The 55,948-nt window shown below is 64.2% G+C and carries 49 protein-coding genes and 1 pseudogene (2 of these 50 only partly in view); 24 read left to right on the forward strand and 26 right to left on the reverse strand.

What is annotated here, in order from left to right; all coding sequences use genetic code 11:
- The 6 genes from ABVK50_RS07630 to ABVK50_RS07655 form a co-directional block, all read left to right on the forward strand.
- Positions 1-901: the 3' portion of an ATP-binding protein gene (locus ABVK50_RS07630; protein WP_353642130.1), read on the forward strand. Its footprint begins 470 nt before the window's first position; the window shows 901 of its 1,371 coding nt (coding positions 471-1,371); its start codon lies beyond the left edge, outside the window; its stop codon occupies positions 899-901.
- 112 nt (positions 902-1,013) lie between these two features.
- Positions 1,014-1,472, forward strand: a complete 459-nt coding sequence (locus tag ABVK50_RS07635; RefSeq protein ID WP_353642129.1) for a hypothetical protein — start codon at positions 1,014-1,016, stop codon at positions 1,470-1,472.
- 153 nt (positions 1,473-1,625) lie between these two features.
- Positions 1,626-2,756: a c-type cytochrome biogenesis protein CcmI gene (gene ccmI / locus ABVK50_RS07640; protein ID WP_353645990.1), complete on the forward strand. Its 1,131-nt coding sequence runs from the start codon at positions 1,626-1,628 to the stop codon at positions 2,754-2,756.
- Between the two features lie 6 nt (positions 2,757-2,762).
- Positions 2,763-3,197: a cytochrome c maturation protein CcmE gene (gene ccmE / locus ABVK50_RS07645; protein WP_353642128.1), complete on the forward strand. Its 435-nt coding sequence runs from the start codon at positions 2,763-2,765 to the stop codon at positions 3,195-3,197.
- A 5-nt stretch (positions 3,198-3,202) separates the two neighbouring features.
- Positions 3,203-5,197 (forward strand): heme lyase CcmF/NrfE family subunit, encoded by a 1,995-nt coding sequence (locus tag ABVK50_RS07650; RefSeq protein ID WP_353642127.1) that lies wholly within the window; start codon positions 3,203-3,205, stop codon positions 5,195-5,197.
- Positions 5,194-5,658 carry a cytochrome c-type biogenesis protein gene (locus ABVK50_RS07655; RefSeq protein ID WP_353642126.1) on the forward strand — a complete coding sequence of 155 codons (465 nt, stop codon included), beginning with the start codon at positions 5,194-5,196 and terminating at the stop codon, positions 5,656-5,658. Before ABVK50_RS07650 ends, ABVK50_RS07655 begins: the two co-directional genes overlap by 4 nt.
- Before the next feature lie 39 nt (positions 5,659-5,697).
- On the opposite strand, the gene ABVK50_RS07660 is transcribed toward ABVK50_RS07655, so the two are convergent.
- A complete protein-coding gene (locus ABVK50_RS07660) occupies positions 5,698-6,873 on the reverse strand; it encodes an adenylate/guanylate cyclase domain-containing protein (RefSeq protein WP_353642125.1) in 1,176 nt (391 codons plus the stop codon).
- Between the two features lie 234 nt (positions 6,874-7,107).
- Here ABVK50_RS07660 and ABVK50_RS07665 point away from each other — a divergent pair, with 234 nt between their 5' ends.
- The 5 genes from ABVK50_RS07665 to ABVK50_RS07685 all read left to right on the forward strand — a co-directional run bounded on the left by ABVK50_RS07665 (position 7,108) and on the right by ABVK50_RS07685 (position 14,422).
- The gene (locus ABVK50_RS07665) at positions 7,108-8,646 is read left to right on the forward strand and encodes a Do family serine endopeptidase (RefSeq protein WP_353642124.1); all 1,539 of its coding nucleotides are present in this window, start codon (positions 7,108-7,110) and stop codon (positions 8,644-8,646) included.
- Positions 8,647-8,837: 191 nt separating this feature from the next.
- Positions 8,838-9,512 (forward strand): response regulator transcription factor, encoded by a 675-nt coding sequence (locus tag ABVK50_RS07670; protein ID WP_353645989.1) that lies wholly within the window; start codon positions 8,838-8,840, stop codon positions 9,510-9,512.
- A 3-nt stretch (positions 9,513-9,515) separates the two neighbouring features.
- Positions 9,516-10,949 (forward strand): ATP-binding protein, encoded by a 1,434-nt coding sequence (locus ABVK50_RS07675; RefSeq protein WP_353642123.1) that lies wholly within the window; start codon positions 9,516-9,518, stop codon positions 10,947-10,949.
- A complete protein-coding gene (locus ABVK50_RS07680) occupies positions 10,950-13,916 on the forward strand; it encodes a bifunctional [glutamine synthetase] adenylyltransferase/[glutamine synthetase]-adenylyl-L-tyrosine phosphorylase (RefSeq protein ID WP_353642122.1) in 2,967 nt (988 codons plus the stop codon).
- A 65-nt stretch (positions 13,917-13,981) separates the two neighbouring features.
- The gene (locus tag ABVK50_RS07685; RefSeq protein ID WP_353642121.1) at positions 13,982-14,422 is read left to right on the forward strand and encodes an acid-shock protein; all 441 of its coding nucleotides are present in this window, start codon (positions 13,982-13,984) and stop codon (positions 14,420-14,422) included.
- A gap of 45 nt (positions 14,423-14,467) precedes the next feature.
- Here ABVK50_RS07685 and ABVK50_RS07690 read toward each other — a convergent pair whose 3' ends face one another.
- Positions 14,468-16,789: an ATP-binding protein gene (locus ABVK50_RS07690; RefSeq protein WP_353642120.1), complete on the reverse strand. Its 2,322-nt coding sequence runs from the start codon at positions 16,787-16,789 to the stop codon at positions 14,468-14,470.
- 314 nt (positions 16,790-17,103) lie between these two features.
- Positions 17,104-19,749 (reverse strand): aminopeptidase N, encoded by a 2,646-nt coding sequence (gene pepN / locus ABVK50_RS07695; RefSeq protein WP_353642119.1) that lies wholly within the window; start codon positions 19,747-19,749, stop codon positions 17,104-17,106.
- A gap of 156 nt (positions 19,750-19,905) precedes the next feature.
- Here pepN and ABVK50_RS07700 point away from each other — a divergent pair, with 156 nt between their 5' ends.
- Positions 19,906-22,215, forward strand: coding sequence for a xanthine dehydrogenase family protein molybdopterin-binding subunit (locus ABVK50_RS07700; RefSeq protein ID WP_353642118.1), 2,310 nt, complete (start codon positions 19,906-19,908; stop codon positions 22,213-22,215).
- Positions 22,182-23,159: a DMT family transporter gene (locus ABVK50_RS07705; protein ID WP_353642117.1), complete on the forward strand. Its 978-nt coding sequence runs from the start codon at positions 22,182-22,184 to the stop codon at positions 23,157-23,159. The genes ABVK50_RS07700 and ABVK50_RS07705 overlap by 34 nt, the downstream gene beginning before the upstream one ends.
- Positions 23,160-23,225: 66 nt before the next feature.
- Here the strand turns inward: ABVK50_RS07705 and ABVK50_RS07710 are convergent, their stop codons facing one another.
- Positions 23,226-24,041 (reverse strand): helix-turn-helix transcriptional regulator, encoded by an 816-nt coding sequence (locus ABVK50_RS07710; protein WP_353642116.1) that lies wholly within the window; start codon positions 24,039-24,041, stop codon positions 23,226-23,228.
- 133 nt (positions 24,042-24,174) lie between these two features.
- On the opposite strand from ABVK50_RS07710, the gene ABVK50_RS07715 reads away from it, so the two are divergent.
- Positions 24,175-24,573: a hypothetical protein gene (locus tag ABVK50_RS07715; RefSeq protein ID WP_353642115.1), complete on the forward strand. Its 399-nt coding sequence runs from the start codon at positions 24,175-24,177 to the stop codon at positions 24,571-24,573.
- A 2-nt stretch (positions 24,574-24,575) separates the two neighbouring features.
- On the opposite strand, the gene ABVK50_RS07720 is transcribed toward ABVK50_RS07715, so the two are convergent.
- On the reverse strand, positions 24,576-25,478 hold the full coding sequence (locus tag ABVK50_RS07720; RefSeq protein WP_353642114.1) for a uracil-DNA glycosylase: 903 nt from the start codon (positions 25,476-25,478) through the stop codon (positions 24,576-24,578).
- 36 nt (positions 25,479-25,514) lie between these two features.
- Positions 25,515-26,048, reverse strand: a complete 534-nt coding sequence (locus ABVK50_RS07725) for a hypothetical protein (RefSeq protein WP_353645988.1) — start codon at positions 26,046-26,048, stop codon at positions 25,515-25,517.
- Between the two features lie 392 nt (positions 26,049-26,440).
- On the opposite strand from ABVK50_RS07725, the gene ABVK50_RS07730 reads away from it, so the two are divergent.
- Together ABVK50_RS07730 and ABVK50_RS07735 are read left to right on the forward strand one after the other, a co-directional pair.
- On the forward strand, positions 26,441-28,156 hold the full coding sequence (locus ABVK50_RS07730) for an electron transfer flavoprotein-ubiquinone oxidoreductase (protein ID WP_353642113.1): 1,716 nt from the start codon (positions 26,441-26,443) through the stop codon (positions 28,154-28,156).
- 97 nt (positions 28,157-28,253) lie between these two features.
- Positions 28,254-28,835, forward strand: coding sequence for a DUF922 domain-containing protein (locus ABVK50_RS07735; RefSeq protein WP_353642112.1), 582 nt, complete (start codon positions 28,254-28,256; stop codon positions 28,833-28,835).
- Positions 28,836-28,843: 8 nt separating this feature from the next.
- On the opposite strand, the gene ABVK50_RS07740 is transcribed toward ABVK50_RS07735, so the two are convergent.
- The 3 genes from ABVK50_RS07740 to ABVK50_RS07750 all read right to left on the reverse strand — a co-directional run bounded on the left by ABVK50_RS07740 (position 28,844) and on the right by ABVK50_RS07750 (position 31,704).
- Positions 28,844-29,875: an endonuclease/exonuclease/phosphatase family protein gene (locus ABVK50_RS07740; protein WP_353642111.1), complete on the reverse strand. Its 1,032-nt coding sequence runs from the start codon at positions 29,873-29,875 to the stop codon at positions 28,844-28,846.
- 55 nt (positions 29,876-29,930) lie between these two features.
- Complete coding sequence (locus tag ABVK50_RS07745) at positions 29,931-31,433, reverse strand: AMP nucleosidase (protein ID WP_353642110.1); 1,503 nt, start codon at positions 31,431-31,433, stop codon at positions 29,931-29,933.
- 76 nt (positions 31,434-31,509) lie between these two features.
- On the reverse strand, positions 31,510-31,704 hold the full coding sequence (locus ABVK50_RS07750) for a hypothetical protein (protein WP_353642109.1): 195 nt from the start codon (positions 31,702-31,704) through the stop codon (positions 31,510-31,512).
- 121 nt (positions 31,705-31,825) lie between these two features.
- Here ABVK50_RS07750 and ABVK50_RS07755 point away from each other — a divergent pair, with 121 nt between their 5' ends.
- Positions 31,826-31,960: a hypothetical protein gene (locus ABVK50_RS07755; protein ID WP_353646070.1), complete on the forward strand. Its 135-nt coding sequence runs from the start codon at positions 31,826-31,828 to the stop codon at positions 31,958-31,960.
- Positions 31,961-32,318: 358 nt separating this feature from the next.
- On the opposite strand, the gene ABVK50_RS07760 is transcribed toward ABVK50_RS07755, so the two are convergent.
- A complete protein-coding gene (locus ABVK50_RS07760; protein WP_353642108.1) occupies positions 32,319-32,660 on the reverse strand; it encodes a DUF2147 domain-containing protein in 342 nt (113 codons plus the stop codon).
- 428 nt (positions 32,661-33,088) lie between these two features.
- Here ABVK50_RS07760 and ABVK50_RS07765 point away from each other — a divergent pair, with 428 nt between their 5' ends.
- Both ABVK50_RS07765 and ABVK50_RS07770 read left to right on the forward strand, forming a co-directional pair.
- Positions 33,089-33,355, forward strand: a complete 267-nt coding sequence (locus tag ABVK50_RS07765) for a sel1 repeat family protein (RefSeq protein WP_008839559.1) — start codon at positions 33,089-33,091, stop codon at positions 33,353-33,355.
- A gap of 291 nt (positions 33,356-33,646) precedes the next feature.
- The gene (locus ABVK50_RS07770) at positions 33,647-34,312 is read left to right on the forward strand and encodes a peroxiredoxin (RefSeq protein ID WP_353642107.1); all 666 of its coding nucleotides are present in this window, start codon (positions 33,647-33,649) and stop codon (positions 34,310-34,312) included.
- 23 nt (positions 34,313-34,335) lie between these two features.
- Here ABVK50_RS07770 and ABVK50_RS07775 read toward each other — a convergent pair whose 3' ends face one another.
- The 3 genes from ABVK50_RS07775 to ABVK50_RS07785 form a co-directional block, all read right to left on the reverse strand.
- Positions 34,336-36,306, reverse strand: coding sequence for an acetyl/propionyl/methylcrotonyl-CoA carboxylase subunit alpha (locus tag ABVK50_RS07775; protein ID WP_353642106.1), 1,971 nt, complete (start codon positions 36,304-36,306; stop codon positions 34,336-34,338).
- Positions 36,307-36,409: 103 nt separating this feature from the next.
- Positions 36,410-37,177 carry a VOC family protein gene (locus tag ABVK50_RS07780; protein ID WP_353642105.1) on the reverse strand — a complete coding sequence of 256 codons (768 nt, stop codon included), beginning with the start codon at positions 37,175-37,177 and terminating at the stop codon, positions 36,410-36,412.
- Positions 37,178-37,760: 583 nt separating this feature from the next.
- On the reverse strand, positions 37,761-38,534 hold the full coding sequence (locus ABVK50_RS07785) for a L,D-transpeptidase (RefSeq protein WP_353642104.1): 774 nt from the start codon (positions 38,532-38,534) through the stop codon (positions 37,761-37,763).
- A 167-nt stretch (positions 38,535-38,701) separates the two neighbouring features.
- On the opposite strand from ABVK50_RS07785, the gene ABVK50_RS07790 reads away from it, so the two are divergent.
- On the forward strand, positions 38,702-38,959 hold the full coding sequence (locus tag ABVK50_RS07790; RefSeq protein ID WP_353642103.1) for a hypothetical protein: 258 nt from the start codon (positions 38,702-38,704) through the stop codon (positions 38,957-38,959).
- 30 nt (positions 38,960-38,989) lie between these two features.
- Positions 38,990-40,129, forward strand: a complete 1,140-nt coding sequence (locus tag ABVK50_RS07795) for a M14 family metallopeptidase (RefSeq protein ID WP_353642102.1) — start codon at positions 38,990-38,992, stop codon at positions 40,127-40,129.
- 36 nt (positions 40,130-40,165) lie between these two features.
- On the opposite strand, the gene ABVK50_RS07800 is transcribed toward ABVK50_RS07795, so the two are convergent.
- The 6 genes and pseudogenes from ABVK50_RS07800 to ABVK50_RS07825 all read right to left on the reverse strand — a co-directional run bounded on the left by ABVK50_RS07800 (position 40,166) and on the right by ABVK50_RS07825 (position 44,431).
- Positions 40,166-40,549: a YciI family protein gene (locus ABVK50_RS07800; protein ID WP_353642101.1), complete on the reverse strand. Its 384-nt coding sequence runs from the start codon at positions 40,547-40,549 to the stop codon at positions 40,166-40,168.
- A 306-nt stretch (positions 40,550-40,855) separates the two neighbouring features.
- Positions 40,856-41,245: a DUF2200 domain-containing protein gene (locus ABVK50_RS07805; protein ID WP_353642100.1), complete on the reverse strand. Its 390-nt coding sequence runs from the start codon at positions 41,243-41,245 to the stop codon at positions 40,856-40,858.
- Positions 41,245-41,514, reverse strand: a pseudogene (locus ABVK50_RS07810) (carboxyl transferase domain-containing protein); the annotation flags it as partial. The pseudogene ABVK50_RS07810 and the gene ABVK50_RS07805, both read right to left, overlap by 1 nt.
- A 39-nt stretch (positions 41,515-41,553) precedes the next feature.
- Positions 41,554-42,021: a hypothetical protein gene (locus ABVK50_RS07815; protein ID WP_353642099.1), complete on the reverse strand. Its 468-nt coding sequence runs from the start codon at positions 42,019-42,021 to the stop codon at positions 41,554-41,556.
- Entirely contained in the window at positions 41,996-42,709 is a 714-nt protein-coding gene (locus ABVK50_RS07820) for a hypothetical protein (protein WP_353647021.1), read from the reverse strand. Before ABVK50_RS07820 ends, ABVK50_RS07815 begins: the two co-directional genes overlap by 26 nt.
- 114 nt (positions 42,710-42,823) lie before the next feature.
- On the reverse strand, positions 42,824-44,431 hold the full coding sequence (locus ABVK50_RS07825; protein WP_353642097.1) for a carboxyl transferase domain-containing protein: 1,608 nt from the start codon (positions 44,429-44,431) through the stop codon (positions 42,824-42,826).
- 233 nt (positions 44,432-44,664) lie between these two features.
- Between ABVK50_RS07825 and ABVK50_RS07830 the strand changes: the two genes are divergently transcribed.
- Positions 44,665-46,818 (forward strand): DNA/RNA non-specific endonuclease, encoded by a 2,154-nt coding sequence (locus ABVK50_RS07830; RefSeq protein WP_353642096.1) that lies wholly within the window; start codon positions 44,665-44,667, stop codon positions 46,816-46,818.
- A 36-nt stretch (positions 46,819-46,854) separates the two neighbouring features.
- On the opposite strand, the gene ABVK50_RS07835 is transcribed toward ABVK50_RS07830, so the two are convergent.
- From ABVK50_RS07835 to ABVK50_RS07850, 4 genes are all read right to left on the reverse strand, one after another.
- A complete protein-coding gene (locus ABVK50_RS07835) occupies positions 46,855-47,208 on the reverse strand; it encodes a type II toxin-antitoxin system VapC family toxin (protein ID WP_353642095.1) in 354 nt (117 codons plus the stop codon).
- Between the two features lie 26 nt (positions 47,209-47,234).
- Positions 47,235-47,618, reverse strand: a complete 384-nt coding sequence (locus ABVK50_RS07840) for an AbrB/MazE/SpoVT family DNA-binding domain-containing protein (RefSeq protein ID WP_353642094.1) — start codon at positions 47,616-47,618, stop codon at positions 47,235-47,237.
- A 92-nt stretch (positions 47,619-47,710) separates the two neighbouring features.
- Entirely contained in the window at positions 47,711-48,874 is a 1,164-nt protein-coding gene (locus ABVK50_RS07845; protein WP_353642093.1) for an isovaleryl-CoA dehydrogenase, read from the reverse strand.
- On the reverse strand, positions 48,840-49,484 hold the full coding sequence (locus tag ABVK50_RS07850; protein ID WP_353642092.1) for a TetR/AcrR family transcriptional regulator: 645 nt from the start codon (positions 49,482-49,484) through the stop codon (positions 48,840-48,842). Before ABVK50_RS07850 ends, ABVK50_RS07845 begins: the two co-directional genes overlap by 35 nt.
- Positions 49,485-49,579: 95 nt before the next feature.
- On the opposite strand from ABVK50_RS07850, the gene ABVK50_RS07855 reads away from it, so the two are divergent.
- A complete protein-coding gene (locus tag ABVK50_RS07855; RefSeq protein WP_353642091.1) occupies positions 49,580-50,047 on the forward strand; it encodes an NUDIX domain-containing protein in 468 nt (155 codons plus the stop codon).
- 124 nt (positions 50,048-50,171) lie between these two features.
- Positions 50,172-51,281, forward strand: a complete 1,110-nt coding sequence (locus ABVK50_RS07860; protein ID WP_353642090.1) for a pyridoxal phosphate-dependent aminotransferase — start codon at positions 50,172-50,174, stop codon at positions 51,279-51,281.
- Positions 51,282-51,285: 4 nt separating this feature from the next.
- Here ABVK50_RS07860 and ABVK50_RS07865 read toward each other — a convergent pair whose 3' ends face one another.
- The 3 genes from ABVK50_RS07865 to ABVK50_RS07875 all read right to left on the reverse strand — a co-directional run.
- Positions 51,286-52,395 carry a pyridoxal phosphate-dependent aminotransferase gene (locus ABVK50_RS07865; protein ID WP_353642089.1) on the reverse strand — a complete coding sequence of 370 codons (1,110 nt, stop codon included), beginning with the start codon at positions 52,393-52,395 and terminating at the stop codon, positions 51,286-51,288.
- A gap of 190 nt (positions 52,396-52,585) precedes the next feature.
- Complete coding sequence (locus ABVK50_RS07870) at positions 52,586-55,657, reverse strand: efflux RND transporter permease subunit (RefSeq protein WP_353642088.1); 3,072 nt, start codon at positions 55,655-55,657, stop codon at positions 52,586-52,588.
- Positions 55,654-55,948: the end of an efflux RND transporter periplasmic adaptor subunit gene (locus ABVK50_RS07875; RefSeq protein ID WP_353642087.1), read on the reverse strand. The gene runs 881 nt beyond the window's last position; 295 of the gene's 1,176 nt are visible here — the last part of the coding sequence; its start codon lies beyond the right edge, outside the window; the stop codon is at positions 55,654-55,656. Before ABVK50_RS07875 ends, ABVK50_RS07870 begins: the two co-directional genes overlap by 4 nt.

The raw sequence follows: 55,948 nt of genomic DNA on the forward strand, positions 1-55,948 counted from the left end.
GGGCAACCGCAGTGAACTCGAGGAGGAGATCGCCATCTTCGAGTGGCGCCTGTTCACTTATCTCTCGCTGTTCGGCTTCGGCATGATCGCCATCAACGCGGCCGCAATCCTGCTGGGGCTGCGGCCGCTGAGACGGGTTCGCGCTTCGCTGGCTCTGGTGCGGCAAGGCACGGCGCAGCGGCTGGACGGCCGCTTTCCCGCGGAGATCGAGCCGCTGGCCAACGAGACCAATGCGCTGATCGAGAACAACCGCCGCATCGTCGAGCGCTCGCGCACCCAGGTCGGCAATCTCGCCCATTCTCTGAAGACGCCGCTGGCCGTGCTGTTGAACGAAGGCCGCGCACTCGGCGGCGACAAGGGCCGACTGATCGCCGCCCAGGCGGCGTCGATGCAGAGCCAGGTGGATCACTATCTGCAGCGCGCCCGCGTCGCCGCCCAGCGCGACAGCGTAGTCTATCGCACGCCGGTCGGGCCCCTGCTCAAGCGCATGGCGCGGGTGATGGAAAAGCTGAACCCCAGGACAAAACTCTCGCTGCGCCTGCCGGCAACGGATGTGATTTTCGCCGGCGAGCGCGAGGATCTCGAGGAGATCGTCGGCAATCTTCTCGAAAACGCGATGAAATGGGCGCGCAGCGCGGTGACAATTTCAGCCGAGCTGCTGGAGGACGGCGCCTCCAGCATGTTCGCCATCTCGATCGAAGATGACGGGCCGGGCATTCCCGAAGAGAAGGCGCGCGAGGCGCTGAAGCGCGGCCGGCGCCTGGACGAAACCAAGCCGGGCACCGGGCTGGGCCTTGCCATCGTCGCCGACCTGGTCAACGAATATGGCGGCCGGCTGCTGCTGGAGCGGTCCGCCATAGGCGGCCTGAAGGCGATCGTTCAGCTGCGCAGCGTCCAGTAGAGATTTTGCATATGCTTGCCGCCTCATCGCCGGCCAAATTTCGGCCAAACATAGTCACTATCGCAACGCCACTTCTTTGCGGTTGCGGCATTTTTCTCTATTGGTGATTTGCATGAACATTCGCGCGGCGTTGGTTGCCGGAATGCTTGCCGTATCCGGTTGCACCACGACAGGGCTGGGCGACAGCAAGGTGGTCTCGGCCGCGGGCGGACTGGCCGACAAGATAACCGGCGGGGACGACGGCAGCGGCAAGGTGGCGGCAACGATCATCGCCGCGATGAACGGCGGACTTGTCGGGGGGCAGATCGGCGCGGGGTTGGATGAACGCGACCGGCGCATCGCACTCGAAGCCGAGTACCGCGCGCTCGAATACACGCAAAGCGGCCAGCCCGCGACCTGGAAGAGCGACCGGTCGGGCCGGTATGGCACGGTGGTCGCGGCGCAGCCCTATCGCGTAGGCTCGCAGGACTGCCGCCAGTATAGCCATACGGTGTACTTCTCCGGTCAGTCGCGCAATGCGCGCGGCACAGCCTGCCGCAATCCGGACGGGAGCTGGACGCCGCTGACGTAGTTAGATTCAGGTGAGGCCGGCTTGCAATGCCGGCTTCCCGCGCTTCCGGAGTTGAAATCCGGCGCATCTCTGGCTGACGCCCTGCCATAACCGTCAATCAGCCGCAGGCCGGCAATGTTGGCAGGCAGGCCGGCGCTGGCTATTGAGATTACCATGCTGTTCTGGATCGTTGCCGCATTGTTGACCTTCGGCGCCAGCCTGGCGGTCCTGCTGCCGCTGGCCAGCCGGCCGAAAGCCGATTCGACCGACGCGCATGATCTCGAGGTCTATCGCGACCAGCTGTTGGAGGTCGACCGCGACGCCGCACGCGGGCTGATCGGCGACGCCGAGGCCGAGCAGGCGCGCGCCGAGATCGGGAGGCGCATCCTTCGCCTCGACGCCGGCAAGTCGGCCAACGCTCCGCGCTTCGCCGGGGCAGGGCGGGTCATCGGGGCGGCCGCCGTTCTGGCGGTCCCGCTGATAAGCTGGGGCATCTATGCGACGATCGGCTCGCCAGACATTCCGTCGCAGCCGCTCGAGCAAAGGCTGGCGAAGAACCCGGCCGAAAGCTCGGTCGACGAACTCGTGGCGCGCGCCGAGGCGCATCTTGCCGCCAACCCGGCGGACGGGCGCGGCTGGGACGTGCTGGCGCCGATCTACCTGCGCACCGGCCGCTCCGCTGAGGCGGTGACCGCCTATCGCAATGCTATCCGCCTGCTGGGCGCGACCGCCGACCGGGAAGCCGGCCTTGGCGAGGCGATTATGAGCGCGGCCGGCGGCATCGTTTCGGCGGAATCGCAAGGAGCATTCGAGCGGGCGCTGGCTCTCGAAGCCGGCCATCCGAAGGCGCGCTACTACCTGGCGGTGGCCCTAGCCCAGGAAGGCAAGATTGCACAAGCGCGGGCGGCGTGGCGCGCCCTGGCCGACGGGCTGCCGGAAGATTCACCCTGGCGCGAGGCGGTCGAACAGGCGATCGCGGCAGCCGGCAGCCGCGTGGCGGCCGGCGAAAGCGGCGAGGCGGCGGGTCCCAGCCAGGAAGACATCGACCAGGCGGCTGAAATGCCGGCCGCCGACCGGACCGCGATGATCGAGACCATGGTCGCGGGGCTGGATGAAAGACTGCGGCAAAATCCGCAGGATCCGGAAGGTTGGACGCGGCTGGTGCGTTCCTACATGGTGCTGGGCAAGCCCGACCAGGCCAAGGACGCGCTCGACCGCGGACTGAAGGCGCTGGGGCCGGCCACGGAAGAGGGCAAAAAATTCGCCGAATTTGCCGCAACGCTCGGCGTGGCGGCGACGGAGTAGCAACGGATGACGCGAAAACAGAAACGCCTGTCGGTGATCGCCGGCGCACTCGCATTTCTGGGCGCTGCGACGGGATTGACCTTTTATGCGCTCGGCCAGAAAGCGTCGTTCTTCTATATGCCGGCCGATTTGCAGGCGGCAACGCTGGAGCCGGGGCAGCGGATCAGGCTGGGCGGCCTGGTCGAGAAGGGCACGATCGTGCGGGGGCAGGGAACGGAGGTCACCTTCTCGGTAACCGACATGGAAAGCTCCGTTCCCGTGACGTATGTCGGCATCCTGCCGGACCTGTTCCGCGAGGAGCAGGGCGTCATCACCGAGGGCAGTTTCTCGCCGTCCGGGGTATTCGTCGCGGACTCGGTGCTGGCCAAGCATGACGAAACCTATATGCCGAAAGAGGTCGCCGACAGCCTGAAGGCCAAAGGCGTCTGGCAGGAGAATTGAGCGGCATGGTCGAAACCGGACATTTCGCGCTCGTTCTGGCCTTCGCATTGGCGCTGGTGCAGTCGGTCGTGCCGCTGTTTGGCGCGCGCGCTGGCAATGAGCGGATGATGGCGGTGGGCGGCCCAGTCGCGGTCGCCGGCTTCGCGCTGACGGCGCTGTCCTTCGCCGCGCTGACCACGGCCTATGTGCAGTCCGATTTCTCGGTGGCGAATGTCTGGGAGAACTCCCACTCGCTGAAGCCGATGCTCTACAAGTTCACCGGGACCTGGGGCAATCACGAGGGCTCGATGCTGCTCTGGGTGCTGATCCTGACGCTTTTCGGGGCGCTAGTAGCGGTGTTCGGATCCAATCTCCCCTCGACGCTGCGCGCCAATGTGCTGGCCGTTCAGGGCTGGATTGGTGCGGCGTTCCTGCTTTTCATCCTGGCGACGTCGAACCCGTTCGCGCGGCTCGTCCCGGCGCCGATCGAGGGCCGCGATCTCAATCCGATCCTGCAGGACATCGGCCTCGCGGTTCATCCGCCGATGCTCTATCTCGGCTATGTCGGCTTTTCCGTTTGCTTTTCCTTCGCTGTGGCGGCCCTGATCGAGGGCCGGATCGACGCCGCTTGGGCGCGCTGGGTGCGGCCATGGACGCTGGCCGCATGGATGTTCCTGACCGGTGGCATCGCCATGGGCTCCTACTGGGCCTATTACGAGCTCGGCTGGGGCGGCTTCTGGTTCTGGGATCCGGTCGAGAACGCCTCGTTCATGCCGTGGCTGGCCGGCACGGCGCTGCTGCATTCCGCGATCGTCATGGAAAAGCGCTCGGCGCTGAAGATCTGGACGCTGCTGCTCGCCATCCTGACCTTTTCGCTGTCGCTGCTGGGCACATTCCTCGTCCGATCCGGGGTGCTGACTTCCGTGCACGCCTTCGCAACCGACCCGAGCCGCGGAGTTTTCATCCTTTGCATCCTAACGCTGTTCATCGGCGGCTCGCTGGCGCTTTTCGCGATACGCGCGGGCAGCCTGACCGCCGGCGGCGTGTTTCATCCGATTTCGCGGGAGGGTGCGCTGGTCCTCAACAATCTCTTCCTGACCACGGCGACCGCGACCGTACTGGTCGGCACTTTGTATCCGCTGGTGCTGGAGGCGATCACCGGCGACAAGATCTCGGTCGGCGCGCCGTTCTTCAATTTGACCTTCGGGCCGCTGATGGTGCCGCTGCTGGCAGTCGTGCCGTTCGGACCGGTGCTGGCGTGGAAGCGCGGCGATCTCTACGGCGCCGGACAGCGACTGATGGCGGCCTTCGCCGGCGCGCTGCTGGCGGTGCTCGTTGTGATGATGTTCGTCGACGGCGCGTCGGTGTTCGCGGCGCTCGGCATCGGGCTGGCAGTTTGGCTGGTTCTCGGGGCGCTGACCGACCTCGCGCTGAAATCGGGCTTCGGCAGCGTTTCGGGCCACATCATGCTGCACCGCCTCGTCGGTCTGCCGAAATCGGTTTTCGGAACGGCGCTGGCCCATCTCGGCGTCGGACTGACGACGCTCGGGCTTGTCGGCGTGCTGTCGTTCGAGCAGGAGAAGATCCTTGCCATGCGCCCCGCCGAGACGATGGAAATTGCAGGCTATACGCTTCGTTTCGATGGCCTGAGGCCGGCGCGCGGGCCGAACTACACCGAGGAGCGTGGGCATTTCGAACTGATCGGTGCGGACGGCGAGGCGGCCAGCGAACTGGTTTCGTCGAAACGCTTCTACACGGCGCGCCAGATGCCGACGACGGAGGCAGGGATCAAGACTATATGGCCCAGCCAGCTCTACGTCTCGCTCGGCGACCCGACGGCGGATGGCGGCGTGGTCGTAAGGGTCTGGTGGAAGCCTCTGGTGACGCTGATCTGGATCGGCGGGTTGGTGATGATGATCGGCGCTGCCGTGTCGCTGATGGACCGGCGGCTTCGTGTCGGCGCGCCGTCGAGGCGTGCGCGTCCGGCTGCGGAAAAGCCTGCTCCGGGACTGCCGTCATGATGCGGGCGCTTGCCGGCCTCGCGGTTGTCGTGGCGCTGCTGGTCGCAGCGCCTGCTGCGGCCGTCCAGCCGAACGAGGTCCTGCAGGACGAGACGCTGGAGGCGCGTGCGAGAGATCTGTCGGCGCAACTGCGCTGCATGGTCTGCCAGAACCAGTCCATCGACGAATCCGACGCCGAACTCGCCCGCGACCTTCGGGTGCTGGTGCGCGACCGGTTGAAGGCCGGAGACAGCGACGCCGATGTGATCGACTATATCGTTTCCCGCTATGGCGAGTTCGTGCTTTTGAAGCCTCGCTTCAGCATCCGCAATGCGCTGCTATGGGGCACGCCGCTCATTCTGCTCATCGGTGGCAGCATCTTTGCAATCCTCTCCGCCCGGTCCAGGCGACGAACCGAGACCAAACTGTCGGAAGAGGAAGAGGCGGCGCTCAGCCGCATCCTCGGAGAGGCCGAAAGATAGCGGCGCACCCTTGCGCTCGTGTCTGGTCCGCCTGGTCCATCAAGACTCAAGGATCTCTGGCAGTTTCAGTTCAAATACCGCTTGCGGGTCGGCGAATCCTTTTAGCGTATGCCGGCCAAGATCGCGGATCATGCTCGACGGCAGCACTGAGGCGACTTCTTTCGAGCAGACGGCCTTCCTGTCGAGCAGCTTGGCCGCGCTTTCGAGGCGGCTGAGGTAGTTTACGGTCGGGCCGACAACGGTAAAGTCGAGGCGGTCGAGGCTGCCGATATTGCCGTACACGACGGGGCCAACATGCATTGCGGCAACGAAGGGCTTGTCCGAAACGGCGGGCTGTCCAAAGGCTTGGGCTATGCTGCGGGCAGCACGCATGCAAGCCTCGTCGCGGCCGTGCTCTTCGGCCGAGAAGACGGAAAGAACGCCGTCGCCGACGAATTTCAGCACATCACCGCCCTCTGACCGTACGGCGTCAACGACGACCTCGAAGTAGGCTCCCAAGCTCTCCAGCAGATCTTCCGGCGGCAACCGTTCCGAGAGCCCGGTAAAATCGCGCAGATCGGTGACCAGAACCGCCGCTTCGATCTCCGTTGTTTGTCCGCGCCGGAAAGCGCCTTTGCCGATACGGTCGGCGGGCCCGGCGCCCAGATAGACCTCGAGCAGGCTCGCCATCGAGTGACGCATGGCCGCTGGCTCCAGCGCAGCAGCGACTGCCGGAGCCAGCGCCTCGATTAGCGCTACATCGCGGTCGGAAAAGCCACCGGGCCGGTCGGTAGTAAAGGCGCCGACCTGAACCGAGCCGTCGCCGTATTCGAGAGGCAGCGCGAGATAGTCGGTGCTGCCTGCTGCCGCCAGTTCGAACAGGACCGGATGGTCGCGTTTTTCCACCAACTGTTCGAGCGAGTGGTGAAAGCTCGTCCGCGAGACGACTACGCGCTCGATGGGGCTGCCCCTGTAAGAGTCCGTTGCGAGCATGCCGCGCGGCACCGTATAGCGCTCGGCTCCGCCGCCTCTGGTCCATATCACGCCCCAGGCGCTGATCAGCGGATTGGCGACTGACTGGCCGATCCGCACGCGCCGCAGCGGAATGCCGGCCGCAACAAGCCGTGCCGCCAACCCTCCGACGATCTCCTCCGGAGTGCCGCGCTGCCTGGCCGGGCCGATCAGCCAGAACGCAATCTCGGCCTGAACAGTCCCAGGGTCGTCGGTGTCAGCCAATATCTTCATCCAGTGGGAGCACGCGTCTCGCGCCGCACCGTATGCTGCACATCGCCCGAAGGAAAGTTCCGGAGTCAGACGGTCGTTCCAGACATGGAGTTTGCCACTGCCGTTGACATTACCAAAATTTCATCCGCCGGAAATGGCGTGGTAATGTGCCGATCTCTATCTCTTTTGCCAGTGATGCCGCTCTCCGCGCATCCGCAGAATCCGCAGAAGAGGATACGAGATACGATGAACACCCAAGGAAATCCCCTTTCACGCACCCGCAAGCGGCTTTTGGCCGCTGTAGCCTCCGTAGCCGTCGCAGGCGCGGTCGGCTTCGGCGCTGTCGCTTCCGGCACCGTGCCGGTGCAGGCCGAAGCAGCAACGGTCGAAACCCAGGCCCAGGCGCCCGGCTTCGCCGATGTCGTCGAGCGCGTTTCGCCTGCGGTCGTCAGCGTCCAGGTCAAGGCCAGCTTCGCGCCTGCGGCCGAACGCGGCGGCGACTTTTTCACCGGCCCGGAAGGCTTCGAAGACCTGCCGGACGACCATCCGCTCAAGCGCTTCTTCCGCGAATTCCGTGGCGACCGTGACCAGGATCGCGGCCGGCGCTTCGAACGCCGCGGCGGCCGTGGGCAAGCTCGCCCGATGGCGCAGGGCTCCGGCTTCTTTATCTCCGAGGACGGTTACCTGGTCACCAACAACCATGTGGTCCAGGGCGGCTCCGAATTGGTCGTCGTGATGGACAATGGCGACGAACTCGACGCCAAGCTGATCGGCACCGATCCGCGCACTGACCTCGCTGTCCTCAAGGTCGAGGAAAACGGCCGCAAGTTCACCTATGTCGAATTCGCCGATGACGGCAAGGTTCGCGTCGGTGACTGGGTCGTGGCCGTCGGCAATCCGTTCGGCCTCGGCGGTACGGTCACGGCCGGCATCGTCTCGGCCCGCGGCCGCGACATCGGCGCCGGTCCTTACGACGACTTCATCCAGATCGACGCGGCGGTGAACCGCGGCAATTCCGGCGGTCCCGCTTTCAACCTCAAGGGCGAAGTCGTGGGCATCAACACCGCGATCTTCTCGCCCTCGGGCGGCAATGTCGGCATCGCTTTCGCCATCCCCGCCTCGACCGCGAAGCTGGTCGTCAACGAACTGATGAAGGACGGTCGTGTCTCGCGCGGCTGGCTCGGCGTCCAGATCCAGCCGGTCACCGACGAGATCGGTGAATCGCTCGGCCTGGCCAATGCCAAGGGCGCACTGGTGTCCGAAGCCCAGCCCGACGGTCCGGCCAAGGAAGCCGGCATCGTCGCAGGTGACGTGATCACCAAGGTCGACGGCAAGGACGTCTCCTCGCCGCGCGAACTTGCCCGTCTTATCGGCGGCATCGAGCCCGGCAAGACCGTCGAGGTCACGCTGTGGCGCAACGGCAAGAACGAAACTATGAAGCTCGAGCTCGGCGAACTGCCGGGTGAGCAGAAGCAGGCTGCGCTCGATCCGCAGGCTCCGGCTCAGGAGACCGGCACGCTTGCCGATCTCGGCTTGACGGTGACCAAGGCCGATGACGGTAAGGGCCTGGTCGTGACCGATGTTGCGCCCGACAGCGATGCGGCTGAACGCGGCATCCAGGCCGGCGACGTGATCACCTCGGTCAACTCGACCGAAGTGAACGGTGCAGCCGACGTCTCCAAGGCGATGCAGGAAGCCGCCAAGGCCGGCCGCAAGTCGGTTCTGGTGCAGGTGACCCGCGACGATACCAACCTGTTCGTGGCGCTGCCTGTCGCAGCCAGCTGATGAGCTTTCCGGCGCGCGCGGTCTCAGCACCCCCGAGCCGCCGCGCCGGAGAAGACGGAACCGGCCTGTATCCTCGTACTCCGCACCGGTTCCGACGGCAGCAGGCGCCCATCGCCTGCTGCCGTTGATTTTGGAGAACGGTCATGAATATCGCACCCGCAGCCGATGACGAATTTGCGTATAGTGAGCGCATGAAGATTCTGGTCATCGAAGACGATCGCGAAGCGGCCGACTATCTGCAAAAGGCGCTGAGGGAGGCCGGCCACACCGCTCATGTCGCGGGCGACGGCGAAACCGGCTTCGCGCTCGCCGATTCCGGCGATTATGACGTGATGATCGTCGATCGCATGTTGCCGCGGCGCGACGGGCTTTCGGTCATTGCCGGGCTGAGATCACGCGGCAACACCACGCCGGTGCTGATCCTTTCGGCGCTGGGTGAGGTTGACGACCGCGTGACAGGCTTGAGGGCCGGCGGCGACGACTATCTTACCAAGCCCTTTGCTTTCAGCGAGCTTCTGGCGCGCGTCGAGGTGCTCAACCGGCGGGCGAGCTTCAAGGAAGCCGACACCGTCTACCGCATCGGCGATCTCGAACTCGACCGGCTGTCGCACACCGTGCGCCGCAGCGGCCGCGAGATCTCGTTGCAGCCGCGCGAATTCAAGCTGCTCGAATATCTGATGCGCCACGCCGGCCAGGTGGTGACGCGCACAATGCTGCTTGAAAACGTCTGGGACTACCATTTCGACCCGCAGACCAATGTGATCGACGTGCATGTCTCGCGGCTGCGCGGCAAGATCGAGAGGGGCTTCGACAGTCCGATACTGCACACGGTGCGCGGCGCCGGCTACATGCTCAAGGCCGCCTGATCGATGGCGCTGCCCGCCATCATGAAGACGACGGCGGCGCGGCTCTCGGCGATGTATCTGTTGCTGTTTGCTGCCTGCGCGTTGCTCCTGGTCTTCTACATGACCTCGCTTTCGGTCCGCATGCTGACCGCGCAGACGCAGCAGACCATCAACGAGGAAGTGCAGGGGCTTGGCCGCGCCTATCAGCGCGGCGGCCTGCCGCTGCTCGTCCGAACCGTCGAGCGGCGCGCGCGCCAGCCCGGCGCCAACCTCTATCTGATCGCCGACGCCAACGGCCGCATCCTTTCCGGAAATGTGGAAAGCCTCGAACACGGCGTGCTCGAGACTGACGGCTGGACCGACCGGCCGTTCGCCTATCAGCGCTTTGGCGAGGCGAATCCCGAACGCCGGCAGGTCTCCACCCCTGAGCAGGAGGGTTCCCTCTCGACGCACGATGCCATCGCGCTGGTGCTGAGATTGCCCAACCGGATGATCCTGCTGGTCGGGCGCGATCTCGGCGAGCCCGAGCGCTTCCGCGTGGTGGTGCGCCGCGCGCTGATGGTGGCGCTCGGCATGATGGGTCTGGGCGGCCTGCTGATCTGGTACTTCGTCGGGCGCTACGCACTGAAACGCATCGACAATGTTTCCGAGGCCTCGCGTCGCATCATGGGAGGCGATCTCTCCGGGCGGCTGCCGGTGACCGGCGCCGGCGACGAATTCGACCGGCTTTCCGAAAACCTGAACGCCATGCTGGCCAAGATCGCCAATCTGAACGAGGGCTTGAAGCAGGTTTCGGACAATATCGCGCATGATCTGAAGACGCCGCTCACGCGGCTGAGGAATCGCGCCGAGGCCGCCCTGTCCGGGAAGCCCGAGACGGCGGAATATCGCGAGGCGCTGGAAGGGACCATCGCCGAATCCGACCAGCTGATCCGGACCTTCAACGCCATACTGATGATTTCGCGGCTGGAGGCCGGCTACTCCGCCGAATCCGTGTCGAAGGTCGATCTTGCGGATGCGGCGCGCGACGTGGTCGAGCTTTACGAGCCGGCGGCCGAGGAAGTCGGCGTCGCGCTTGAGGCCGAGGTTGCGGGCGAGTTCGTCATCGAGGGCAACCGCGAGCTGATCGGCCAGGCGCTTTCCAATATCGTCGACAATGCGATCAAATATTCGGCGGGTGCGACGGAAAAGCCGGTGGTGCGCGTCACGCTGGAGAAAAAGGCGGGCGAGGTCAGGCTCGCCGTGACCGACAACGGCCAGGGCATCGCCGATGATGCTGACCGGCAGCGCGCAACCGAACGCTTCGTGCGCCTCGAACAGAGCCGGACGCAGCCCGGCTCGGGCCTGGGCTTGAGCCTCGCCAAGGCGGTCATGACGTTTCACGGCGGGCGGCTTGATCTTTTACCTGCCGATCCCGGATTATCGGTCATCATGAGTTTTCCGGAACGGGGCGGATAGATGGCGGCAAGCGCGACGGCCAAGGCGAAGGCGGCTGAATTGCTGATCAGGCCCGCGGTGGCGCTTAAGCCGCTCGACCCGACGCGGGCCCGGCGTGAGCTTTCAGAGATCGCCGACGCCGCCGGCGAGGCAGGATTCGAGCGCCTTGCGGCATTTCTGGCCGGCAAGGGGGCGCAGCAGGATTTGCTCGCCGCCATATTCGACCTCTCCGCCTTCCTTCGCGACTGCGCCCGTCGCCGGCCGGAAATCCTCGACGCGTTGTTCGATCACGCGATCGAGGCGCGGCTTTCTTCGGTCCAAACGGAAATCGCCGCCGCCGTGCGCGCGCAAGCGGTTTCGGAAAAGGGCCTGATGATGGATCTGCGCCGGCTGAAGCTGGAGGCGCATTTCCTGATCGCGCTTGCGGAACTGGCGGGCGAGGCTGACACGGAGGCGACTGTCGGCAGGCTGAGCGCGCTTGCCGACGCATGCGCAACCGCAGCAGCGGATTTCCTGCTTCGCGAGGCGCATTTCCAAGGCAAGCTGAAACTGCCCGATCCCGACCGGCCGGCAGAAGGTTCGGGCTGGATCCTGCTCGGCATGGGCAAGCTCGGCGCGCACGAGCTCAATTTCTCGTCCGACATCGATCTCGTCGTGTTCTTCGATCCCGAAGCGCCGGCGGTCACTGATCCGTATGAGGCATCCGAACTCTTCGCCCGGCTGACGCGCCGGCTGGTGCGCATACTCCAGGATCGGACCGAGCACGGCTATGTCTTCCGGACCGATCTGCGCCTACGCCCCGATCCCGGCTCGACGCCGCTCGCGATCCCGGTGGCGGCGGCGCTCAACTATTATGAGGGTCGCGGCCAGAACTGGGAGCGCGCGGCCATGATCAAGGCGCGGCCGGTGGCGGGCGACCTCGCAGCGGGCGCTGGGTTCCTGCGCGAACTCCAGCCCTATGTCTGGCGCAAATACATGGATTTCGCGGCAATTGCCGACGTCCATTCGATCAAACGCCAGATCCATGCGCATAAGGGGCATGGCGACGTCGCGGTGAAGGGCCATAACGTGAAGCTCGGACGTGGCGGCATTCGCGAGGTCGAGTTCTTCGTGCAGACGCAGCAATTGATCGCGGGCGGCCGGTTTCCGGAACTGCGCGGCCGCCAGACCGTCCCGATGCTCGGCGAACTGGCGGCGCGCGGCTGGATCACGGCCGAGGCGCGCGACGCGCTGACCAGCCAATACTGGTTCCTGCGGCGCGTGGAGCACGCGATCCAGATGGTCGCCGACGAGCAGACGCATATCCTGCCGGAGGACGACGAAGGCCTCGAACGGATCGCCCATATGCTGGGCTTCCGTGATAAGGGTGAGTTCTCGGCGCGTTTCCGAGCCTCCCTGCACGAAGTAGAGCGGCACTATGCGGCGCTGTTCGAAACCGCTCCGGAACTGTCCTCCGGCATCGGCAATCTGGTGTTCACCGGCGATGTCGACGACCCCGACACGTTGCAGACGCTGCACCGTCTGGGTTTCCAGCGGCCGAGCGATATTTGCCGGGTGATCCGCACTTGGCATTTCGGCCGCTACCGCGCGACGCAGTCGGCGGAGGCGCGAGAGAGGCTGACCGAACTGACGCCGGCGCTGCTCGAAGCGTTCGGTTCGACCCGGCGCGCCGACGAGGCGCTGCTGCGTTTCGACGAATTCCTGGCCGGCCTGCCTGCCGGTATCCAGTTGTTTTCGCTGCTGCAGTCCAATCCGGCGCTGCTGAGGCTGCTGGCGACCATAATGGGTGCTGCGCCCAGGCTTGCCGGCATCATCACCCGCCGTCCCCATGTCTTCGATGGCCTGCTCGACCCGGCGCTGCTTTCCGAACTGCCCAACCGGGCCTATCTGGCCGGCCGGCTGGGAGCTTTTCTCCAAGGCGTTAAGGCGCATGAAGAAGTGCTCGACCGGCTGCGCATCTTCGCCGCCGAGCAGAAATTCCTGATCGGCGTGCGGCTGCTTGCAGGCTCTATCGACGCGGCGCGCGCCGGCAAGGCGTTTTCCGATCTGGCCGATCTGACGATCGGGGCGGCGCTCGACGCGGTGATGGTCGAATTCGCACGTCGTCACGGCAGGGTACCCGGCGGCAGGGCGGCGATCCTCGGCATGGGCAAGCTCGGCAGCCGCGAACTCACTGCGGGATCGGATGTCGACCTCATCCTGCTCTACGACCATGATGACGACGCAGAAGAATCCGACGGCGAGAAGCCGCTGGCGCCCTCGCACTATTTCGCGCGCATGACGCAGCGCTTGATCGCAGCCGTTTCAGCACCGACGGCCGAAGGTGTGCTCTACGAGCTCGATCTGCGCCTGCGGCCATCCGGCAATAAAGGGCCGGTCGCCACCCATATCGACGCGTTCCGGAAATATCAGCGCGAGCACGCCTGGACGTGGGAGCACATGACGCTGACGCGGGCGAGGGCAGTCGCCGGCGACAAGTCGCTTTGCGCCGAGGCGGAAGCCGAGGTGACGGCGGTGCTGAAACTGCCGCGCGACCGCGCCAAGATCACCACGGATGCGGTCGAGATGCGGGAGTTGCTTGAGAAGGAGAAGCCGCCGCGCGACCAGTGGGACATCAAGCTCATCCCCGGTGGGCTGATCGATCTCGAGTTCATCGCTCAGGTCGCGGTGCTGACGCTTAGGGTGGAGGCTGGCAGCCGCGCTACGGGTACGGCCGAAATCCTGTCGCGGCTTGCCCCTGGCTTCGCGGACGCCCAGACCAGGCAGGATCTGTCCGATGCCTACGCACTCTATCTCGCGCTGACGCAGATGATTCGGCTCTGCCTGACCGGAAATTTTGACCGTAACGACGTGCCGCCGGGTCTTTCCGACCTGATGCTGCGCGCGACCGACCTGCCCGAATTCGGCGTGCTGGAAGCGCACGTCAAGGAGACGGCGCAAAAGGTGCGAAGCCATTTCGACCTTTTGCTTCGAGCGAAACGGAAATGAGGGGATGGGATGCCCGAACTCTGTTTCGAACTGCATCGGGGGTGACGATGCAACAGGAGAAGACCATGAAGAAATCGACCAAGCTCGCAATCGCATTCCTCGCGCTCGCCGGAACCGCAAGCACCGCAATGGCCGCGGACAATGATGGAAGGCGCGGCGACATGCGCGGGATGCGCTTCGAGCGGACCGATGCCGACAAGAGCGGCGATATCACCTTCGAGGAGTTCTCGGCGGCGATGAAGACCCGCATGGGCACGGCGGATGCCGATGGCGACGGCAAGATGACGGTGGCCGAGATCGCCTCCGCCATTGAGCGCATGCGGGCTGAACGCCGCGCGCAGCGCATCGTCGACCGGTTCGACACGGATGGCGACGGCATGCTGACCGCGGCCGAGATCGAGTCGCGCCAGAAGAAGATGTTCGCGCTGATGGACCGCAATGACGACGGCAAGGTGGTCAAGGGGGAGATGCCGCAGCGCAAGCACGTCCGCAGAGGACGCCACTAGTCCAGAAGTCGGCGGGCAAAATCCGCCGGCTTTTGCTTACTCCGGTCAGGCGGCGGCTTTGGTCGCCGCCATTCCCTTGCGGATCGGAATGCGCACCGAGACGATGGTGCCGACGCCTTCGGTCGAGCGTATTTTCAGCGCGCCGCCATGCAGCTCGGCGAGCGACTTGGAAATCGCCAGGCCGAGGCCGGAGCCTGTGTGGCTCTTGGAAAACTGGTTCTCCACCTGCTCGAACGGCCGTCCGAACTTGCTCAGCGCGTCCTTGGGAATGCCGCAGCCGGTATCCTCGATCGTCAGCATCAGAGCGCCCGAGACGTTGCGCGCCCGGACCGAGATATGGCCGCCCTGGCCGGTGAACTTCACCGCGTTCGACAGGAGGTTGATGACGATCTGCTTGATCGCGCGCCGGTCGGCAACGATCGTCATCGATTCGGCGATCTGCGTCTCCACCATGATGGACTTTTCCGCAGCCTGCAGCGACACGACGCGCACGGTCTCTCGTATCAGAGGACAGAGATCGATCTCCTCGCGCTCCATCGAGAATTGCCCTGCCTCGATTTTGGACATGTCGAGTATGTCGTTGATGACGCCAAGCAGATATTTGCCGCTGCCGGCGATGTCGCTGGCATATTCTTCGTAGCGGTCCGAGCCGAGCGGCCCGAACAGGCCGGATTCCATCAGCTCCGAGAAGCCGATGATGGCGTTGAGCGGCGTGCGCAACTCGTGGGACATGTTGGCCAGGAACTCGGACTTGGCGCGATTGGCGGCTTCGGCGCGCTCTGTCTCGCGCATATATTTGCGGTTGAGCTCGACCATCTCGCGCGCCCGCTCTTCCTCGGCCCGCCGGGCAAGGCTCAGATCGTGAATGGTCGCCATCAGCCGTCGTTCGCTGTCGACCAGCTTTTCCTGATGCTGCTTGATGAGCGTGATGTCGGAGCCGACCGACACCGTGCCGCCGTCGCGCGTCTTCAATTCGTTGACCTGCAGCCAGCGCCCGTCGGCCAGCTGCCGCTCATAGGTCGCGCCGCTCGGGCCGTTGGCGTTGGCCAGCCGACGCTCGGACGCGAAGGCCACCATCCGCTCTTCCAGAGCCTGCCGGGAAATGCCCGGCATGACATCGCGATCCGACAGGCCGTTATCCTGCTGATATTTGCTGTTGCACATGACCAGGCGCTGCTGCGAATCCCATAGGACGAAGGATTCGTTGATGTTCTCGATAGCCGTTCTGAGCCGCATGTCGGCGGCTTCGGACCGCAGCGCCAGATGCCGCTGTTCGGTCACGTCGACGGCGATACCGATCAGCTGGATTTCCGGCGCTTGCGGATCGATCACCTGCGCCCGCGCGCGCACCCACACCCAGCGACCGTCGGCGTGGCGCATACGGAACACCTGGTCGATATGGTCGATTTCGCGGGCTACAATGCGGTTTGCGAGCTCGAACAAGTCGCCGTCGTCTTCGTGGATGATCTCGTGGACCTCGCCGAAGGACAGCATGGTGTCGCAAGGCTTGTAGCCGAGCATGTCGTACATGGAGCGCGACCAGTACATCTTGCCGCGCACCATGTCCCAGTCCCACAGGCCGCAGCGCCCACGCACAAGTGCAAGGTCGATGCGCTGATGGGCCTCGAGATAGATGCGGTCGGCAGCCTGGGCGCGTGCTGCTTGCGTGAAATAGGCGTAGAGGATGATGATCAGCACGCCTGCGGTCAGAACGAACAGCGTGACGTTGAGCGACACCGTCTTGCGCCACTCGGCAAACACCGCGTCGCGCTGGATCAGCACCGCGGCGGCGCCCTTGCGGTCGGCGGTGAGATTGAGGGCTGCGTACCAGTCGCGGCCGTCGATGCGAACTTCCATGATCCCGGCGCGCTCGCCGAACATGAAAAGCGGCTGTCCGCCGATCATGATAGCGTCCAGCATTTCGCCTTCCCACCCGGTCGATTCAGGGGTCACGGCGGTGATCCGGAACGCCTCGTCGGTCAGCGCCAGCACGTGCCGGCTGCCCATCGAGCCATGTTGAACGGTACGTTCGAGCAGATTGCGGCTCGCCGCCTGATCGAGTTCGCCGCCCGCTGACGCCACCATCATGGAATTGACGAGTTCACCGGCGGCGAGATTGAGGACGGCCTTTGCGTTGCGCTCGATCTCATCCTGCAGCGCCATCAGCGAAAGAAAACGCGCGCCCGCCACGACGAGCAGGAAGATGACGATCAGGACAGGGATGGACCGACGCAACAGAGGCTCCGCGGCGAGAAGCCGCCTGTAAGCTGGTTCGGCGATGATGCGGGCATTGCCGGCGAGGGTGTTGCCCTTGCGCCGGACAAAATCAGTGCCGCCGGGCGCGCCCCACGCGTCCGTCTTCGCCATCGACAGGCTCCCCAAGACTTTTTTCGTTGACGATCCGGCAACGCCGCACATCCGAATCTGCCCTAAAGAATCAGAGGTGATTCGGCTTGTCCAGTGGCGTGTGCAAAAGAATTGTTGTGCGTCTTTCGAGGCCCGCTTCGCTCGCACCTCAGGATGAGGGAGCTGGGTGCCGCTCCCCTGAGTTCTGAAGCGCTGGTACACCTGATTCAGCATTACTGGACGCGCTTCTAAGGTGCCACGAAGCAAGCCCAATCGCCCTCATACTGAGGTGCGAGGCGAAGCCGAGCCTCGAAGGACCAACTCGCATTCCGACCTCAGGCCAGCGTGCGCTCGACGATATCGCGCAGATCGGCCGATAGGTTCGGCGTCGATGAAATCGCCAGCAGCGCCTCGCGCGCCTTTGCCTGGCGCACCGGTTCGAGCGAGCGCCAAGACCTCAGCGCCGTCGCCAGGCGCGCGGCGACCTGCGGATTGCGCTTCTCGACGGCCAGTACGGTCTCGACGAACAGCTGGTATCCTGCGCCGTCAGGACGGTGGAAGCCGGTCTGGTTGGCGCTGACGAAAGTGCCGACCAGCGAGCGCACGCGGTTGGGATTGGTTATCGAGAAGCCCGGATGCTTCATCAGCGCTCGCACCGCGTCAACCGCGCTGGGTCCCGGCGTCGCCGCCTGGATCTGGAACCATTTGTCCATGACCAGAGGATCGGCTCGGTATTTGCGTTCGAACGCCGCAAGCGCCTCGCGGGCTTCCGTCGAGCCGGCGTGACGGTGCGCCAGCGCGGTGAGCGCCGCTGCACGGTCTGTCATGTTGGTTGCGCCGGTGAAATGAGCCGAGGCCAGAGGGGCTCCGCCTTCGAGGGCCGAGAGATAGTCCAGCAGCGCGTTGCGAAGCGCCCGCCGGCCCGCGCTCGCCGCATCCGGGCTGAACGGACCCTTGCCGTCGAGTTGCCGGTAGAGCGCCGAGAACCGGTCGCAATTGACTTTGGCGACCATGGCCGTCAGGGCTTCGCGCCCGGCAAAGACAGCGTCGGGATCGATATTGGCGCTGATCTCGCGCGCAATATCGGCTTCGCCCGGCAGGGTCAGCGCCAGCGCGCGGAAAGCGTGCTCCAAGGCCTCATCGCAGGCGATCGTGCCGGCGAGTTCGGCCAGGCCACCCGAGAATTCGGGCTCCTTGCCGCCGAGCCTGCTGCGGAACGCCGCGATGAGCGCTTCGCTGAGCAGCGTATTGAAGGCCTGCCAGCGGGAGAATGCGTCGCTGTCATGCCGCGCCAGAAAGAACTGGTCCTCCGGACGCTGCTCGACGGAGAGCGTGATCGGAGCGGAAAAACCGCGGTTCAGCGAGACAGCGGGCCGCTCCGAGACACCCGAGAAGCGGACGACATGGCGACGCTTGCGGATGTGGATGACGCCGTTCTCGACGCTCGCGCCTTCCGCGCCTCTATACGCCATGTCCTTGCCGTCAGGCCCGACGAGCCCGAAGGCAAGCGGGATGTGCATCAGGCGCTTGCGGCTCTCGGAGGGGGTAGGCGGCACCGACTGCTCGATCTCCAGCGTGAATTCCGCGGAAGCCGGATTGTGCGAAGTGGTGACGGTGAGATTGGGAGTGCCGGCCTGATGATACCAGAGGGCGAACTGTGAGAGGTCGCGGTCCGAGACGTCCTCGAACACTCTCAGGAAGTCCTCGATCGTCGCGGCCTCGCCGTCATGGCGCTCGAAATAGAGGTCCATGCCCTTGCGGAAAAGTTTTGGGCCGAGAATGGTGCGGATCATGCGCACGACCTCGGAGCCCTTCTCGTAAACCGTGGCCGTGTAGAAATTGTTGATCTCGCGATAGCGGCGCGGGCGGACCGGGTGGGCGAGGGGCCCCTGGTCTTCGGGAAACTGGTGCGCTCTGAGCGTCCGCACCTCGGCGATGCGCTTGACGGCGCGCGAACGCTGGTCAGCAGAGAACTCATGGTCGCGGTAAACCGTCAGCCCTTCCTTCAGGCAAAGCTGGAACCAGTCGCGGCAAGTGATTCTGTTTCCTGTCCAATTGTGGAAATACTCATGAGCGATGATCGCCTCGATATTGGCGAAATCGGCGTCGGTGGCTGTCTCCTCGTCGGCCAGGACATATTTGTCATTGAAGACATTGAGGCCCTTGTTTTCCATGGCCCCCATGTTGAAATCCGAAACCGCGACGATGTTGAAGACGTCGAGATCGTATTCCAGCCCGAACACTTCCTCATCCCAGCGCATCGACCGTTTGAGCGCGTCCATCGCGTAGGCTGCGAGCCGCTCCTTGCCATGCTCGACATAGATGCCGAGTTCCACATCGCGCCCCGACGCGGTGACGAAGCTGTCGCCGACGACGCCCAGATTTCCGGCCACCAGCGCGAACAGATAAGACGGTTTCGGGAAGGGGTCGCGCCAGACGGCGAAGTGACGGCCATCGCCGAGATCGCCGGATTCGGCGAGGTTGCCGTTGGAAAGGAGCAGCGGCGCTTCCTCGCGCCCGGCCTCGATGCGCACGGTATAGACCGAGAGGATGTCCGGCCGGTCGAGGAAATAGGTGATGCGGCGGAATCCTTCCGCCTCGCACTGCGTGCAATAGACGCGGTTGGAGCGGTAGAGCCCCATCAGCGCCTGATTCTTCGACGGCGCGATCTCGGTTTCGATGGTGAGCTTGAACCGCGGCTCGGGCGGCGGGCTCGATATGATCAGTTTGTCCGGCGTCGCCCCAAATTCCGAAGGAGCCAAGGAGCGGCCATCGATGGCGACGCGCTTCAGCTCAAGGCCGTCGCCGTCCAGCACCAGCGCCGTGCCCCTGTCAACGCCGGCGCGGCGTTCGATGGTAAGTTCGGCGATGACGATGGTCTGGTCGGGCGAAAGCCTGAACGTCAGGTTGGTTTGAGGGATCAAATAGTCGCTGGGGCGGTAGTCCTCGAGCCGGAAAACCTGGCCGGTGTCTGTGCGCATTACGGTACTTTCCTGTCGAATTCCGGCAGTTCGAGGGCCAGCATGTTGGTCCAATAAAATCGAGGTGGTGCTCTTTACACGAAACGCTCCCTCGACAAAACTGCGACCGAGCTTATTTCGGGCTGGCATTTTTCCAACAATCCTTGTGGGGCCTTCATGACCGTCGTCACGCCGAAATTCGGGATGGGCGCTTCCGTCCTGCGTCTGGAGGACCAGGCCTTCATCACCGGCCAGGGCCGCTACACCGACGATATTGCGCCGGCCGGCCTGCTGCACGGCTACGTCCTTCGCTCGCCGGTCGCCAAGGGAGCGTTCACGATCAGCTCTGTCGAGCAGGCGAAGGCTGCGCCGGGCGTGCACCTGGTGCTGACGGGTGAGGATATCGCGCATCTCGGCGCTTTGCGTTCGGGCGCTATGCAGAAACAGCCGGACGGCAGCCGCGCTCCGACCCGCGACATTCCGATCCTGTGCCGCGACCGGGTGAACTATGTCGGGGACGCGGTCGCCTTCGTGGTCGCCGACAGTCGCGCGCTGGCGCAGGATGCGGCCGAACTCATCGAAATCGACTATGAAAGCGAGGAGGCTGCAAGCGCGACGGCGGCCGCACTCGACCCCGAAACGCCGCTGGTGTGGCCGGAGCTCGGTACCAACCGGGCATTCACCTATCATTTCGGCGACCGCGCCAAGGCCGAAGCGGCCTTTGCCCGGGCGGCAACCGTTACCCGCATAGAATTCGTTAACAACCGGCTCGTCTGCAACTACATGGAGGCGCGCTCGGCGATCGGCGAGTGGAAAGCGGACGAAGACCGCTTCGTGCTGACCACCGGCTCGCAAGGCGTGCATTCGATGCAGAGTGTCATCGCCAAGCAGGTGCTGAAGATCGCGCCGGAAAAGCTGCGCGTCATCACCCCCGACGTCGGCGGCGGCTTCGGCCCCAAGACCTTCGTCTATCGCGAATATCCGCTGGTACTGGAGGCGGCGAGGCGGCTCGGCCGCCCGGTCAAATGGGCTGGCGACAGGACCGAGCACTTCCTCACCGATGCGCAAGGGCGCGACAATATCGTCACCGCCGAAATGGCGATGGACGCTGATGGCCGCTTCCTGGCGCTGCGTGTCGACCTCGTCGCCAATATGGGCGCTTATGTTTCCCAATACGGCCCGTTCATCCCCTATGTCGGCGCGACCATGTCGACCGGCGTCTACGACATTCAGGCGCTGGATGTCTCGATCGCCGGCGTCTACACCAACACTTGCCCCGTTGACGCGTATCGAGGAGCGGGCAGGCCGGAGGCGGCTTTCCTGCTGGAAAAGCTGGTCGATGCCTGCGCGCGCGACCTCGGCATCGGCCCCGATGAAGTCCGGCGCCGCAATTTCATCAGGCCCGAACAGTTTCCCTACCGCACGCAGACCGACCGGCTCTACGATGTCGGCGAGTTTGAAGGGCACATGCGGCTGGCGATGGAGCGGGCCGGCTGGAAAGACTTCGACAATCGGCTCGCGGCGTCCAAAGCAGCGGGAAAAATCCGCGGCATCGGCATGGCTACCTATATCGAGGCATGCGCCTTCGCGGGCTCGGAGCCGGCGCATGTCGAACTCAACGGCGACGGCACGGTGACGCTGTTGATCGGCACCCAGACCAATGGGCAGGGCCACGCCACCGCCTACGCCCAGTTCATTGCCGAAAAGCTCAATATCGACATTTCGAAGGTGAAGATGCACCAGGGCGACACCGACCGGCTCGCCACGGGCGGCGGCACCGGCGGCTCGCGCTCGATCCCGCTGGGTGGCGTCTCGGCTGCGCGCGCGGGCGAGGATCTGGCGGAAAAAATCCGCAGGATCGCCGCCGACGAACTCGAGGCGTCCGCGGCCGACATCGAATTGGTCGACGGCATGGCCCGTATCGTCGGAACCGACAGCGCGATCGGCTTCGCGGATGTGGCCAAGGCTGCCAAGCAGCCCGAGGACCTGACGGGATTCGGTGAGTTCGTGCAGGACGAAGCGACCTACCCGAACGGGACGCATATCTGCGAGGTCGAGATCGACCCTGACACCGGGCAGACGGAAATCGTCGGCTATACCATCGTCGATGATTTCGGCGCGACGGTGAATCCGATCCTGCTCGCCGGCCAGGTGCATGGCGGCGTCGTCCAGGGGCTCGGCCAGGCGCTGAGCGAAGACACTGTCTATTCCGAGGACGGGCAACTCCTGACCGCGAGCTTTATGGACTACGCGATGCCGCGCGCCGACAATTTTCCGTTCTTCCATTTCGAGACGCGCAACGTGCCCTCCACCACCAACGCGCTCGGCATAAAGGGAGCCGGCGAGGCCGGGACCATCGGCGCGGCCCCCGCCGCCATCAATGCGGTGACGGACGCGCTCTACCGCGCCTATGGCATCGGCCATATCGACATGCCGGCGACGCCCCACCGGATATGGTCGGCCATACAGGGCGCGGCGGAGAAGTGACGTCCGGTTCGTCACGGCGCAGCAGTCCGCTTATCGGCATCGCCTTCAAAGTCGCCTCCGTGGCCATCTTCGTGGCGATGTCGGCTCTGATCAAGGCCGCGGGCCAGTTGCCTGCCGGCCAGATAGTCTTCTTCCGCTCATTCTTCGCGATGCTGCCGATCCTGGTGTTCCTTGCCTGGCGCGGCGATCTGTGGACGGCATTCCACACCACGCGGCCCCTGAGCCATGTCGCCCGCGGCGTCGTCGGCGTTACCGCCATGGGGCTAAGCTTCTTTGCACTGACGCGCTTGCCGCTGCCCGAGGCGATCACGCTGAACTACGCCCAGCCGCTGCTGGTGGTCGTCATGGGCGCAATCTTCCTCGGCGAGATTGTACGCGCCTATCGCTGGAGCGCGGTGGTGGTCGGGCTGATCGGCGTCTGCATCGTTTCCTGGCCGCAGCTGACGCTGTTCCGCGCCGGCCCGGCGATCGCTGACCAGCAAATGCTGGGTGTCGCTGCCGCACTTGCCGGTGCGGCCGTGTCGGCGGGCGCCATGCTTTTGGTGCGCAGCCTCGTCCACACGGAAAAAACTGGCACGATCGTGCTGTGGTTTTCGCTGACAGCAAGCGTCATTTCGCTTTTGACCTTGCCATTCGGCTGGGCGGCGCTTTCTCTGACCCAGACGGCATTGCTGGTGTCGGCCGGGATCAGCGGCGGCATCGCGCAGTTGCTGATGACCGAAGCCTACCGGCACGCCGATGTGTCGACCGTCGCGCCGTTCGAATACACCTCGATGATCCTCGGTATTGCGGTCGGCTATTTCGCCTTCGGCGATATTCCGACCATACACATGCTTGTCGGCGGCGCGATCGTTGTGGGCGCCGGCATCTTCATCATCTGGCGCGAACACCAACTGGGCCTGCCGCGCGGCGCAGCGCGCAAGATCACCCCGCCGCAGGGCTGAGGAGTGATCGGCGAAGCCGAGAAAACGATTTGGCTTTCGGCGACGAATGACGGGAGGCAGGACCGCCTAGCTCGCCGCAAGACTGCGCAACGCCGCCCCGGTCTCCTCGTCCGCCGGGAAAAAGGATTCGATCGCCAATTCCGACAGCGTCACGTCGAGCGGCGTCCCGAAAACGGTTATCGTGCTGATGAAGGACAGGGTAGCGCCGCCTTGCCTGATGCGCAGCGGGTGCGCGATCGCCATCGGGTCCGGTTGCGGCGGGCGGCCGGTCCGCGGCGCGCCGGGATAGGACAGCAACTCCCTTTCGAGTTCGGCCAGCACCGGGTCGGCCACGGCGTCGTTCTGGCGCTTCAGCCGTTCGATCAGATGCGCCCGCCATTCGTTGAGGTTGAGAATGCGCGGCGCAAGCCCGCCCGGATGCAGGCTGAGCCGCAGCACGTTGACGGGCGGCTGAAGCAGCGACTCTTCCGCAATGCCTTCCAGGAACGGCCCTATCGACGCGTTGCCGGCAATGAGGTTCCAGTGGCGATCGACGGCGATGGCCGGATAGGGTTCGTGCCCCTTGAGCACCAAATTGACAGCCTTCATGGCCGGCGCAAGTGAGGGATCTTCGAGGGGCCGCTCATTAAAGCTCGGCGCATAGCCGGCGGCAAGCAGCAGCTGGTTGCGCTGGCGGAGCGGAACCGCCAGTTGCTCGGCCAAGTGCAGCACCATTTCGCGCGAGGGCGCGGCGCGTCCGCTTTCGACGAAGCTCAGATGCCGCTGTGAGATCTCGGCTTCCGAAGCAAGGTCGAGTTGGCTCATGCGGCGGCGGGTGCGCCATTCGCGCAGCATGGTGCCGAAAGACGGAACGGGTGAGGCGGCTGAGGCTGTGGTTGTCATGGCGGTGAGATTAGCTCGAGGCGATATGCATTCCTATTACCTGTAGCGTAATCGCCAGGGCGCTCCGAACCCGGCAATCTCGATCCATGGCCGCAACGAACGGCCGGGACACGAGACCAACAGGAGTTCTGCCATGACCGTCACCATGACCCCCTTCCTCCGCAACATTCTCGCGGCAGACGCAGCCGTCAGCGGCGCGGCCGCGATCCTGATGGTTGTCGGCGCGCCCTATCTGTCGCCGCTGCTCGGCCTGCCGTCGGGGCTGCTGTTCTGGGCGGGGATCGTGCTGGTGCCGTTTGTGGCGCTGCTTATTGGCACTCTTCGTCGCCAGTCCGTGCCGCGGCTGATCCTGATCGACATCATAGGGATAAATGCGCTCTGGGCGACGGCAAGCTTCGGCCTGCTGTTCAGCGGCCTTGTCACGCCCAATGTGCTCGGCATCGCCTTCGTGGCGGCGCAGGCGCTGGCGGTTGCGGTCCTGGCCGAACTCCAGTTCGTCGGCATGCGCCGCGCGAGCGCGGCGGCGGCCTGACTCTAGCCTAACTGCTTCAGCTTCGCCTTCACTTCGAGGAAGTCCCGCCACGCAAGCTTCTTGTGGGCGGGATTTCTCAGGAGATAGGCCGGATGCAGGGTCGGCATGGTCGGGATCGCAACGCCCGAAGCCGTCACATGCGAGCGCCAGTTGCCGCGCAGGCGCAGGATGCCGTCGACGGTATTGAGCAGGAGCTTCGCCGACGGCCCGCCCAGCGTGATCAGCAGCTTGGGTCCGGCGAGCTCGATCTGCCGCTCGATGAATGGGCGGCAGATTTCCGTTTCATGCGGCGTCGGCGTGCGGTTGCCGGGCGGCCGCCACGGAATGACGTTGGCGATATAGACCGAATTGCGGTCAAGTCCGATCGCAGCCAGCATTCGGTCGAGCAATTGGCCGGAGCGGCCGACGAACGGAAGGCCCTCGACATCCTCGTCGCGCCCCGGCGCCTCGCCGACCAGCATGACCGCCGCATCCGGATTGCCGTCGGCAAAGACCGTGTTCTTCGCGGTGAATTTGAGGTTGCAGCCCTCGAACCGCGCCATGTGCTCACGCAACTCGTCGAGCGTCGACGATTGCGCGGCAAGTTCCCGCGCCAGCGCCGCCTGCGCGCCGTCGGGCACGGCGGCTTTGGGCGGCAATGGCTGCGCCTGCCCCTCATCCGCCCCACGGGCACCTTCTCCCCGTGAAAAACGGGGAGAAGGGAGAGCCGGCGGCGCTGACGTCTCCCTCTCCCCGTCCTTCACGGGGAGAGGGTAAGGGTGAGGGGCAATTTGTACAGCGGTCGGCGGGCGCTCCTCGAACCTGTTCACCGGCTCCTCGACCAGCGCCTCGTATGCGCCGGCTTCGGCGTAGAAGGCGAGCAGGTCGCGAAGATCCGGGGGCTGGTTTCGGGCGGCCGAGGTCATGGCGGCACATTCCTCTGCGGGCGGTGCGATTGCAAGTCACGTGGTCGGGATGCGCGGATCCTGCACCAGATAAAATTGCCGTTTGGGTGTGAAGTCGGTGATCAGGAAGCCGAATGCGCCCGTTCTCTGCGGGTCGACCTTGCCGTTGCGAAACAACAGCCTGTCGTACGGTTCGAAATCGCGGCTGAATTCCGCGAAACTGTCCGACGAGATGTTGGATTTGTCCGAGGTCCTCTGGTCGAAGGACAGGCCGTCGCCGAAGACGCTGGCCTGCCCGAGCAGTTCCTGCAGCTCGAACTCGAACTCCACCCAGGCCAGCCCGCTATTGTTCAGAAGCTCGACGCGCATGTACAGGATGCCGTTGGCGTAGAAATCAGGGGATTCGAACGGCCGGATCGGGCGCGTCGTGCGGATTACCAGCGTTACCGGCGTCGCCGACAGCAGTTCCTGGGAGACTACGATCGGGTCCGCCTTGGTTCCCATGCCGCTGACGCCGGTTATGTGGAAGCCACCGAGTTCATCGGAGAACGAATAGGCGCCGGCGAGCCAAAGCCCGTCATCTCCCACCATTTGGGCTCGGGCTTCGGCCGAGGCAAGCAGGAAAAGCAGGGCGATGCTTCCAAGCAAGTGCGATACGCCCCCGCGTCCAGGACGCAGGCATTGCAGAATGCATCGGAAGACCCTCGCGCACCGCATGCGTGAAGTATGAATGAAAATTCAGCCCGCGAACACATCTATTCGGTTGAATTGCCCTATGCTGCTGCAGAATTGACGTTTACGTGAACGTTAGTTATGCCCTGGAAGTTGGTGCAGGCATGCGCCGAAACTGTGACAAGTGCGCCCGTTTCGCGTCGCTTTCGGATAGGCTATTGAGCGCCATTGCCAGCAAGATGCCTGGGTCGCGACGGGAAGCCTGGAACAGCGGGTGCGCGGCTGGGGAAGCAGCCAGTGCGGAGGTATTGATGAGCGAGATCGAACGCGAGAGCATGGAATTCGACGTGGTCATCGTCGGCGCAGGGCCGGCCGGCCTCGCCGCTGCGATCCGCCTCAAGCAGGTCAACCCCGAGCTTTCGGTCGTGGTGCTGGAAAAGGGCGCGGAGGTTGGCGCGCACATCCTTTCCGGCGCGGTGGTCGATCCCATCGGCATAGACCGCCTGCTGCCCGGCTGGCGCGACGAGGAAGGCCACCCGTTCAAGACGCCGGTCACCGACGACCAATTCCTGGTGCTTGGCAAGTCTGCTTCCGTCCGCCTTCCGAATTTCGCCATGCCGCCGCTGATGAACAATCACGGCAATTACATCGTCTCGCTAGGCAATGTCTGCCGCTGGCTGGCCGGCCGTGCCGAGGCGCTGGGCGTCGAGATCTATCCAGGCTTCGCCGCCGCCGACCTGATCTACAATGATGCGGGCGCCGTCACCGGCGTCGTCACCGGCGACATGGGCGTTGAGCGCGACGGCACGCACGGCCCGGGTTTTGCGCCCGGCATGGCGCTGCTCGGCAAATATGTGCTTATCGGCGAGGGTGCGCGGGGCTCGCTGGCCAAGCAGCTGATCTCGAAATACGGACTCGACGAAGGCCGCCAGCCCGGAAAATACGGCATCGGCCTCAAGGAACTCTGGCAGGTCAAGCCGGAGAATCACAAGCCTGGCCTCGTCCAGCACACTTTCGGCTGGCCGCTCGACCTGAAGACCGGCGGCGGGTCGTTCCTCTACCACCTCGAGGATAACCAGGTCGCGGTCGGCTTCGTCGTACACCTGAACTACAAAAACCCCTATCTCGCCCCGTTCGAGGAATTCCAGCGCTTCAAGACCCACCCCGCCATCCGCAAGACGTTTGAGGGTGGCAAGCGCATCTCCTACGGCGCGCGCGCCATCACCGAAGGCGGCTGGCAGTCGGTGCCGAAATTGTCGTTCCCAGGCGGCGCGCTGATCGGCTGCTCGGCCGGCATGGTCAACGTACCGCGCATCAAAGGTTCGCACAATGCGGTGCTGTCCGGCATGCTGGCGGCCGAACACGCCGCGGCCGCGATCGCCGCCGGGCGGGCGAATGACGAGCTCGAAGCTTACGAAAACGCATGGCGCGCCACCGATATCGGCAAGGACCTGAAGAAGGTCCGCAACGTCAAGCCGCTCTGGTCGCGCTTCGGCACGGTCGCCGGCGTCGCGCTCGGCGGTTTCGACATGTGGACGAACACGCTGTTCGGCTTTTCGCTGTTCGGCACGATGAAGCACGGCAAGCCGGACCACGCTTCACTGGAACCCGCCGAGAAGCACAAGCGGATCGACTATCCCAAGCCCGACGGCGTGCTGACCTTCGACAGGCTGTCGTCGGTGTTCCTGTCCAACACCAACCACGAGGAGAACCAGCCGGTCCACCTCCAGGTCAAGGACATGGAGTTGCAGAAGCGCTCCGAATACGCAGTGTTTTCCGGCCCGTCGACCCGCTATTGCCCGGCAGCGGTCTACGAATGGGTCGACGCCGACGGCAATGCGCTGGCCGGCGGTCCGGGCGCAGCAGAAAAGGGCGGCGAGGTCTCGCACACCAACCCGGAAGCGCGCTTCGTTATCAACGCGCAGAACTGCGTCCACTGCAAGACCTGCGACATCAAGGATCCCAACCAGAACATCAATTGGGTGCCGCCGCAGGGCGGCGAGGGGCCGGTTTATCCGAATATGTGATCTACCCCCGATTGCAGATCGCCTGAGGGTGCCCGCGCCGAACGATTGAAAAGGCCCCGGCAATGTGGTGTGGTTTTGCTTCTGTGGGAGCAAGCGCATGCGGGGGATCTGCATTGCTTTGGTGGCCTGCCTAGCCGCGAGCCCGGCGCTCTGCGGGGTCAAAATCTCGGTCAAAACGGAAACCTATTCCATAGTCGGCAACACCGGCGAGGCGTTGCTCGACGCTATGGATCTCAGGGGGCCTCGCTACGGCCTGCTCGCCCGCGCCATGGCGCAGACCCGCTACAAAGTCGAATGGGACGACGACTGGCTAAGGTCCGGCAGCAAGTGCCGCCTGAAATCCGCGGATGCGACCCTGTCCATCGTTTATCGTTATCCGGCGCTTGCCCGGCCGGCATCGCGGAAGCTGGAGCGGCGCTGGAAGGCCTTCATGGCCGGCGTGCGCCAGCACGAGGAGATGCATGGGCGGCTGGCGCGCCAGATGGTTCTTGCGGCCCACAAATCGGTGTCGAGGCTGGCGAGGAGGGACGACCTGTGCATCAGGTCGAAGCGGCAGTTCGAGCGCATCATCGACGCCGTCTACGCGAAATACGAAGCCCGGCAGGCCCGGTTCGACGAAGTCGAGCATGGCGAGGGCGGCAATGTCGACCGGCTGCTGGATATGCTGACGCGCGAGTAGTTCGCCGTTCAGCCTTTCTCGGACGTCTTGCGATCGAGAAAGACGGTTACGGGGTCGGGCGTGGCACGCTCGGCCGGCTTGATCGAGAATTCCACGAGCACAGGCCGGTGGTCAGAGCCTGAATCCTCCAGCGTGCGCACGGAATTCACTTGCACGTCGCCCTTGGAGAAAATCTGGTCGATCGGCAGCCCGAAGGAGCGGAACCAATCGGGCAGGCGGCGCGACAGCCATGTAGCCCCCGGCGAAGGCGTCAGCGTCAGTCCGCCGGCCTGTGCGACGCGCGACACGGCGGCGCTCCACGGCGTCGCGTTCATGTCGCCGGCAAGCAGCGCCGTATCGCCGAGCCTGGCCAGGTGCGGCGCGACTTTGTCGATCTGCCAGGACTGCTCGTAAGGCCATGGCCAGCCGAGATGCAGCGTCGCTACTTCCACCGGCCGCCCGCCGAAATCGACTGCGGCGACAGCGAAGGCTCCGCGCTCGTCGCATTCGGGCATGGTGTTCGCCGCGAAGGGCCGCCGCGAAAGAATCGCGACCTGCCAATATCGGCCGGGGCGCGAACAGACAATGCGATGCGGGAAGGCGGCTGAGAGCAGATCGAGTTTTTCCGCCCACATCATCGACACTTCGTTCAGCGTAATCACGTCGGGCTGGACACGGCCGATCAGCGACAGGATTCTTCCCGGCTCGGGATTGTCGAAACGCACATTCATGTGCAGCAGGCGATAGACGGCCCGTTGATCCTTTGCAGGCAGGGCTGCGTGCACCTGTCCGAGCCAGGGCAGGGACATCGATGCGGACGTGGTGGCGACTGCGGCCGCCGCGAAAGTAAGCGCCACCGCCCCTTCCTTCACCAGCGAGCATGCGAGCAGCAAGACCGCGCAGCCTGCCATCATCGCCGCCAGATGGATGCGGAAATGCGAGAAGGAATCGAAGGCCGGATGCACCTTCCCGAAGAAGCCGGCGATCAGCGGCAGCGAGAGCGCCGCTGCCGCGGCCAAGGCAAGCAGCGATATCATGGTTCGCAAATTCGTCCGGTTCATCCGCGGCTCTTATCGGCAGAAATGCGGCCCATTCATGATGGCCGCGGCCTGCAAATTACTGGAAAGCGGTTTCCGAAAAGCTGCGAAGTTTGCGCGAATGCAGCCGGTCCATCGGCATCTCGGCCAGCTTCTCGACGGCGCGGATGCCGATGGTGAGGTGCTGGGCAACCTGGCGCTTATAGAACTCCGACGCCATGCCGGGCAGCTTCAGTTCGCCATGCAGCGGCTTGTCGGAAACGCAGAGCAGCGTTCCGTAGGGCACGCGGAAGCGGAAGCCGTTAGCCGCGATCGTCGCCGATTCCATGTCGAGCGCGATCGCGCGCGACTGCGACAGGCGTTGCACCGGCCCGCGCTGCTCGCGCAATTCCCAGTTGCGGTTGTCGATTGTGGCCACGGTCCCGGTGCGCATGATGCGCTTCAGGTCATAGCCTGACAGGCCGGTGACTTCGGCGACCGCCTCCTGCAGCGCCACCTGGATTTCGGCGAGCGGCGGTATCGGCACCCACACCGGCAAATCGGCGTCCAGCACATGGTCCTCGCGCACATAGGCATGCGCCAGCACGTAATCGCCGAGCGCCTGCGTGTTGCGCAGGCCGGCGCAATGGCCAAGCATCAGCCAGGCGTGCGGCCGCAGCACGGCGACGTGGTCGGTGATGGTCTTGGCGTTGGACGGGCCGACGCCGATATTGATCATGGTAATGCCGCCATGACCGGGCTTCTTCAGATGATAGGTCGGCATTTGCGGCATGCGGGACGGGGTGGCGCCCCCGGTCGGATGGGTCTCGCCGGCAAGGGTTACGACATTGCCTGGCTCGACGAATTCCGAATAGCCTTGGCCGCCCTTGGCCATCAGCTCGCGCGCATAGACGCAGAACTCGTCGATATAGAACTGGTAATTGGTGAACAGCACGAAGTTCTGAAAATGCTGCGGGCTGGTCGCGGTATAGTGGGTCAGGCGGTGCAGCGAATAATCGATGCGCTGTGCCGTGAACGGCGCAAGCGGCCGCGGCTCGCCGGGGACGGCTTCGAACGTGCCGTTGGCGATCAGATCGTCAGTGCCGTCGAGATCCGGCACATCGAACAAATCGCGGATCGGCCGTTTGATACGCTCGGCGATCGAACCATCGACATGGGTGCCCTCGAGGAAAGCGAAATGGACCGGAATCGGCGTCTCCGATTCCGACACCACCACCGGCACGCCGTGATTGCGCATGATCAGGCCGAGCTGCTCGACGAGATAGGGCTCGAACAGGTCCGGCCGGGTGATGGTGGTCGTGTAGTGACCGGGCGAGGGCATATGGCCGTAGGCCTGCCGCGAATCGACCTGGGAATAGGACGACGTGGTGACGCCGACTTCAGGATAGTAGGCACGGTACTTGCAGTTGGTATCGCCGCCATTGCCGAGTGCTACGAATGAATCGCGCAGGAAAGCGGTGTTGCGCCGGTAGAGCGCATCGAGCGCTGCGACCGCTTCGCGCGGGTCGGTGAAGCTCTGCCGCGCGAACGGCTCCGGCGAGGCGATTGTCTGTATCGGTTCGGGATAGATTCTCTTTTCCATGACCCATTATAGAGACTTGGAATGAGGCGCGGGAGGGGTATGGACCGCGAAAGCTGGTCGCAGCGCAATTTTTACCCTAGCCCCTCTGCAGGCTCATGAGGATCACGAAGCCGGCGCCCTTCTTCTTCATCTTCGGCGCGTCGATCGTAGTGCCGATTTCGCCGCGCGCCATCGGGACGGCAAGCACCGGCGCTGCGAGCAGCAGCGTGATGAACGCCGCCCGCGGCAGGAGCCGAAGCGTCTTGAGTGTCTGGGCGGCGAAGCGGTTCATTGTCATAAATTCCAGAAGTGCAGTTCAGTTATTTGCGTTGGGGCGGAGCGCAACGAAAACCATCATCGAAGACGCAGGGTACGGCCATGCCGATCTCCCACGAACGGGCGGGACGGCTTGAATGCGCCACGAGCATCGAAAACAGCATGCCGAACAGGGTCATGAGCAGGCAGACTATCGTGAACCGGCGGGCGAGCATGTGGGCGTCTCCTTCGATGGAACGCAGATTGCGTTATCGCGGCTGAACCGGCTCTGATGCCTGCGTTCATCTGACGTTCAACATTGTTGAGAAGCGCTCGGCCGGCTGCGGCTGCCGGATACCATCGACCCGGAAGGGCCACGCATGGCCATCCGATCTCGGGGACATACTCACGGTATCTGATGGCGAAAGTTCGACAGACTGTGCGGCGGATGAACGCATCGCCTTGCGAGGATGATAACCCCTGCGTCGATCAAGGCGACAATTATGCGCTGGCCCAGAACTGGCTGGCGTAGCTCCGCCCAGAAGGCGCTGGTGGTCGGCCAGCCCGCCGAGCGCCAGCAAGCTGGAACGAAGAAGCCCCGCGAGGTTCCTTTCGCGGGGCTTTGATTGATTCCCTGCTGAGGCGGGCCGCCTAAAGCTTGGTCCAGGTCTGGTTCCTGCAGATCAGGCCGCCAAGCACACAACCGCTCATCTTCATCGAGCTTCCGCTGATCGAGGCCTTGCCCTTGTACGTCTTGTCGGTGGCCGGATCGGTGATCTGGCCCGAATAGCTGCCGCCGCTGGCGGAGAGCTTGCCGATCTGCTTGCCGGCATGCTTGCCGGTCTTCAGCGTGATGCAGAAGCCGCCGCCGCAAGCGCCGATCGCCGCCGTCTCGCCGCTCTGCGTCTTCCAGTTTCCTTCAATCGGGTCTGCATAGGTGGCCCCCGCCAAAAGCATAGTGGTGACCAAGGCCATGCTCAGTCTGCGAAACATCTCGTGTCCTCCCTTGGGTGATCGACGGGCGCTTCTCCTCAGCCCGCTGTACCTTACGCAAACGTAAAGCTAGTCCAAGCGGGGAAAAAACAAAAGCGGTGCCGCTAGGGAAGAGCCGCTGGTATTTTCAGGCGGCTTTCCCGCCCCCGAAACGCGGATGCGAATATGCGAACGGCTTTCGTGGTGAATGAATTCTTTCGTCCTCCGGGCGAAATTTTCGGCAAATTTCAGCCAAATGCCAAGCAATCCAAGCCTCCATATCCCTAATGAATTCCGAAGTTTACCTCTTGTTTGAACTTTGTTTGCGGCAAATTAAGCACGCCATTTAACGACGGATTCAAGGCTGCGCGGCATTGTCCAAAGCATCGGAAGAGCAGGCCGGGACGGCAAAAAGGCAGCTCTCAGGAACAGCACAGGGACTTGGTCAAATGGCACGTTTTGAAATGTTTGAGGCAGGTTTCGGCGCCATGGGCGCAACCGCCCAGGCCGACATTCTTTTCGAGCTCGGCATGATGTATGCGACCGGCCGCGACTGCGAGGTCGACATCGTCACCGCCCACAAATGGTTCAATATCGCGGCGATAAAAGGCTCGGACCGGGCCGCGGAATTGCGCTCCGAGCTTTCGGCGACGATGTCGAAGCAGGAAATCGCACGGGCGCTGCGCGAAGCCCGCGAATGGATGACGATGCACTGAGCATCCAACAGTTTCGGGCTGAAGCCGCGAAGACGGATCGGCCTCAATTTTGAAGAACGCGGCAGCTTGGAGGCGGGCCAGCCGCGCGAAAGTCAGGACGGGGAAGGGCAGCGGGTTCGGGGTGTGGGACGCTTCCGGGAATCATGCTGGACAGGAAAACGCCGCGACCGGTGGGAACAACCGGCGCGGTGTTTCCTTTTTCGCCGGCCTGTCGCAATATTCCGGCTTCGGCTCCTCGCCGCCATTTGACGCGCCGAGGCGCGACACGAGATCAACCGGGAGGATACTAAAATGGGCCTTCGCATCAACGATACCGCCCCCGATTTCAGCGCCGACACGACGGAAGGTCCTATCACCTTCCATGAGTGGATCGGCGACGGCTATGCCGTGCTTTTCTCGCATCCGAAGGATTTTACACCCGTCTGCACCACCGAACTCGGCTACATGGCCGGGCTGAAGGACGAGTTCGCGCGCCGGAACGCCAAGATGATCGGCATTTCGGTCGATCCGGTGGACAACCACCACAAATGGAAGGCCGACATCGAAAAACTGTCGGGCAACAAAGTCGACTATCCGATGATCGGCGACCCGACGCTGTCCATCGCCAAGCTCTACGACATGCTGCCGGCGGGCGCCGGCGACACGTCGGAAGGCAGGACGCCGGCCGACAATGCGACGGTGCGCTCAGTTTTTCTGATCGGTCCCGACAAGAAGATCAAGCTGATGCTCACCTATCCAATGACAACCGGCCGCAACTTCGACGAGATATTGCGGGCGCTGGATTCGATCCAGTTGACCGCGAAGCATGCAGTGGCGACGCCGGCCCAGTGGAAGCCGGGCGAGGACGTCATCATCACGGCAGCCGTCTCCGACGAGGACGCGACGAAGCGTTTCGGCACTTTCGACCGCGTGCTGCCCTATCTGCGCAGGACGAAGCAGCCGGCGCTCGATTCCTGAGGAGCGGATGCGGAGGAGGCCGGCTAAACGGCCTCCTCGAACCGCACCAGCACCGTTCCGTCGGTGACCTGCGCGCCTTCCGCCGCGATCTCGGCAATGACGCCGTCATGCGGGGCGGCTACCGTGTGCTCCATCTTCATGGCTTCGAGGATGAGCAGCGGCTGGCCCTTCCTGACCGTCTCGCCGCTGGCGGCCTTCACCACCTTCACCAGCCCCGGCATCGGCGCGCGCATCGAGGCGACGCCGGCTTCGGCGTCGGCGGCTTTCGCGAACGGGTCTTGTACGGCGAATGTATAGGACGCCGCGCCTTCGAAGATTGTGACATGGCCCGGCCAGCGCGCGATGCGCAACGAGTGATTCTGCCCCTCATCCTCGTTGTTCACGGCGAGGGAGTGAGGGACATTGCCATTCAAAACCACCTCGAACCGGCCGTCCGGCCGTGCCGAGATCCGCGCGACAATCTCCTCCTCACCATGGCGCAGAACCGTTCGCCGCGCGCCGGCGTGGAAATGCGCATAACCGGCGAGCGCGTCCCAGGGGTCGCTCGACGCGCCGGCACTTCCCATGCCCGAAGCGGCGAGGGCGGCCTGCGCAATCGTTTCCGGGCGGGCGGGCGGGCGGGCGGTCAGCGCCTCCTGTTTGCGGGCGATCAGCCCAGTATCTACATCGCCTGCGGCGAAATCTGGGTCGCGGGCAAGGGCGGCCAGAAAGCTCGTATTGGTGATCGATCCGGCGATCTCTGTGCGCTCCAGCACGTCGGCGAGCGCCGTCAAAGCCGTCTCCCGGTCGGGCCCGTGCACGACCAGCTTGGCGATCATCGGATCGTAGAAGGGAGAGACGGCGTCGCCGGCCCGCACGCCGGTCTCGACGCGGAACTTCGCGCCTGCCGCCACATCGGCGAATTTCAGATGGTGCAGCGTGCCGATGGCCGGCAGAAAGCCGCGTGCCGGATCCTCGGCATAGATGCGCGCCTCGAAGGCGTGGCCGTCGAGTTTTATCTCCCTCTGCGCCATCGGCAGCTTTTCGCCTGCCGCGACGCGCAACTGCCATTCGACTAGGTCGACGCCCGTGACCATCTCGGTCACCGGATGCTCGACCTGCAGGCGGGTGTTCATCTCCATGAACCAGAAGCGGTCGGGCCGCAGCCCCTCGGATGCGTCGACGATGAACTCGATCGTGCCGGCGCCGGAATATTTTATCGCCTTCGCCGCCTTCACCGCGGCGTCGGTCATTGCCGCTCGCATCTCGGCCGGCATGCCGGGGGCAGGGGCCTCCTCGATGACCTTCTGGTGGCGGCGCTGCGCCGAGCAGTCGCGCTCGAACAGATGCACCGCATTGCCGAAATTGTCGCCGAACACCTGCACTTCGATGTGGCGCGGTTTGTCGACATATTTTTCCACCAGCACATGCTCGTCGCCGAACGATGCCTTGGCCTCGCGCTTGGCGCCCGACAGCGCCTCGGCAAAATCGTCGGGGCTTTCAACCCGCCGCATGCCCTTGCCGCCGCCGCCGGCCCGCGCCTTGATTAGCACGGGATAGCCGATCTCGCGCGCCTTGGTGGCGAGCAGCACCAGCCCCTGACCGTCCCCATGATAGCCGGGCACCACCGGCACGCCGGCCTTTTCCATCAGGAGCTTGGCCGCATCCTTCAGGCCCATTGCGCGGATCGAGGCGGCCGAGGGGCCGATGAAGACGAGGCCCGCGGCCGTCACCTTGTCGACGAAATCCGGGTTTTCCGACAGAAATCCGTAGCCGGGATGGATCGCCTCAGCGCCGGTCGCCTTGGCGGCCGCGATGATCCTGTCGCCGACGAGATAGCTTTCGCCGACCGGCGAGGGGCCGATATGCACCGCCTCGTCGGCCATGGCGACATGCATCGATTTGGCGTCGGCGTCCGAATAGACGGCGACGGTCCTCACGCCTATCTTGCGCGCGGTGCGGATGACGCGGACTGCGATCTCGCCGCGATTGGCGATCAGTATTTTGGCGAACATCGGGTCTCCATTGGGGACAGTTTACTTTTGCCCCTTGCGCGAATGCGGAGCCGTCGATGCCCTTCCCGGGCGAAAAAGTAAACTGTCCCCGGCGCCAATGCCATCAACCGCGCGAGCCCACCAGCGCGAGCATCGCGCCTTGCGGGTCGGTCGCCTGCAGGACCCAGCCGCCGCCGGGCACCTCCATCGGCCCCATCAGCACCTTGCCGCCATTGCCGGTGACGCGCTGGGCAGCGGCATCGATGTCGCCGACGTTGAAATAGAACAGCCAGAACGGGGCGGGCACATCGGCCGGCTTGTTGAACATGCCGCCGATCGCGTCGCCGCCTGCGCCGGTGGCGAAGAGCTGGTAGGTTCCCATCTCGCCCATGTCCATGGCGTCGGTCTTGGTCCAGCCGAACTGGCCGGCATAGAAGTCGAAGGCGCTTTTCCACTCGGCCGCGTAGAGCTCATGCCAGCCGACATGGCCGGGCGTCATGGGCGGCGCGGGCGGCTGGCCCTCGCCCTGCGGCTTGAACAGGACGAACGTCGCGCCCTGCGGGTCGGCGACGACCGAGAAGCGGCCGACTGCGGGAATGTCGGCGGGCTCGCGATGGACCGCGCCGCCGGCCTTCTTCACGTTTTCGGTCGCGGTGTCGACGTTGTCGACAAGGATATAGCCGGTCCAGGCCGGCCGCGCGCCCATCTTCGCGGCATGTTCCGGAATGGTCATCAGTCCGGCGACTGGCTTGTCGCCGGCCTTCACGATCGTGTAGCGCATCTGGGGGGTGTCGGAGGATTCCGAATCCCAGTCGACCACAGTCTTGTAGAACGCCGTCGCAGCGTCCAGGTCGGTGGTCATCAACTCGTACCAGACGAAATTCGATGGCATATTTTCGCTCCCTGGATTGTTGGTCCGCCGCCCGGCCGCATTCTAGGTGTGGCGGGCAGGCGGCGCAAATGTCGCGGCGGATATCTGCCCTTGCTGGGAGATGACGCGCTGCCGCCTTTCCGCGGAAAGAAAGTAAAATAGTCCCGGCATGCACCTCTCCCTTTGCCACGCTGCGTTTCCGCCCTGGCTTTTGCAAAAAGGTCGGGAAGCGGGGCGCTTGGCCGAGCCTTCCGAAACTAAATACGTGGCGCAGCTTCCGCGCCCCGCCGGCGATTTCTGTCCCCGCCCGTTCCAACTGCGCGGGGCCGGCTGTGACAGCGCTCCGGCCTTCGGCCTAACGCCATCTCGGCGATGGCTTTCGCCACCGCCTTTGCCGGTCCGCCTGTGTGCTCCTCCAGCACGCCGGGACCGTAGTGTCCCGAGGGGAACCCTTGGACGGATGCTCTCCGGCCCCATGGCTTCGTCGGCCATGGAACGGAAACGCCGATCCTTCCCCGCTGTCGAACGACTCCGGTGCGTTCCCGGCAGGAAGGACGCCGAGGATTATGATGGCGCGGCAGGGGGTGTGGCAGGCCCGATCCGGTCAGAATTGCACTTGCGCGACCGCGACCGGCGGCAATCCGCCCGTGACGACGATCGGCGTGCCTTCGGGCACGCGGTCGTAAAGATCGATGACGTCCTGGTGCATGAGCCGCACGCAGCCCGAGGACACGGACTTGCCGATCGAGGCCCATTCCGGCGAGCCGTGCAGGCGAAACAGCGTGTCCTTGCCGTCCTGGTAGATGTAGAGAGCGCGCGCGCCGAGCGGGTTGTTGACGCCCGCCGGCATGCCGCCTAGCCACTCATTGGTGCCGGGGATCTGCTTCGCGCGGTACTTTTCCAACTCGGGCTGGCGGTCGATCATTTCGTTCGGCGGGAACCAGCGCGGCCATTTCTGCTTCCACTCGATCACCCCGCGGCCAGCCCACTCGAAACCCTCGCGGCCGAGGCCGACGCCGTAGCGGATTGCCTGCTCGAAACTACCCACGACATAGAGAAAATGGTTGCCGGTGTCGACGACGACGGTACCAGGCGCCTCGCCGGTCGGGTTCGGCACGATCTGCCGGTAATATTTCGGGTCGATCTGCTCGACCGGCACGGCCGGGATCTGATGGCCCTCGTCGACCATGGCGGCATACATCAGGCGCGGGTCGCCGAAGGCGGGATCGAGACTGAGCTGCGGACCCTGGAAAGGGGCGGCCGGCTGGGCGTAGGCGGTCGGGGCGCGTTCGCGCGTGCTGGTGCAAGCGGCGAGCGCGGCGGAAGCGGCGCCCGTGGCGGCCAGGGTGAGAAGCCTGCGGCGGCTGAGATTCGACATTCGGACTTTGTACCAGTGTTCGGAAAACAAGCAACGCGCGGAATGCGGAGTGTGTTCCGTGGCTGCTCTCAGTTGCATCGGCGCTACTCCAAAGATGGCGCGGCATTGCAGCTCTTTTTGGATGGGACTAAAATTGCGGCTGCCAGATATGCCGAGGAGCACCTGATATGGCGGAACGCGCGACGGTCCGCTGGCTGGTTCGCATCACTCCAGTCGTGGGTCGCACAGTCGACGATCTCCTGAAGCTTCCGCTGAGCCTCGACGTCTGGGAACGGGAAGCAAGCGCCGTCGTGGCGGCTGCCTCCGAGCAGACGATCGCCGAAATCGAGCGCCGACACGTGGCCAGCGTCGAGCGCCTCCGCACGATCGCCAACCTGGAAAGCGGCGCGCCCGATCGCCGCGACGGGAAACCGGCGGGTCCCTGACCGGATTCTTTCAAGCGAAGGAGTGGTCGCATGAACCTCATCGCCAAGGTCACGTCTTCGGGGCCGCAGAATCCGCTCGGGGACATTCTACGGGTGCCGCTGGGCATCGACGTCTGGGAGGTCAAGCCGGACCATCTGATCCTGCGTGGAACCGAGGCTCAGCTCGATCGGCTGTCGGCCATGGGCTACCAAGTGGAGCAGCTGGAGGATGTGGAACGGCACCTCAGCGCCTTCGCCACCGCCGCCGCGGCGGAGCAGTATCATTCGGCGGCAAGCCTCGAGGAGGAGCTTCGGCGGCTCGCGGAAGCGAGGCCGGACATCGCCGAGCTGAAGGAGATCGGCCGAAGCATCGAGGGGCGGCCGATCCTTGCGCTGCGGATCGGCGAGCGCCGCGGCGGCGTGCCAAAACTCCTCTTCATGGGCTGCCACCACGCGCGCGAGTGGATCGCGGTCGAGGTGCCCTTCCTGCTCGCCAAGGAACTCGTCGAGCGGGCCGACGAGGCGCCGATCGCCGGCTGGCTCGGCAGCGGCGAGATCTGGGTCGCACCCATGGTCAACCCGGACGGCCACGAGCACAGCCGGACGCAAGCGCGACTTTGGCGCAAGAACCGCCGGCGGAATGCGGACGGCTCGTTCGGCGTCGACCCGAACCGCAACTACGGCTACATGTGGGGCACGCTCGACATCCCGACCTCCAGCCACGTGCCGAGCGACGAAACCTATGTCGGCCCGCGCGCCTTCTCCGAGCCGGAGACGCAGGCGGTCCGCGACCTCGTCGGCTGCGAGCGCTTCGCGGGCGTGATCACCTACCACAGCTATTCGCAGCTCATCCTCTGGCCCTGGGGCTATACGGACAAGCCCATCCCCGACCTGCAGCATCGCGAGCAGATGGTGGTGACGGCCGGCGAGATGCACGAACTGATCAAGGAAGTGCACGGCAAGGTCTACGTCCCGCAGCCGTCTTCCGAGCTCTACCCGACCGCGGGCGACACGACGGACTGGACCTATGGGACCTACGGCATCCCGTCCTTCACGATCGAGCTCAGGCCTCGCACCTTCGAGGAGGGCGGTTTTGTCTTGCCCGCCGACCAGATCATGCCGACCTGGGAGGAGAACCGCCCGGCGGCGTTCAGGTTTATCGAACAACTGCTGGCAGCGCCTGTGGGATAGGAGATGGGCGGAGGACCGGCCGCCCCCAGCAGCAGCCTATCCCTCCCCACTTCCCCCCAGCTCCGCTCCCGGCAGATAGAGCATAATCGGGCGAATTTCGTAGACGGCAGTGGGATTGGCGCGGCGCAGCTCCCGCGCAACTTGGAGCGCATCGTCGATCGACGGATAGTCCACGACATAGAAGCCCAACAGCTGCTCCTTGGTTTCGGCGAAAGGGCCGTCGATGACCATGCCGTCGCCCGGCCCGCGCAGGGTCTTGGCGCCCTCGGTTGGCCCGAGCCGCGCGGCGGGGCCGAGATGCTTCTCGGCGACGAGCCGATCGTTGATCTTGAGCAACTTATCCATCCGCGCTTTGTTTTCCTCCTCGGTCCAGGATTGGACCACGCCCTCGGGATGGTAGGCCAGGATCGCGTATTGCATGGGTAATTCCTTGTTGTTCGTCAGGCAGGCGGCACCATTCCAGAATAGAGCCTCGGGTCAAGTCCGAGAATGACTAGCGCCGGCTCACATCCTGAACATCCCGAACTTCGTCTGCTTGACCTCCGCGTTCAGCGCGGCGCTGAGGCTCAGCGCCAGCGCCTCGCGATTTCGCCGGGTCGATGATGCCGTCGTCCATAGGCGGGCGGAGGAACGGAGCGGGTGGTCTTCGCGCTGGTATTTTCCAAGATCGGTTGGAAGCTCAGCTTCTCTACCAGAAACCACCTCCGAATTCGTCGCCGTGCGAACTCACCCCGCTCGCAAGATCCTCTCCATCGCCTTCCCCTTCGCCAGCTCGTCGATCAGCTTGTCGAGGTAGCGGATTTCCCGCATCACCTCGTCTTCGATCTCCTCGACGCGAACACCGCAGATCAGGCCCTTGATCAGCGAGCAGTTTGGGTTGAGGCGTGGAGCCTTCGCGATGAAAGTCTCGATGTCGGTCCGGTTTTCCAGGACGGTCTGGAGACCGGCGTCGTCATAGCCAGTCAGCCAGAAGATGATCTGGTCGACCTCGGCCTTGGTGCGCCCCTTCTTTTCCGCCTTCGCCACGTAGTGGGGGTAAACGCTCGCGAAACTGATCGAGTAGATGCGGTGTTTCTTCGCGGGCGCGCCCGCGGTCTCAGCGGCTTTCTGCTTCATCACATCCTCCACACGCCCACCCTCGTCTCCTTCACCTCCGCATTTAGCGCGGCGGAGAGGGAGAGCGCCAGCACCTCGCGCGATTTCGCCGGGTCGATGATGCCGTCGTCCCAGAGGCGGGCGGAGGAATAGAGCGGGTGGCCCTCGCGCTCGTATTTTTCCAGGATCGGCTGGCGGAATTCGGCTTCCTCCTCGGGCGACCATTTCTTGCCGCGGCGCTCTATGCCCTCGCGCTTGACCATCGCGCGAGGGGCGTGTTCGCCGCCCAGGCGATATGTCCAGGCGGCCGGTTTCCCGGTCATGCCATGCTACTGCCAGCGAGATTCATCCCGATGCTCGAGTTCGATGCCGTAGGCCCGCAGCGGTTCGATCAAGTCGTTACGGTTCGCACTGCGGATGTTGAAATGCTTGTAAAGCCAGTCCCTCGAGATCACGCGAATGTCCAGTCTCTCGTCTATCGAGGGAATCGAGCTAAGGTCGGCATCGAGCATGCTGCCGAACACCGGGATCGCCTTGTCAGGCGCCCAGTCCATGACCGCTCCCGCCGCCCTCACTCGAACGTAGAGCGTTGCGTGCCCCAAAAGCTTCTCGATTTCAGCTCTGCCCTCCGCTGTTTTGGAGAGCGCTTCGGCCGCAGCAGCAGCTTTCAAGACGTATTTGTTTGCCTCCGGCACATCCAGCCTGCGTACGGCTTGCATGCGCAGTTCCTCACAATCGAGAAAAGCCTGCAACAGGTCGTGGACAGAGTTTTCAGAAGTCCGAGGGGTCATAGCCATAGTCCTCCAGTATCTCTCGAACAAGATCCAGTCCGTCGTCATATTGTTCGGCGAATGTACGCTTCTCGATCCCAAAGCGGCGAATGTTGAAGTTGTACGCCTTGTCACGCATGCTCATTCTGGCACTTACGCGCCGGTGAACTTCGATTGGCAAGCTAACGATATTGTCGGTGCTATGTATTTTTTCTGGCGGGAAACCTTCTCGACCGGCGAGCCGCTTTTCGACGATGTGATGCCATTCGCGGCCAGGGCCGGCAGGGCCGAGATATCTTCGCAACTCGTCTTCATTGCGGAAGCGTATGTTGGGCTCGCCGCGTCGTTGCCATGAATTGTGGCTGATACGTCGGGTCTCGTCGTCATAGCTGTCTTCCGAGGGCTGAAGCGAATCGTCCCAGCGTCGCGGGAGCCTCCGTAGAACTGGCCCAATGCGGCGTGCCTCTGTACGCAGGCGCTGGAGCGCCGCGAGGCCGACGCGCTGGAGTACCGGCAGCAACGATCCGGCTGCGCCGACAAGATAGGCCAACCACTGCCCACCATCGGGATCGCCGGCTGGAACGCGAGGCTGAAGATGCCAGTTCGGGTTCTGCTTGAAGGCAAGTTGCAACCGGAGACCTGCGGCGAAGACGCGACTCGCGGCAATTTGGGCCTTTAACCTGTAGATGAAAGTTTCCAGTTCCCTATCCTGCATACCTGCTTTCCTTCGCCAAAATACGAAGGATAACGGCATGCAGCCGGGCGTGGATAAAACAGCGAAGATATGTGTAGGGAAGGTTTGCTCGGAGGGAATCTACCGGCCGGCCCCTCACATCCTGAAAACCCCGAACCGCGTCTCCTTCACCTCCGCGTTCAGCGCCGCGCTCAACGATAGCGCCAGCACTTCGCGCGATTTGGCCGGGTCGATGATGCCGTCGTCCCAGAGGCGGGCGGAGGAATAGAGCGGGTGGCCCTCGCGCTCGTATTTTTCCAGGATCGGCTGGCGGAATTCGGCTTCCTCCTCGGGCGACCATTTCTTGCCGCGGCGCTCTATGCCCTCGCGCTTGACCATGGCGAGCACGGTCGCCGCCTGCTCGCCGCCCATCACCGAAATGCGGGCGTTGGGCCACATCCACAGGAAGCGGGGAGAATAGGCGCGGCCGCACATGCCGTAATTGCCGGCGCCGAACGAGCCGCCGATGATCATCGTGATCTTCGGCACCTGCGCGGTGGCGACCGCCGTGACCAGCTTGGCGCCGTCGCGGGCTATGCCGCCGGCCTCGTATTTCTTGCCCACCATGAAGCCGGTGATGTTCTGCAAGAAGACCAGCGGGATCTTGCGCTGGCAGCAGAGCTCGATGAAATGCGCGCCCTTGAGCGCGCTTTCGCTGAAAAGAACGCCGTTGTTGGCGATGATGCCGACCGGCATGCCGTGGAGATGGGCAAAGCCCGTGACCAGCGTCGTCCCGTAATTCTGCTTGAATTCGTCGAGTTCCGAGCCGTCGACGATGCGGGCGATGATCTCGCGCACATCGTATGGCTGGCGCGTGTCCTGCGGGACGATGCCGTAGATCTCGTCGGCCGGATGAAGCGGCGGGAGCGGATCGCGAAGGTCGAGGCCTATCTGCTTCTTGCGGTTGAGGTTGCGCACGATGCGGCGCACGATCGCCAGCGCATGGTCGTCGTCCATCGCGTAATGGTCGGCGACGCCGGAGAGCCGCGTGTGGACGTCGGCCCCGCCAAGTTCCTCCGCCGTCACGTCCTCGCCGGTCGCGGCCTTCACCAGCGGCGGGCCGCCGAGAAAAATCGTCGCCTGGTTGCGCACCATGATCGACTCGTCGGCCATGGCCGGCACATAGGCGCCGCCCGCCGTGCACGAGCCCATGACGCAGGCGATCTGCGGGATGCCCATGGCCGACATGTTGGCCTGGTTGTAAAAAATGCGGCCGAAATGATCGCGGTCCGGAAAGACCTCGTCTTGGTTGGGCAGGTTGGCGCCGCCGGAATCGACCAGATAGACGCAGGGCAGATTGTTCTGCATCGCGATCTCCTGGGCGCGCAGATGTTTTTTTACGGTCAGCGGATAGTAGGTGCCGCCCTTCACCGTGGCATCGTTGACGACGACCATGATCTCGCGGCCCTCGATGCGGCCGATGCCGGCGATCATGCCGGCGGAGGCTATCGTGTCGTCATACATGCCGAAGGCGGCGAACTGGCCGATCTCGAGGAAGGGCGAGCCGGGATCGATGAGTTGCGTCAGCCGGTCGCGCGGCAAAAGCTTGCCGCGCGAGGCGTGGCGTTCGCGGGCCTCGTCCGAGCCGCCGCGCTGTACGGTTGCGGCTTTCTCGGAAATGTCGGCGACGAGCGAGCGCATCTTCTCGGCATTGGCTCGGAAGAGGTCGGAGGAGGGGGAGATCTGGGACTGGATGACGGTCATTTAAGCCTGCTGCGCCGTTCGCTGGACCCGGATGTTTACACAGGTCGGGCGAGCCGGCGCAACAGCGGGGCGGGAGAGGCTTGCGCGCCGGATCCTTCGCCGGGAAGCCGCGGCAAACCGCAACCATCACGCGGCAGACACGTCATTGGCGCATCGTGGGCAGGCGTTGCAAAGGAGAACACGCAGGAGTAGTATTTATCCAGGCAATATTCAACTTGTAGGGGAGAAAGACTGTGGGCGACAGGTTTCATTTTTCCAGGCAGATCATCGATGCGGCGGCCGATCGCTGGGAGGCGACGAAGCCCGAACGCGAGAAGCGGGCGCGGGCCAAGGCGGAGGGGCGCTACGACGAAGTCGACAGCAAGGAGCGCATCGTCAAGCATGCCAACCGGCTGCGCCAGCAGCTTCGCGCGCCGCTGGAAAGCATCGCGTCCGAGGCGAAGGCTGCGCTGCCCGCGCGGGTGCGCGAACTGGCGGAGCGCAAGCCGGTCACCAAGGCCAATATCGACGCGCTGTTCGTCGAGCGGGTGATCGGGCCGACCAAGGATTTTCTCTCGGCGGAGTTCTTCGATCTCGGCTCGCTCGCCATGCGCTCTGTGGCCCGCATCCGCACCGAGTTGGGCGGGGGGGTCAGCTACGGCACCGGCTTCATGGTGACGCCGTCGCTGCTCTTGACCAACGAGCATGTGCTGGAGAGCGCCGAATGGGCGGCCGCCAGCGTGGCCGAGTTCGATTATCAGCGCGACCGCCTCGGCAAGGGCAAGCCGGTCCAGTCTTTCCACCTCGATCCCGACCGCTTCTTTCTGAACGACAAGGCGCTGGATTTCGCGCTGGTCGCGGTGAGGCCCGCGCCGGGAGTGGGCAACGCCAGGCTTGCAGATTTCGGCTTCTGCCCGCTGGTCGGCGTGGAAGGCAAGATCCTGGTCACTGATCCGGTCAACATCGTCCAGCATCCGCAGGGCCGGATGAAGGAGGTGGTGATCCGCGAGAACGAGCTCAGCGCGCTGCCGCTGGGCGATCTCGACGGCTTCGCGCATTATCTCGGCGACACCGAGCCCGGCTCGTCCGGTTCGCCGGTGTTCAACGACCGGTGGGAGGTGGTGGCGCTGCATCATTCCTCGGTGCCCGCGCGCGATGGGGCCGGCAATTATCTGACCAGGGACGGGACCGTCTGGGACGAAGATTCCATGCCGGTGGAGGAGATCGCCTGGGTCGGCAATGAAGGCATCCGCATATCGCGCATCATCAACCGCCTGAAGCAGGTCACGAATCTGCCGGCCGCGAAAGCCGCGCTGCTGAAGCAACTGCTGGAGAAATCCGACACGACGGAAATGGGGCCGCTGCACGAAGAAGGCGCGAAACCGGACCGCAGCTCCGCGGATGTATGCGCAGTCGATCTTTCCGGAACGGCGACGATCACCGTGCCGGTGACAATCACGGTAGAGGTCGGCGGCGCTCGCGCGGTGCGCGCCGAACTTGGCCAGACGGCGGCCGCGGAGCGGGTGCGGCCGGCGCCCGACTATGAAGGCCGGCCGGGCTTCGATGTCGGCTTTCTTGGTGTTGCGGTGCCGATGCCCGACCTGGTCGACCGGCGGCATGGCGAACCGGCGATGCTCGCCGACGGTTCCGGCGAGCTGAAATACCACCATTTCAGCGTCCTGATGAATGCGGACCGGCGGCTGGCCTATGTCTCGGCGGTGAATTACGACGCCAGCGCGCCGTTCGTTGAGGAACGCGGCAACGACGACTGGTTCATAGATCCGCGCATCGACGCCGGCGCGCAGGCCGACAACCGCTTCTACAAGAACAATCCGCTCGACCGCGGCCACCTGGCCCGGCGCTACGACGCCGGCTGGGGCATGACCGCCGAAGAGGCGAAACTCGCCAACGACGACACTTTTCACTGGACCAATTGCGCGCCGCAGCACGAGGTCTTCAACCAGAGCAAGCTGTCGCAGCCGAAGGACCTGCGGCTCTGGGGCGAACTGGAGAACCACATCACCGACCAGGCCAAGCAGGACATGCAGCGCCTGTCGATCTTCAACGGCCCGGTCTTCGGCAAGGACGACAGGACGCATCGCGGCCTGCTCATTCCGAGTGCCTTCTGGAAGGTGGTAGCCTACCGATCGCGGGAGGACGGGCTGCGCGCCGTCGGTTTTGTGCTGCACCAGACCGACCTGATAAGCAATCTCGCCGCCGAGCGGTTCGACGTCGGGCGCTTTGACCTCAGGCAAGTCCGGATAAGCCGCATCGAGGAACTGACGGGGCTCGATTTCAAGGGATTGCGCAATGTCGACCCGATGGCCGCCACCGGCGTGCGGGAGGTCTTTGAGGGCGCGGTCGCGGCCGAGCGCAAGCTGACTTCGGCGGCGGATATCAGGTTCTGACAGACCGCCACTTCGGGATGATCGGGCGCATCCGCGTCAGCGGATGAGCTCGATCGGACAACCGAGATCGAGGTCGGCCCACGAGCGATCGGCGGTAACAGCGACGGCGTTCTCGTGGATGGCCAGCGCGATGCAGGCGCGGTCGCCGAGCGAGAGGCCCTTGTGCCGGGTGGCCAGACGCAGCCGCCCGGCAAGAATGGCGCTCTCAGGGCTGAACCCGGAGATGCCCAGCCCCAAGGCCTCAAAGTCGCTCACCGCCTCATCCGGAGTGCGGCCTTTATCGATCAGACGCGCGACGATTTCCGCAACGTTCACGCCGCAGCACTGCCCGTCCTTGAAATAGCGCAACGAGTTGTCTGCGCCTTTTTCGTTGAACAGCACCGCGAGCACGACGGAGCTGTCGAGTATGTATGCCGTCATGGCTTCTTCATCGCCATGCCTTCAGCATGCAGTTGGTCGAGCCGCTCATCGCTTCGTCGTTGCTCTTCCCGCCGATCCGCCAGAAACTCATCGACCACGCTCCCTCCCGGCGTTTTGTAGGAAGCCAGGCGCTCCTGGACCTTTCGGATCGAGACCAATTGAGAGATTGCAGTCAGTTCGCCATCCTGAACCTTCAGGACCAATGTGTCTCCCGGCTTGACTCCCATTGCTTTTCGCATTTCGGCCGGGATGACCAGCCGCCCGCCTTCACCCACTATCGTCCTCACAGGGCCGAGGGAAGCGGTCCCGGCTACAGCTTGTGCGTGGTTGAACTCAGCGGCTTCTTCGGCAAACCCGCGAGCCTTCTTGGGAGGAGGCATCATTCACTCCGCTCGGTACGAGATCGGATATTGCCAGAAAAGCCTGAACATGGCAAACATGCAAACCTTGGCAATATGGACAGCTCTACCAATTAGACTCCCTCCGCCATGATCTCCCTTCCGATCAGCCACCGCCTAATCTCGCTGGTGCCGGCACCGATCTCGTAGAGTTTCGCGTCGCGCAGCAGCCGGCCTGTGGGGTAGTCGTTGATGTAGCCGTTACCGCCGAGAAGCTGGATCGCGTCGAGGGCCATGAGCGTCGCCTTCTCGGCCGCGAACAGGATGCAGCCGGCGGCGTCCTTGCGCGCGGTCTCGCCGCGGTCACAGGCGGCGGCGACGGCGTAAACATATGCCCGCGCGGCGCTCATCGTAGCATACATGTCGGCGAGCTTGCCCTGGACGAGCTGGAACTCGCCGATCGGCTGGCCGAACTGCTTGCGCTCGTGAACGTAGGGGACGGCCACGTCGAGACAGGCGGCCATGATGCCGAGCGGGCCGCCGGCCAGCACCGCCCGCTCGTAGTCGAGGCCCGACATCAAGACCTGGACGCCGTGCCCTTCCTCGTGCAGCACGTTTTCGAACGGCACCTCGACGTCCTCGAACACCAGTTCGCCGGTGTTGGAGCCTCGCATGCCGAGCTTGTCGAGCTTTTGCGCCACCGAAAAGCCGGCAAAAGTCTTTTCGACCACGAAGGCGGTGATGCCGCGCGATTGTCGCTCCGGATCGGTCTTTGCATAGACTACCATAGTGTCGGCGTCCGGGCCGTTGGTGATCCACATTTTCGTGCCGTTGAGGACGTACCGGTCGTTCTTCTTTTCCGCCCGCAGTTTCAGCGAGATGACGTCCGAGCCGGAACCCGATTCCGACATTGCGAGCGCGCCGACATGCTCGCCGGAGCACAGCGGCGGCAGGTATTTTTCCTTCTGCTCGGGCGTGGCCCAGCGGTTGATCTGGTTGACGCAGAGGTTGGAATGGGCGCCATAGGACAGGCCGACCGAGGCCGACGCGCGAGAAATCTCCTCCATCGCCACGACATGTGCGAGATAGCCCATGCCGGAGCCGCCGAAATCGGGATCGGCGGTGACGCCGAGCAGGCCGAGCGCGCCCATTTCGGCCCAGAGAGGCGCCGGGAAGACATTGCTGCGGTCGATCTCAGCCGCGATCGGCGCGATCCGGTCCTGGGCAAAGCGGCGCACCAGGTCGCGTAGGCTGTCTATGTCCTCACCCAGCCCGAAATTCAGCGTGCGGTCGTACATTTCGCTTCTCCCTGGCGGCATCTGCGCCCACGAGGCGCCTTGTCATGGAAAGGTAGGTTTCTGCGACCTCTTCGACAGAGAGCCGCTCGTCCGGCCGGAACCAGACGATGACGCCGGTGATCATCTGGATGATGGCCATCGCGGTCATGCCGACATCGTCGACAGTGAACAGCCCGGCCTCCGCGCCGGCGCGGAGGATATGGCGCAGTTCCTTCTCGTAAGCCGCCCGCAGGCGCAGGATATGGCTGAGATTGTCCTTCGATAGGCTGCGCAACTCCATGTTCGAGACATGGGTGGAATGGCGACGGGCAACATGGAAGCGGATGTGGTTCTCGACGAAGGCCGAGAGCCGCGCGACCGGGTCGTTCGTCGCGGGCCGCGCCGCTTCCCATGCGGCCTGCAGGCCCTCCATATGCTCGCGCATCAGCGCAAAAAGCAGGTCCTGCTTGGTCGGGAAATAGCGGTAGAGCGCCGCCGCCTGGACGCCGACTTCCGCCGCGAGCTGGCGCATGGACATGGCCTCGTAGCCGTGGCGGGCGATCAGCCCGAGCGCCGCCTCGCGTGTCGCGGCTAACGTCCTGCCGCCGTCCGAACCTGTGGTTCGCGCCATGAGTCGCTCCTTGCAAAGATAATAAAACGAACGTTCAATTAATTCAAGTGAATAGAGGTTCTTGCATGAATGGCGGTAACGGCTGAAGCTGAGGCATGGCGGCAAAAAGCGCAGGTACTCTCGTCTATCGAATGCGGGCAGAGGCGATCGAAGTCCTGCTCGTGCATCCGGGCGGGCCGTTCTGGCAAAAGCGCGACCTGGGCGCGTGGTCGATCCCGAAAGGCGAATATGCTGACAATGAGGATGCGGAAGCCGCGGCCCGGCGAGAATTCACCGAAGAGACCGGTTGGACGATCGCCGACGAAATGACGCCGCTCGGCGCCATCAGGCAGAAAGCCGGCAAGACCGTTACCGCATTCGCGGCCGAATGCGATTTCGATCCCGCCACTCTCACAAGCAACAGCTTCGAGATGGAATGGCCGCCGCGAAGCGGACGCGTCGCCTCCTTTCCCGAAATCGATCGCGCCGGCTGGTTCTCGCTGGCGGATGCACGTGCAAGGATCATTGAGGGCCAGCGGCCGCTGCTCGATCGGCTTGAGGAGATTCTCGGCGGCGGCGCGTAAGAGCCGCTGCCGGCCAACGCTTTCCATCTGACAGGCCTATGCGAAAGCAAGCCGTTTGCCCGATAGTGCAGAAGCCTCGTGAGACGATCGATTCTTCTGAAAACCTGCCAGAGAAAGCTACGCCATGGATTTGCCGCCCTTTCTGCTCGATCATTGGCTGTCGAAATACGGCTTTGCGACACCGCCGATCGCCTATGACCTTGCCTCGAGCACCGGACCAAAATGGACGGTTGGCGAAGTGTTGGCGCTTGGCGACAGCGCTGCAAGCCTCGACGAATTGACTGTCAGTTACGCGCCGGCCGAGGGAAGCCCCGCGCTACGCGGAGCGATCGGGAAGTTTCTCGGCGTCGATCCCGACTGGGTCGTGGTGACTACCGGCGCGTCGGAAGCACTGTCGATCCTCTTCTGCCTGGCTGCCCGTCCGGGCGGCAACGTCGTGCTGCCGTCGCCGGCCTTCCCGGCCTTCGAGGCTATGGCGAATGCCTGGGGGCTGGCCGTGCGCCGCAGCAAGCTGTCCGGGGAGAATGGCGGTCTCCAGTCGCCCGGCGATGTGCTTACCGCCACGGATGAGGACACCGTGCTTGCGCTGGTGAACACCCCTCACAATCCGACCGGCGCGATAATGACAGCCAATGAAATAAAAGAACTCGCCGCCGCCCTGGCACAAAAGGCCGTGCCGCTGATCGTCGACGAAGTCTATCACCCACTCTATTTCGGCGAACCGCAGCCATCCGCCGCCCCGATCGACAATGTTCTTGCGATAGGCGACATGTCGAAGGCGCTGTCGCTGGCCGGCTTGCGCATGGGCTGGATCGTCGATTCGGATGCCGAGAGGCGCGCGAAGATCATAGACGCAAGAAGCTATTTCACGATCAGCAGCTCGCCGATTCTGGAAGCGCTGACAGCGCATGCGCTCTCCCATCGCGACGTGCTCCTGGCGCGGCTCCGGGCCATCGCCAGCGAAAATCTCGACGCGCTGTCGGATTTCATGGACCGCGTCTCGGATGTGCTTGCCTGGGTGAAACCGACTGGCGGAACCGTCTGCTTCCCGCGGTTTCGCGACGGGCGCGACAGCCGGTCCTTCTGCGAGGCGCTCGCGGCCAGGGGAGTGCTCGTCGCTCCGGGAGATTGTTTTGGCACGCCAAGCCACATGCGTGTCGGGTTCGCGCTGCTGGAGCACGAGAAATTCCGTGAGGCGCTGTCGATCTTCGAAGGCGCTCTGCGCGAGCAATAACCGATCAGCCCCGCACCATCTCTAACGCCCCCGGCAGTTCTTCCGCAAAAATGTCGAGCTCGTCGTCGCGGCCGACGCTGATGCGGATGCAGCGGTCGAGGCCCGGCGCCATCGGCTTGCGGATGAAGACGCCACGCGAAATCAGGTGCTGCAGCACTTTCAGCGCGATTGCGCCGTCGCGGCCGCAGTCGATGGTGACGAAATTGGTGGCCGAGGCGATCGGGGAGAGGCCGTTGGCGCGGGCGATTTCGGCGATGCGGTCGCGGCCGGCTGCGACCTTTGCGACGACTTCGTGGAGATAGGCCTGGTCGGCTAGCGCCGCCAGGCCAGCGATCTGGGCCATGCGGCTGACGCCGTAATGGTCGCGGATTTTCTCGAAATCGGCGATGGCCTGCGCCTCCCCGATTGCATAGCCGCAGCGGATGCCCGCCAGGCCGTAGGCCTTCGAGAAGGTGCGCATCCTGAGCACGTTGGGCTTCGCCGGGTCGAGCGGCGGCATTGCCGATGTCGGCCCGGTCTCGCCATAGGCCTCGTCGAGGATCAGCATCGTCGTTTCCGGCAGCGCCTCGACGAAGCGGGTGATCTCGTCGGCCTCCCACCATGTGCCCATCGGGTTGTCGGGATTGGAGAGATAGACCATGTGGGCGTTCTCGCGCCTGACGGCGGCGAGCAGGCCGTCGAGGTTTTCGCGGTCGTTCTCGTAGGGGATCGTCACCAGCCGGCCGCCGCTGGCGGCGACGTGGAAGTTGAAGGTCGGATAGGCGCCGAGCGAGGTGACGACCGCGTCGCCCGGCGCGACATGCATGCGCACCGCGATGTTGAGCAGGCCGTCTATGCCCTGGCCGACGACGACGTTCTTGAGCTGCACGCCGAGATGGCCGGCAAGGGCGACTTTCAGGTCGTGATTGTCGGGGTCGCAATACATCCACATGTCCGGCGCGGAGGCGCGCATCGCGGCCATGACGGAAGGCGAGGGGCCGAAACTGCTTTCATTGGCGCCGATGCGCGCGCGGAACGGTCTGCCGCTGGCTCGCTGCTGCGCCTCCGGGCCGACGAACGGCACGGTTGCGGGGAGGGCATCGACGACGGGCGTAAGCGGCGGGCGGCTAGGCATGGGCGGCACTCTGGTATGGGAAGAGGATGCCGGCCAGCGATAGCAAAAATCGCGGCGATTGCATGCGGTTTTTTGTGCGGGGGCAGTTGCCGCTTGTCCCTTCTCCCCGTTCTTCACGGGGAGAAGGTGCCGGCAGGCGGATGAGGGGCGGGTTCGGTTTGGCGGAGGCCCGCGAACTTTCCATGCCCCCTCAATGCGCTGCGGGCTGGACCGGTTCCAGCGGCTCGTGCTGCACAAGTTCCCGGCGCGAGATAAAGGTGTAGAACATCGGCACGACAAACAGCGTGAACATCGTGCCCACCAGAACGCCCGAAAAAATCACCAGGCCCATCGAATAGCGCGCCGCCGCGCCCGCGCCGGAGGCGATGATCAGCGGCACAACGCCGAGCGCCATCGCCGCCGTGGTCATCAGGATCGGCCGCAAGCGCACTTTCGCCGAGGCGACAATGGCCTCGCGCCGCGACAGGCCATGCAGCTCGCGCTGCTGATTGGCGAATTCGACCAGCAGGATGCCGTGCTTGGTGATGAGGCCGATCAGCGTGATCAAGCCGACCTGCGTGTAAATGTTGAGGGTACCAAGGCCGAGATTGAGCGGAACGATGGCGCCGAAGATCGACAGCGGTACCGACATCATGATGATCAGCGGATCGCGGAAGCTCTCGAACTGCGCAGCGAGCACCAGGTAGATGACGATAACGGCGAGCGCGAACGCGATCAGGATCGTGTTGCCCTGTTCCGCCTCCAGGCGCGATTGGCCCGAATAGTCGATAAAGAAGCCGGCGGGCAGCAGCGGACGGGCGATGTTCTCGATCGTCGCCAGGCCGTCGCCGGTGGTGACGCCGGGCACGGGAAGCGCGGTGATCGTCGCCGAATTCAGCTGGTTGAACTGCTCGATCGACGCGGGCGAGGCGTTCGTCGATATGTTCACCACCGCCGAAAGCGGCACCATTTCTCCCGAAACGGCGCGGACATAGAAATGGCCGAGCTTTTCGGGATTGTTGCGGAATTCCTCCGGCACCTGGGTGATGATGTCGTAGCTGTTGGAATCGCGGTCGAACTGGGCCACAGAGCCGCCGCCGACGAGCAGGCCGAGTGTCGTTCCGATGTCCCTGACCGGCAGGCCGAGAGCCGCAGCGCGGTCGCGGTCGATCGTGATCGTCACCTGCGGCGCGTCGAAGGCCAGCGAGTTCTGGACGACGATGAATTGTCCGGTCGCCTGCGCCTCCTGCTTGATCTGCTCGGCGACCTCGAACACCTGGCTGGGGTCGCCGGTGGACTGGATCACCAGCGAGATCGGCAGGCCGCCGCCGGCGCCGGGCAGGGAGGGCGGCGCAAATACCAGCGCCTGCGCACCGGCCACGTGCGCCAGCCGGCCCTGGATGTCCTGCTGGATCTCCGCCTGCGAGCGGTCGCGCTCGGCCCAGTCCTTGAACGCCCAGACCGCAAAGCCCGAATTCGTCTCGCCGCCCATTCCGACGATGGAGAAATTCGCCCGAAGCTCCGGAATATCCTTGGTCAGCTCGCGGATCTGGTCGGCATAGAGGCTGGTATATTCGGACGTCGCGTAGCGCGGCGCCTGGATGAGCGAGAACAGCGCGCCGGAATCCTCTTCCGGGGCCAGTTCGCTCGAGGTCTTGAAGAACATGTATCCGGTGACGCCCATCAGGGCGACGACGATCATCAGCGTCACCGGCCGATAGTCGAGCGAACCGGACACCAGCCGCTCGTAGCGGTTGGCGACCCGGTCGAAGGTGCGGTCGACGAAACGCTGGAAACGGCTGTGAATATCGGCCCTGAGGATGCGCGCCGACATCATCGGCGTGATCGTCAGCGCGACGACGCCCGAAATGATGACGGCCCCGGCGAGCGTGACGGCAAATTCGCGAAACAGCGATCCGGTCAGGCCGCCGGTGAACATCAGCGGCGCGAACACCGCGGCCAGCGTGATCGTCATGGCGATAACCGGCCCGGTGATCTCCTTCATCCCGACCGACGCCGCCTGCATCGGCGTCAAGCCTTCCTCGATATGGCGGTGGATGTTTTCCAGCACCACGATGGCGTCGTCGACCACCAGGCCGATGGCCAGAACCATGGCCAAGAGCGACAGGAGGTTGATGGAATAACCGAGCACGAACAGAAGGAAACAGACGCCGATTAGCGAAAGCGGGATGGTGACGACCGGCATCAGCACCGACCGGAACGAGCCGAGGAACAGAAGGATCACCACAACCACGATCACCACGGCCTCGGCGATCGTCGTGAACACCTCCTCGATCGATGCGCTGATCGTCTCGGTCGCATCGTAAACCATGGTGACCGTCATGCCTTCGGGAAGGCTGGCCTGGATCGCCGGCAGTTCGTCGATGACGGCGGCTGCCGTGTCCAGCGGGTTGGCCGCCGGCGTCGGGAATATGCCGATGAATGTGCCCGGCTCGCCGTTGAAGTTGACGACCGTGTCGGTGCTTTCGGCCGCCAGCTCGACCTTGGCGACATCGCGCAGGCGCACAACATTGCCGTCCCTGGACTGCAGCGGCAGCTCCGCGAAGGCCTGCGGCGTCTGCAGCGTCGATTGCAGCGTGATCGAATAGGCGACGTATTCGTTCTTGGTTTTGCCGGGCGCCGACAGATAGTTCGACGACTGGATGGCGGTGAGCACGTCGGCCGCCGTGAGGTCGCGGGCGGCAAGGCGTATCGGGTCGATCCACACGCGCATCGAATAATTCGCCGCGCCGAGTATCTGCACCTCCGCCACGCCCTGCACGGTGGAAAGGCGCGGCCTGATGACCCGCTCGATATATTCGGTGAGCTGCTCGGAGGTCATGTTGGGGTTCTGCATCGCCAGATACATGATGGCGAACTGCTGGCCGGTTCCCTTGACGATGGTCGGGTCCTCGGCGTCGCTCGGCAACTGGCCCCGGACCTGCTGCACCTTCGACATGACTTCGGTGAGAGCGACGTCGGGATTGGAGCCGAGCTGCATCTGAACGGTGACGACGCTCGTCGAAGGGCGGCTCTGCGAGGTGACGTAGTCGATGTTTTCGGTCGTTGCCACGGCGGCCGCAATCGGCGCGGTGATAAAACCCTGGATGAGATCGGGGCTGGCGCCGGGATAGACCGTCGTGATGGTGATCACGGTCTCCTCGACTTCCGGATACTGGCGCACTGAGAGGTTGAATATGCCCTGGAAGCCCAGGAGCAGGATCATGAAGGCGACGACGAGCGACAGGACCGGCCGGCGGATGAAGATGTCGGAGAAGCTCATTTTGCGGCCGTTATGTTTGCCGGATTGACGGTGTTGTCGACCCTGACCGGCGTGCCGTTGGACAGCCGGTTCTGCCCGGCGGTGACGATCTGGTCGCCGGCCTTGACGCCCTTCAGAACCTCGACCAGTCCCTGGGATGTGCGGCCGGTGGTGACGAAGACCTGGTCGACTACGAGGGCAGGTTCCGCGTTCTGCTGATTGGCGGCCGGCGCCGCGCTTTCCTGCGCCGGCTGAGCGGCCTCAGCTGCGCCGGCCTTGTTTTCCGCCGGCCGCACGACAAAGACATAATCG

The organism is Mesorhizobium sp. WSM2240 (assembly GCF_040438645.1).
In the GTDB taxonomy this organism is placed as follows: Bacteria; Pseudomonadota; Alphaproteobacteria; order Rhizobiales; family Rhizobiaceae; genus Allomesorhizobium.

Excerpts from the sequence above, each read along its gene's own strand:
- ABVK50_RS07845 (WP_353642093.1), bottom strand. The coding sequence starts at position 48,874 with ATGTACGACCGCACGCTGAATTTCGGGCTGGGTGAGGACATAGACAGC.
- ABVK50_RS07655 (WP_353642126.1), top strand. The coding sequence starts at position 5,194 with ATGATGCGGGCGCTTGCCGGCCTCGCGGTTGTCGTGGCGCTGCTGGTC.
- ABVK50_RS07740 (WP_353642111.1), bottom strand. The coding sequence starts at position 29,875 with ATGAACCGGACGAATTTGCGAACCATGATATCGCTGCTTGCCTTGGCC.
- ABVK50_RS07720 (WP_353642114.1), bottom strand. The coding sequence starts at position 25,478 with ATGACCTCGGCCGCCCGAAACCAGCCCCCGGATCTTCGCGACCTGCTC.
- ABVK50_RS07675 (WP_353642123.1), top strand. The coding sequence starts at position 9,516 with ATGGCGCTGCCCGCCATCATGAAGACGACGGCGGCGCGGCTCTCGGCG.
- ABVK50_RS07725 (WP_353645988.1), bottom strand. The coding sequence starts at position 26,048 with ATGGTGGGAGATGACGGGCTTTGGCTCGCCGGCGCCTATTCGTTCTCC.
- ABVK50_RS07670 (WP_353645989.1), top strand. The coding sequence starts at position 8,838 with ATGAAGATTCTGGTCATCGAAGACGATCGCGAAGCGGCCGACTATCTG.
- ABVK50_RS07790 (WP_353642103.1), top strand. The coding sequence starts at position 38,702 with ATGGCGGAACGCGCGACGGTCCGCTGGCTGGTTCGCATCACTCCAGTC.
- ccmI (WP_353645990.1), top strand. The coding sequence starts at position 1,626 with ATGCTGTTCTGGATCGTTGCCGCATTGTTGACCTTCGGCGCCAGCCTG.
- ABVK50_RS07755 (WP_353646070.1), top strand. The coding sequence starts at position 31,826 with ATGCGCCACGAGCATCGAAAACAGCATGCCGAACAGGGTCATGAGCAG.
- ABVK50_RS07775 (WP_353642106.1), bottom strand. The coding sequence starts at position 36,306 with ATGTTCGCCAAAATACTGATCGCCAATCGCGGCGAGATCGCAGTCCGC.
- ABVK50_RS07840 (WP_353642094.1), bottom strand. The coding sequence starts at position 47,618 with ATGCCTCCTCCCAAGAAGGCTCGCGGGTTTGCCGAAGAAGCCGCTGAG.
- ABVK50_RS07785 (WP_353642104.1), bottom strand. The coding sequence starts at position 38,534 with ATGTCGAATCTCAGCCGCCGCAGGCTTCTCACCCTGGCCGCCACGGGC.
- ABVK50_RS07735 (WP_353642112.1), top strand. The coding sequence starts at position 28,254 with ATGCGGGGGATCTGCATTGCTTTGGTGGCCTGCCTAGCCGCGAGCCCG.
- ABVK50_RS07680 (WP_353642122.1), top strand. The coding sequence starts at position 10,950 with ATGGCGGCAAGCGCGACGGCCAAGGCGAAGGCGGCTGAATTGCTGATC.
- ABVK50_RS07750 (WP_353642109.1), bottom strand. The coding sequence starts at position 31,704 with ATGAACCGCTTCGCCGCCCAGACACTCAAGACGCTTCGGCTCCTGCCG.
- ABVK50_RS07765 (WP_008839559.1), top strand. The coding sequence starts at position 33,089 with ATGGCACGTTTTGAAATGTTTGAGGCAGGTTTCGGCGCCATGGGCGCA.
- ABVK50_RS07795 (WP_353642102.1), top strand. The coding sequence starts at position 38,990 with ATGAACCTCATCGCCAAGGTCACGTCTTCGGGGCCGCAGAATCCGCTC.
- ABVK50_RS07715 (WP_353642115.1), top strand. The coding sequence starts at position 24,175 with ATGACCGTCACCATGACCCCCTTCCTCCGCAACATTCTCGCGGCAGAC.
- ABVK50_RS07770 (WP_353642107.1), top strand. The coding sequence starts at position 33,647 with ATGGGCCTTCGCATCAACGATACCGCCCCCGATTTCAGCGCCGACACG.
- ABVK50_RS07760 (WP_353642108.1), bottom strand. The coding sequence starts at position 32,660 with ATGTTTCGCAGACTGAGCATGGCCTTGGTCACCACTATGCTTTTGGCG.
- ABVK50_RS07635 (WP_353642129.1), top strand. The coding sequence starts at position 1,014 with ATGAACATTCGCGCGGCGTTGGTTGCCGGAATGCTTGCCGTATCCGGT.
- ABVK50_RS07710 (WP_353642116.1), bottom strand. The coding sequence starts at position 24,041 with ATGACAACCACAGCCTCAGCCGCCTCACCCGTTCCGTCTTTCGGCACC.
- ABVK50_RS07805 (WP_353642100.1), bottom strand. The coding sequence starts at position 41,245 with ATGAAGCAGAAAGCCGCTGAGACCGCGGGCGCGCCCGCGAAGAAACAC.
- ABVK50_RS07860 (WP_353642090.1), top strand. The coding sequence starts at position 50,172 with ATGGATTTGCCGCCCTTTCTGCTCGATCATTGGCTGTCGAAATACGGC.
- ABVK50_RS07870 (WP_353642088.1), bottom strand. The coding sequence starts at position 55,657 with ATGAGCTTCTCCGACATCTTCATCCGCCGGCCGGTCCTGTCGCTCGTC.
- ABVK50_RS07705 (WP_353642117.1), top strand. The coding sequence starts at position 22,182 with ATGGTCGGCCATACAGGGCGCGGCGGAGAAGTGACGTCCGGTTCGTCA.
- ABVK50_RS07650 (WP_353642127.1), top strand. The coding sequence starts at position 3,203 with ATGGTCGAAACCGGACATTTCGCGCTCGTTCTGGCCTTCGCATTGGCG.
- ABVK50_RS07800 (WP_353642101.1), bottom strand. The coding sequence starts at position 40,549 with ATGCAATACGCGATCCTGGCCTACCATCCCGAGGGCGTGGTCCAATCC.
- ABVK50_RS07730 (WP_353642113.1), top strand. The coding sequence starts at position 26,441 with ATGAGCGAGATCGAACGCGAGAGCATGGAATTCGACGTGGTCATCGTC.
- ABVK50_RS07700 (WP_353642118.1), top strand. The coding sequence starts at position 19,906 with ATGACCGTCGTCACGCCGAAATTCGGGATGGGCGCTTCCGTCCTGCGT.
- ccmE (WP_353642128.1), top strand. The coding sequence starts at position 2,763 with ATGACGCGAAAACAGAAACGCCTGTCGGTGATCGCCGGCGCACTCGCA.
- ABVK50_RS07780 (WP_353642105.1), bottom strand. The coding sequence starts at position 37,177 with ATGCCATCGAATTTCGTCTGGTACGAGTTGATGACCACCGACCTGGAC.
- ABVK50_RS07745 (WP_353642110.1), bottom strand. The coding sequence starts at position 31,433 with ATGGAAAAGAGAATCTATCCCGAACCGATACAGACAATCGCCTCGCCG.
- ABVK50_RS07855 (WP_353642091.1), top strand. The coding sequence starts at position 49,580 with ATGGCGGCAAAAAGCGCAGGTACTCTCGTCTATCGAATGCGGGCAGAG.
- ABVK50_RS07865 (WP_353642089.1), bottom strand. The coding sequence starts at position 52,395 with ATGCCTAGCCGCCCGCCGCTTACGCCCGTCGTCGATGCCCTCCCCGCA.
- ABVK50_RS07825 (WP_353642097.1), bottom strand. The coding sequence starts at position 44,431 with ATGACCGTCATCCAGTCCCAGATCTCCCCCTCCTCCGACCTCTTCCGA.
- ABVK50_RS07665 (WP_353642124.1), top strand. The coding sequence starts at position 7,108 with ATGAACACCCAAGGAAATCCCCTTTCACGCACCCGCAAGCGGCTTTTG.
- ABVK50_RS07690 (WP_353642120.1), bottom strand. The coding sequence starts at position 16,789 with ATGGCGAAGACGGACGCGTGGGGCGCGCCCGGCGGCACTGATTTTGTC.
- pepN (WP_353642119.1), bottom strand. The coding sequence starts at position 19,749 with ATGCGCACAGACACCGGCCAGGTTTTCCGGCTCGAGGACTACCGCCCC.
- ABVK50_RS07815 (WP_353642099.1), bottom strand. The coding sequence starts at position 42,021 with ATGGCTATGACCCCTCGGACTTCTGAAAACTCTGTCCACGACCTGTTG.
- ABVK50_RS07820 (WP_353647021.1), bottom strand. The coding sequence starts at position 42,709 with ATGCAGGATAGGGAACTGGAAACTTTCATCTACAGGTTAAAGGCCCAA.
- ABVK50_RS07850 (WP_353642092.1), bottom strand. The coding sequence starts at position 49,484 with ATGGCGCGAACCACAGGTTCGGACGGCGGCAGGACGTTAGCCGCGACA.
- ABVK50_RS07685 (WP_353642121.1), top strand. The coding sequence starts at position 13,982 with ATGAAGAAATCGACCAAGCTCGCAATCGCATTCCTCGCGCTCGCCGGA.